Origin of the sequence: Kitasatospora sp. NPDC088134 (genome assembly GCF_044741705.1) — a bacterium.
In the GTDB taxonomy this organism is placed as follows: domain Bacteria; phylum Actinomycetota; class Actinomycetes; order Streptomycetales; family Streptomycetaceae; genus Kitasatospora.
Genome location: NZ_JBIUTD010000001.1, coordinates 57,672 through 115,342 on the forward strand (window position 1 = coordinate 57,672; position 57,671 = coordinate 115,342).

Annotated in this window: 42 protein-coding genes and 2 pseudogenes (1 of these 44 only partly in view); 15 read left to right on the plus strand and 29 right to left on the minus strand. The window is 74.9% G+C overall.

Annotation, left to right across the window (positions count from 1 at the left end):
- Positions 1-22: 22 nt before the first annotated feature.
- On the minus strand, positions 23-2,107 hold the full coding sequence (locus ACIOHG_RS00205; protein WP_400943379.1) for a hypothetical protein: 2,085 nt from the start codon (positions 2,105-2,107) through the stop codon (positions 23-25).
- Between the two features lie 310 nt (positions 2,108-2,417).
- Between ACIOHG_RS00205 and ACIOHG_RS00210 the strand changes: the two genes are divergently transcribed.
- A complete protein-coding gene (locus ACIOHG_RS00210; RefSeq protein WP_400943382.1) occupies positions 2,418-3,251 on the plus strand; it encodes a hypothetical protein in 834 nt (277 codons plus the stop codon).
- A 67-nt stretch (positions 3,252-3,318) separates the two neighbouring features.
- Here the strand turns inward: ACIOHG_RS00210 and ACIOHG_RS00215 are convergent.
- The 3 genes and pseudogenes from ACIOHG_RS00215 to ACIOHG_RS00225 all read right to left on the minus strand — a co-directional run.
- Positions 3,319-3,969: pseudogene (locus ACIOHG_RS00215) on the minus strand (LD-carboxypeptidase); the annotation flags it as partial.
- A 44-nt stretch (positions 3,970-4,013) separates the two neighbouring features.
- On the minus strand, positions 4,014-13,346 hold the full coding sequence (locus ACIOHG_RS00220) for a hypothetical protein (RefSeq protein ID WP_400943385.1): 9,333 nt from the start codon (positions 13,344-13,346) through the stop codon (positions 4,014-4,016).
- A 130-nt stretch (positions 13,347-13,476) separates the two neighbouring features.
- Entirely contained in the window at positions 13,477-16,011 is a 2,535-nt protein-coding gene (locus ACIOHG_RS00225) for a CHAT domain-containing protein (protein WP_400943388.1), read from the minus strand.
- Between the two features lie 67 nt (positions 16,012-16,078).
- Between ACIOHG_RS00225 and ACIOHG_RS00230 the strand changes: the two genes are divergently transcribed.
- Positions 16,079-18,196 (plus strand): hypothetical protein, encoded by a 2,118-nt coding sequence (locus tag ACIOHG_RS00230; RefSeq protein ID WP_400943390.1) that lies wholly within the window; start codon positions 16,079-16,081, stop codon positions 18,194-18,196.
- Positions 18,197-18,226: 30 nt separating this feature from the next.
- On the opposite strand, the gene ACIOHG_RS00235 is transcribed toward ACIOHG_RS00230, so the two are convergent.
- Positions 18,227-18,634 carry a hypothetical protein gene (locus tag ACIOHG_RS00235; RefSeq protein WP_400943393.1) on the minus strand — a complete coding sequence of 136 codons (408 nt, stop codon included), beginning with the start codon at positions 18,632-18,634 and terminating at the stop codon, positions 18,227-18,229.
- 259 nt (positions 18,635-18,893) lie between these two features.
- On the opposite strand from ACIOHG_RS00235, the gene ACIOHG_RS00240 reads away from it, so the two are divergent.
- Positions 18,894-19,343: a 2'-5' RNA ligase family protein gene (locus ACIOHG_RS00240; RefSeq protein WP_400943396.1), complete on the plus strand. Its 450-nt coding sequence runs from the start codon at positions 18,894-18,896 to the stop codon at positions 19,341-19,343.
- Here ACIOHG_RS00240 and ACIOHG_RS00245 read toward each other — a convergent pair.
- The 5 genes and pseudogenes from ACIOHG_RS00245 to ACIOHG_RS00265 form a co-directional block, all read right to left on the minus strand.
- On the minus strand, positions 19,304-21,796 hold the full coding sequence (locus ACIOHG_RS00245; RefSeq protein WP_400943399.1) for a site-specific integrase: 2,493 nt from the start codon (positions 21,794-21,796) through the stop codon (positions 19,304-19,306). The two genes, ACIOHG_RS00240 and ACIOHG_RS00245, sit on opposite strands and share 40 nt — an antisense overlap.
- Positions 21,793-22,149, minus strand: a complete 357-nt coding sequence (locus tag ACIOHG_RS00250; RefSeq protein WP_400943402.1) for a helix-turn-helix domain-containing protein — start codon at positions 22,147-22,149, stop codon at positions 21,793-21,795. The genes ACIOHG_RS00245 and ACIOHG_RS00250 overlap by 4 nt, the downstream gene beginning before the upstream one ends.
- Before the next feature lie 18 nt (positions 22,150-22,167).
- Positions 22,168-23,271, minus strand: a complete 1,104-nt coding sequence (locus ACIOHG_RS00255) for a tyrosine-type recombinase/integrase (RefSeq protein WP_400943405.1) — start codon at positions 23,269-23,271, stop codon at positions 22,168-22,170.
- A 132-nt stretch (positions 23,272-23,403) separates the two neighbouring features.
- A pseudogene (locus tag ACIOHG_RS00260) lies at positions 23,404-23,889 on the minus strand (LD-carboxypeptidase); the annotation flags it as partial.
- A 67-nt stretch (positions 23,890-23,956) separates the two neighbouring features.
- Positions 23,957-24,907 carry a zinc-binding dehydrogenase gene (locus ACIOHG_RS00265; protein ID WP_400943408.1) on the minus strand — a complete coding sequence of 317 codons (951 nt, stop codon included), beginning with the start codon at positions 24,905-24,907 and terminating at the stop codon, positions 23,957-23,959.
- Positions 24,908-25,017: 110 nt separating this feature from the next.
- On the opposite strand from ACIOHG_RS00265, the gene ACIOHG_RS00270 reads away from it, so the two are divergent.
- On the plus strand, positions 25,018-25,596 hold the full coding sequence (locus ACIOHG_RS00270) for a DUF4240 domain-containing protein (RefSeq protein ID WP_400943411.1): 579 nt from the start codon (positions 25,018-25,020) through the stop codon (positions 25,594-25,596).
- 3 nt (positions 25,597-25,599) lie between these two features.
- Here ACIOHG_RS00270 and ACIOHG_RS00275 read toward each other — a convergent pair whose 3' ends face one another.
- Entirely contained in the window at positions 25,600-26,418 is an 819-nt protein-coding gene (locus ACIOHG_RS00275) for a nucleotidyltransferase (protein WP_400943414.1), read from the minus strand.
- Between the two features lie 226 nt (positions 26,419-26,644).
- Between ACIOHG_RS00275 and ACIOHG_RS00280 the strand changes: the two genes are divergently transcribed.
- Positions 26,645-27,127 carry a VOC family protein gene (locus ACIOHG_RS00280; RefSeq protein WP_400943417.1) on the plus strand — a complete coding sequence of 161 codons (483 nt, stop codon included), beginning with the start codon at positions 26,645-26,647 and terminating at the stop codon, positions 27,125-27,127.
- A 118-nt stretch (positions 27,128-27,245) separates the two neighbouring features.
- Here the strand turns inward: ACIOHG_RS00280 and ACIOHG_RS00285 are convergent, their stop codons facing one another.
- From ACIOHG_RS00285 to ACIOHG_RS00350, 14 genes are all read right to left on the minus strand, one after another.
- Positions 27,246-27,776 (minus strand): hypothetical protein, encoded by a 531-nt coding sequence (locus tag ACIOHG_RS00285; RefSeq protein WP_400943420.1) that lies wholly within the window; start codon positions 27,774-27,776, stop codon positions 27,246-27,248.
- A gap of 484 nt (positions 27,777-28,260) precedes the next feature.
- Positions 28,261-32,577, minus strand: a complete 4,317-nt coding sequence (locus tag ACIOHG_RS00290; RefSeq protein WP_400943423.1) for a LysM peptidoglycan-binding domain-containing protein — start codon at positions 32,575-32,577, stop codon at positions 28,261-28,263.
- Entirely contained in the window at positions 32,577-33,020 is a 444-nt protein-coding gene (locus ACIOHG_RS00295; protein ID WP_400943426.1) for a TadE/TadG family type IV pilus assembly protein, read from the minus strand. The genes ACIOHG_RS00290 and ACIOHG_RS00295 overlap by 1 nt, the downstream gene beginning before the upstream one ends.
- A 32-nt stretch (positions 33,021-33,052) precedes the next feature.
- On the minus strand, positions 33,053-33,508 hold the full coding sequence (locus ACIOHG_RS00300; RefSeq protein WP_400943429.1) for a TadE/TadG family type IV pilus assembly protein: 456 nt from the start codon (positions 33,506-33,508) through the stop codon (positions 33,053-33,055).
- Entirely contained in the window at positions 33,505-33,867 is a 363-nt protein-coding gene (locus tag ACIOHG_RS00305; RefSeq protein ID WP_400943432.1) for a TadE family protein, read from the minus strand. Before ACIOHG_RS00305 ends, ACIOHG_RS00300 begins: the two co-directional genes overlap by 4 nt.
- An 80-nt stretch (positions 33,868-33,947) precedes the next feature.
- Positions 33,948-34,244: a hypothetical protein gene (locus ACIOHG_RS00310; RefSeq protein ID WP_400705374.1), complete on the minus strand. Its 297-nt coding sequence runs from the start codon at positions 34,242-34,244 to the stop codon at positions 33,948-33,950.
- Between the two features lie 88 nt (positions 34,245-34,332).
- Entirely contained in the window at positions 34,333-35,220 is an 888-nt protein-coding gene (locus tag ACIOHG_RS00315; RefSeq protein WP_400943435.1) for a hypothetical protein, read from the minus strand.
- The gene (locus tag ACIOHG_RS00320; protein ID WP_400943438.1) at positions 35,217-36,233 is read right to left on the minus strand and encodes a type II secretion system F family protein; all 1,017 of its coding nucleotides are present in this window, start codon (positions 36,231-36,233) and stop codon (positions 35,217-35,219) included. The genes ACIOHG_RS00315 and ACIOHG_RS00320 overlap by 4 nt, the downstream gene beginning before the upstream one ends.
- Before the next feature lie 82 nt (positions 36,234-36,315).
- Positions 36,316-37,917, minus strand: a complete 1,602-nt coding sequence (locus ACIOHG_RS00325; RefSeq protein WP_400943441.1) for a CpaF family protein — start codon at positions 37,915-37,917, stop codon at positions 36,316-36,318.
- On the minus strand, positions 37,907-39,187 hold the full coding sequence (locus ACIOHG_RS00330; RefSeq protein WP_400943444.1) for a hypothetical protein: 1,281 nt from the start codon (positions 39,185-39,187) through the stop codon (positions 37,907-37,909). Before ACIOHG_RS00330 ends, ACIOHG_RS00325 begins: the two co-directional genes overlap by 11 nt.
- Complete coding sequence (locus ACIOHG_RS00335; protein WP_400943447.1) at positions 39,187-39,816, minus strand: SAF domain-containing protein; 630 nt, start codon at positions 39,814-39,816, stop codon at positions 39,187-39,189. Before ACIOHG_RS00335 ends, ACIOHG_RS00330 begins: the two co-directional genes overlap by 1 nt.
- Positions 39,817-39,918: 102 nt before the next feature.
- Positions 39,919-40,854: a hypothetical protein gene (locus ACIOHG_RS00340; RefSeq protein ID WP_400943450.1), complete on the minus strand. Its 936-nt coding sequence runs from the start codon at positions 40,852-40,854 to the stop codon at positions 39,919-39,921.
- Positions 40,848-41,447: a hypothetical protein gene (locus tag ACIOHG_RS00345; RefSeq protein ID WP_400943453.1), complete on the minus strand. Its 600-nt coding sequence runs from the start codon at positions 41,445-41,447 to the stop codon at positions 40,848-40,850. The genes ACIOHG_RS00340 and ACIOHG_RS00345 overlap by 7 nt, the downstream gene beginning before the upstream one ends.
- Positions 41,448-41,610: 163 nt before the next feature.
- On the minus strand, positions 41,611-42,447 hold the full coding sequence (locus ACIOHG_RS00350; protein ID WP_400943456.1) for a hypothetical protein: 837 nt from the start codon (positions 42,445-42,447) through the stop codon (positions 41,611-41,613).
- A gap of 264 nt (positions 42,448-42,711) precedes the next feature.
- On the opposite strand from ACIOHG_RS00350, the gene ACIOHG_RS00355 reads away from it, so the two are divergent.
- The 3 genes from ACIOHG_RS00355 to ACIOHG_RS00365 all read left to right on the plus strand — a co-directional run bounded on the left by ACIOHG_RS00355 (position 42,712) and on the right by ACIOHG_RS00365 (position 45,463).
- Positions 42,712-43,167 carry a pyridoxamine 5'-phosphate oxidase family protein gene (locus ACIOHG_RS00355; protein WP_400943459.1) on the plus strand — a complete coding sequence of 152 codons (456 nt, stop codon included), beginning with the start codon at positions 42,712-42,714 and terminating at the stop codon, positions 43,165-43,167.
- A gap of 162 nt (positions 43,168-43,329) precedes the next feature.
- A complete protein-coding gene (locus ACIOHG_RS00360) occupies positions 43,330-43,788 on the plus strand; it encodes a MaoC family dehydratase (RefSeq protein ID WP_400943462.1) in 459 nt (152 codons plus the stop codon).
- Between the two features lie 394 nt (positions 43,789-44,182).
- On the plus strand, positions 44,183-45,463 hold the full coding sequence (locus tag ACIOHG_RS00365) for an MBL fold metallo-hydrolase (protein WP_400944809.1): 1,281 nt from the start codon (positions 44,183-44,185) through the stop codon (positions 45,461-45,463).
- Positions 45,464-45,470: 7 nt separating this feature from the next.
- On the opposite strand, the gene ACIOHG_RS00370 is transcribed toward ACIOHG_RS00365, so the two are convergent.
- A complete protein-coding gene (locus ACIOHG_RS00370) occupies positions 45,471-48,263 on the minus strand; it encodes a DUF6493 family protein (protein WP_400943465.1) in 2,793 nt (930 codons plus the stop codon).
- On the minus strand, positions 48,260-49,609 hold the full coding sequence (locus tag ACIOHG_RS00375; protein ID WP_400943468.1) for an SWIM zinc finger family protein: 1,350 nt from the start codon (positions 49,607-49,609) through the stop codon (positions 48,260-48,262). Before ACIOHG_RS00375 ends, ACIOHG_RS00370 begins: the two co-directional genes overlap by 4 nt.
- A gap of 141 nt (positions 49,610-49,750) precedes the next feature.
- Between ACIOHG_RS00375 and ACIOHG_RS00380 the strand changes: the two genes are divergently transcribed.
- The 5 genes from ACIOHG_RS00380 to ACIOHG_RS00400 all read left to right on the plus strand — a co-directional run bounded on the left by ACIOHG_RS00380 (position 49,751) and on the right by ACIOHG_RS00400 (position 54,067).
- Entirely contained in the window at positions 49,751-50,758 is a 1,008-nt protein-coding gene (locus ACIOHG_RS00380; RefSeq protein WP_400943471.1) for an acyl-CoA thioesterase, read from the plus strand.
- A 69-nt stretch (positions 50,759-50,827) separates the two neighbouring features.
- Positions 50,828-51,487 (plus strand): TetR/AcrR family transcriptional regulator, encoded by a 660-nt coding sequence (locus ACIOHG_RS00385; protein WP_400943474.1) that lies wholly within the window; start codon positions 50,828-50,830, stop codon positions 51,485-51,487.
- A 135-nt stretch (positions 51,488-51,622) separates the two neighbouring features.
- Positions 51,623-53,278, plus strand: a complete 1,656-nt coding sequence (locus tag ACIOHG_RS00390) for a BCCT family transporter (protein ID WP_400943477.1) — start codon at positions 51,623-51,625, stop codon at positions 53,276-53,278.
- 280 nt (positions 53,279-53,558) lie between these two features.
- On the plus strand, positions 53,559-53,750 hold the full coding sequence (locus tag ACIOHG_RS00395; RefSeq protein ID WP_400943480.1) for a hypothetical protein: 192 nt from the start codon (positions 53,559-53,561) through the stop codon (positions 53,748-53,750).
- 101 nt (positions 53,751-53,851) lie between these two features.
- Positions 53,852-54,067, plus strand: a complete 216-nt coding sequence (locus tag ACIOHG_RS00400; protein ID WP_400943483.1) for a cold-shock protein — start codon at positions 53,852-53,854, stop codon at positions 54,065-54,067.
- On the opposite strand, the gene ACIOHG_RS00405 is transcribed toward ACIOHG_RS00400, so the two are convergent.
- Entirely contained in the window at positions 54,057-55,478 is a 1,422-nt protein-coding gene (locus ACIOHG_RS00405; protein WP_400943486.1) for a DUF2398 family protein, read from the minus strand. The two genes, ACIOHG_RS00400 and ACIOHG_RS00405, sit on opposite strands and share 11 nt — an antisense overlap.
- A gap of 89 nt (positions 55,479-55,567) precedes the next feature.
- On the opposite strand from ACIOHG_RS00405, the gene ACIOHG_RS00410 reads away from it, so the two are divergent.
- The gene (locus tag ACIOHG_RS00410; RefSeq protein WP_400943489.1) at positions 55,568-56,452 is read left to right on the plus strand and encodes a sterol desaturase family protein; all 885 of its coding nucleotides are present in this window, start codon (positions 55,568-55,570) and stop codon (positions 56,450-56,452) included.
- On the plus strand, positions 56,449-57,123 hold the full coding sequence (locus tag ACIOHG_RS00415; protein ID WP_400943492.1) for a lysoplasmalogenase: 675 nt from the start codon (positions 56,449-56,451) through the stop codon (positions 57,121-57,123). Before ACIOHG_RS00410 ends, ACIOHG_RS00415 begins: the two co-directional genes overlap by 4 nt.
- A gap of 124 nt (positions 57,124-57,247) precedes the next feature.
- Here ACIOHG_RS00415 and ACIOHG_RS00420 read toward each other — a convergent pair whose 3' ends face one another.
- A protein-coding gene (locus tag ACIOHG_RS00420; RefSeq protein ID WP_400943495.1) for a hypothetical protein crosses the window boundary here: on the minus strand, positions 57,248-57,671 show its 3' portion. Its footprint extends 173 nt past the window's final position; 424 of the gene's 597 nt are visible here — the last part of the coding sequence; the start codon falls outside the window, past its right edge; its stop codon occupies positions 57,248-57,250.

Consider the following 57,671-nt stretch of genomic DNA (forward strand, 5'->3'; position numbering starts at 1 on the left):
TGGCCCGAGGGGAGCCCCGGGCTCAGCCCGGCTGCTCCGACTTGGCCTTGGCTTCGGCGAGTTGGCGCAGGTGGCGTTCGGCGGCGCGGAGCTTGCGGTTGTCCGGTCCGGGCAGGTGGGCGCGGAGTTCGATGATGTCGGGGGCGATCCGGATCGCCTCGGCCGGGTCCTTGACGGCGCGCCAGCAGGCTTCGGCGTTGGTCGCGGCGCGCTGGGTCTCCAGGTCCTCGGGGCCGTCGGTCTGCAGCAGGGCGACGGCGACCTGCCGGTACAACTCGGCGGCCAGCGACGGCAGTCCGGCGACCCGCGAGACGTGCGCGCGGACCTGCCGGACCTGCAGCACCACGGGTGCGAGGGCGCCGTACACGCCGACGGCCTTCTGCTCCAGGGCGAGGGCCAGCGAGGCGGCGTGCTCGTGCTGCCCGGCCTCGGCGCTGCGGACGATCTCGCCGATCGCCTCCAGGTAGTCGGTGGGCGGCGTGCGGTCCGCGGCGTCGGCGGCGGGCGCCGGGTCGGACCGCTTGGCGAGCGGGACGAGCGGGGTGGCGGCGGGCGCGTCCTTGCCGAGGCGGACGGCCGGTTCGGGCCCGGAAGGTGCGGCGGGCGCGGCAGGTGCGGCGGGTTCGGCGGCCGGGCCGGGCAGCGGGACGGTCGCCGCCAGCGGGTCGGCCCCGGCTCCGGGGGACGTGGCGGGCGCGTCCGTGCCCTTGGCCAGTTCGACCAGGGGCTGCGGCGCGGCGGCAGCGTCGGGCGCGTCCTTGCCGAGGCGGACGGCCGGTTCGGACGTGGCGTCCGGGGCCGGCTTGCCGAGGTCGACCAGGGGCAGCTCGGCGGGGACCATCGGCTCGCCCTTGACCAGCGAGACGATCATGCGGGGGCGCGGCGGGGTGGCGGGCACGCCGGGCTTGCGCAGCGAGACCAGGCCGCGCGGCGTCCAGCGGGGGGCGAGCCGGGGCCGGGCGGCGGGCTCGGGGCCGCCGAGGCCGAGGTTGAGGCCGGCGCCGAAGGTCCCGCCGGGCGGCGGGAGGACGGACCGTCCGGCCGGGGCGCCGGGCGGCGGGGCGGCGTTCGGGTCGCCAGGGCCGATCTGGCGGGCGGTGTTGCGGAAGTACGGCCGGTCGGCGGGATGCGCGGTGATCACCACGGTGTCGGCGCGCAGCACCGAGTGGACCTGCTGGCGGATCAGCTCGGGGGTGAGCGTCGGCTCGGCGCCGGGGCGGCCCCGGTGCAGGGTCTCGATCAACGCCCGGGTGAAGGTGCCGAGTTGGTCGGGGTCGTGGTTGACGGTGGCCCAGAGCGGGACGCCGTCGGCGAGCTGCTTGCCCGCGGTGGCCGCGAGTTGCGGCCAGAGCACCGGGTCGGCGCTGAGGTCGCCGATCACCAGGGTGTCCAGTTCGGTGCCGCGGTGGCGCAGTTCGTTGGCGACGGCCGACCAGGGCAGGCTCTCGGAGGTCTTGTTCTCGCGCAGCGACAGGAACAGCTGCTCGCCGCGGCGGTCGGTGATCAGGTGGCCGCCGAGGTGGACCAGCAGCGGACCGGGGTGGCGGGCGGCGGCCCGCAGGTGGGCGAGGACGGTCTGCGGGTCGTTGGCGCCGGGCAGGTGGACGGCGTCGACCTGGTCGGCGGAGAGCAGGATCTGCGGGGCGACGCCCGCGAGCGCGGTGGAGAGCACGGGGGCGTGCGCGCTGCCGCCCCGGCCCCAGCGGCGGCCGCCGCCGTAGCCGCCCTCGATCACCAGGATGCGCCCGCGCAGGCCGTTGCCGATGCCGGGCGCGGCGGCCGCCGGGGCGACCGCCGGGGCCGGAGCGGCCATGGGGGCCAGGGGCGCGACCGGGGCCGGGGCGGTCGGCGCCTGGGCGAGGGGCGGCGCGGCGGGCAGCGGCGGGACGGGCGTGCCGCCGGCCGGGGTGGGCGTGGGCAGCGGGATGGTGAGCGTGCCGGTGAGCGGCGCGTCCGGGAGCGGCGGCAGCACCAGGTTGATCGAGGTGGCGAACGGGTCGCTGCCGGGCGGGAGTTCGACGGTCTTCTCCAACGGCGGCGGACCGGGGAGCTTGACCGTCTCCTCCGTGTCGGCCCCCGGCCGCCCGTCGCCGGCCGTCGATGCCACGTCAGCCACCGTTCGGTCACCGCCCCCGTGTCGCCGCCGCGCTGCGACGTCGTGCCTGTCCGCCGTGGTGCCGGGCACCACACTTCGATCTCGGCCACGATACGTGGTCGACAGCGGCCCGGGCCACCGGCCCCCGCAGGTCGGGACCGGCTCCCGCAGGTCGGACCGTCCGCCGGGGCGGGGAGCGGGTCGGCGGGCGGCCCGGGAGCGCGGCGGGGCCGGGGCCTCGTCGGAGGATCGGGTCTTGTCGGAGGATCGCGCCCGGTGCGAGGATCGGCCGGGTGAAGAGAAACGAGTCCGGCGTCCTCCGGTGACCGCCCCCGACCGCCCGGCCGTACCCCTGTCGGGGTGGCCGCTCCGCTCCTTCGTCGCCCGGACGCTGGAGCGGATGCCCGTGCCGGTCCCGGCGCTGATCGAGGTGGCGGAGCGGACCACCGGCACCGATCGCGTCCCGTTCGTGGAGGCGCTGGGCCGCCTCGCCGACCCGCGGGCCCGGCTGCCCTGGTACCCGGACGGGCGCGACCCGCTCGCCGACCCGGACCGCCCGGCCGATCCGGCGGCCGTCACCTGGCTGCGCCGCCGGGCCGTGGACGACGGCGACTTCGGCGGCTACTACGCGGCCCGGGTGGTGGTCGCGGCGGCCGTGGACCGGGCCGTGGCCGACCCGGCGGCCGACAGCGAGGTGGTCGACCAGGCCGGCCGGCTGCTGCGCACGCTGACGGGCTGCGCGGGCATGGGGGCGACGCTGTCCGCGCTGGAGCAGGGGCTGCCGCTGCTGGCCCACTACGCCGACCACGTCGTCCGGCTCGCCCCGACCGTGGACCGCTGCACCTCCGTCCTCACCCTGGCCGCGGACCTCGCCGACCCGGACGGCGACACCGCGCGGGCCGGCTGGCCACCCGGGGTACGGGCCGAACTCGCCGCGCGGCTGCTGGAGTTGCTGCACCGTCCGGGCTGGCCGGAGCGATTGGCGGAGCTGCTGGCCTCGCCGCGCGGCAACCTCGCCCCGTGGTCGGCGCTGCTCGCCGAACGACTCGGCCTGCGGCCACCGGGAACGGCCGCCGGGGCCGCTGCGGCGGCGAGGGCCCGGCGGCGGCAACGGCAACGGCAGGCGTCGCCCCGTGGGCAACAGCCCGGTGGGTGACGGCCCAACGAAGTGCGGCCCGACGAGCAACGGCCGGGCAGGTCATGGCCCGGCGGGCGGTGGCGGCTCAGTAGGTGGCGGTGATCCGGCGGGCCGGGCCGTCGACGCGGACGGTGCCGCCGTACGGGACGACCAGTTGGGGTTCGGTGTGGCCGAGGTCGACGTCGAACACCGCCACGGTGTCGGGGGCGTAGGCGTCGAGGGCGCGCAGGACGGCGGCGCGCTGCTCGGCCCGGTACCGGGCGCGCTGCCCGGCGTCGTTGAGGTGCTCGAAGGACCAGGCCATCGCGCGGCCCATCAGCAGGGCGGGGAACTGCCGGAGCAGTCCGCGTTCGCCGAGGTTGCGCAGCATCCGGAACACCTCGGTGCCGCTGGGCAGTTCCTCGGAGGTCTCCAGGAACAGCACGTGGCCGGTGTAGGCGTCGTTGGGGAGCAGGCGGTCGGCGGCGGCCATCCAGTGCAGGATCTCCAGGTTGCCGCCCCAGGCGGGGCCTTCGACGACCCGGTCGGGGCGGTGCCAGTGCCAGCCGGTGGCGGGTTCGGTGGCGGGTTCGCGCCCGAAGGTCTCCGGGTCCTCCCAACTGCCGTGCTCGGTGCTGACGTCGGCGGCCTCGGTGAACTCGTACGGACCGCCGTCGAACAGGGCGGCGCGCAGCGAGTCGGCGGTGAGCGGGTGGACCCGCTGCGGACGGCCGAGCTGGGTCATCACGGCGGCGCCTAATGGTGGAGTCGGGTATCGGAACTCTCCGAATAGCGGCACCGTCATGCCGTCCGTGCCTTCGCCTCTCTTAGAAGCGCTTCTCCATAGTGCGTGCCTGCATCAGGCAGTAGGACGGAGGCCGGCAGCAGGGGGAGCGGAAGGCCCTGCTGCATGAGCTGATCGAAGACCGACTTGACCACCCGGTGCTGCTCGTCAAGCGGCTGCCATCGGGGAACGGCCTGCCCGTGCGGCGGGGTCAAACTTGCCCCGAGCCGGGCCAACCGGTGCAGCAGCGGGGCGTCTCCGGCAAGGTGCTCCGCTGCGGGCAGTCGGCCTACGGCCGCGAGCAACGATCGTGCCACTCCTGCGGCTTCGCTCTGCGGGAGCCCTTCCGGGCGTTCCGTGACCGCCCGGCCGAACTCCTCGACGAACGTTACCTGGCCGTCCGTCATATGCTGCGCGATCCGGAGCGAGCGCAGTCGGCGCCAGTCCCCGTCCCTGGTGTGCCGGTCCGGTCGGGTCAGCCACTGGGTGACGAGCGCCTCGGTGTGCATTGAGGCGACCGCTCGGTCGCCGATCCGGGCCAGCAGGAACGACAGCCAGCCGTCCGGAAGTCCGACCAGCGCGGACGGCAGGAGGTCGCCCAGTCGGCAGACGGCCAGCGCCGGGCCGAGGTCGATGCCCTCGTCCGTCTGCAGGACGAGAGCCCGGCCGGTGTCAGAGTCAATCCACTCGGCCACCGCGGTTGCGGCAGTATGCCTGGCCCGCTCGCGCTCCTCCTCCGACGGTTCCTCCTGGTCGAAGGCAGGCTCCAGTCTGCCGAGCAACCAGAGCGCCTGCTGCTCCACCGATTTGTGCGTCGGAGCCGGACCGCCGTCCAGCCCCATTCGGTATGCCTTCCGGTACATCACGAACTGCTTCGGGATCAGACCGTCGACGCGCTTCGCCGTGTCGGCGAACGAGTGCAGTGCCAATCTACCGAGCCTGCCACACATCCACTCCGGCAGGTCAAGGACCGTCCGCCGGGCCCCGGGCGCCACCAGATGGACCGTCCGCTGCCCGCTGACCTGGCCGAACCGGGCGACCTCGGTCATCAGTTCCTCCCCGGTCCCGCACGCTGTCCGGCCGGGCGAGAGCCGTGCCAGCAGGCCGAGCGGGGCCACCGCGACCAGCCGCGTGCCGCCGCCGGCCCCGTCCGCCACCGCCTCGTCGACCACGGACACCCGCAGCAGCTGCCCGACCGTCAGGTTCCCGAACTCGTGGACGGCCAGCGGGTGGTCGACCAGGCTGACCAGGTGGCGCTCGCGGCGCAGCACGGTCAGCTTCCGGACGGCCCGCAGCTGCTCAACCAGCAAGTCGCACGGCACGTCCTGCGCCCATGCCGCGTCCCGGGCGGGCAGCCAGCACAGGGCCTGGGTGCGCTCTTCTTTGCAGAGCACGCCGAGGCAGGCGCCGTCCGGGCCGTTCACGGCGAACAGCGCCTGCACGGTCGTCTCGCCCAGTGCGGTGTCGCCGGTCGGTAGGCCGCTGCGCAGCGTTCGGGTGGTCCGGTCCCAGTGCAGCCGCAGTAGGCGCCGGTCCGTGGCGAGTGCGGCCGCGGCCGGTTCGCGGGCCTCCTGCGGGAGGCCGGGCAGCAGTTCATCGATGTCTGTCCTGATCAGCGCCGCGCCGCTGCGCATCACGATCCAGCCGTTGCCCAGGTGGGCGACGGGCCGAGCGAGCACGGTACCGTCCGGCCAGACCCCGCCGGGCTGTCGGCGCCGGGAGACCGTGACGACCGGTTCGGGGCCGTCGGTCACGGCGTCGACCGTCACCGGTAGCGCGCCCAGCTGGCGGAGCAGCACGCTGCCCGTCCCGGTTGTGCCCGCCGCCAGGTCGTCCCGCAGCCACCGGGCCATGAACCAGTGCTCTTTGGATGTGGGTGCCAGTTCGACCGCCGCGTTCGGCAGCCCCGCCACTCGCAGCGCCCCGCCCGCCGGGTCCGCGGTGAGGAGCACCGTGTCCCCGGCCCGGACCGAGTCGGGGGCGGCGGGCGCCAGCGCGTTGGTCTCGTCGAGCCACACGGTGCTGCCCAGGGGGCAGCGCTCGATCAATGCGCGTTCCGCCGGGTAAGGGAAGGCGGCCTCGCCCGCGCCGAGGTAGAGCGCGCCGGCCGCCTCGTCCGCGTGGCCGACCGGGAGCAGGACCCGGTGCTGGTATCCGGCCCGGAGCGCGCCGCGCAGGCCCGGCCGCCAGTCGGTGAGGACCAGGTGGCCGCACTCGTTGATCCCGCCCTCGATCCGCCCATACAGCAGGTCTCCGGGTGCGAACCGGGACCAGTCGAGGTCGGCCAGTGAGTGCCCGTCGGAGAACCGGACGAGTTCGCCGCGGATCTCGGCGATCCGGCCCGGTGACATCTCCAGCCAGACGCCGCCGTATTCGGCGCGGGCCACGGCCCAGTACGTCCGCAGACCCTCCGGGCGGCTCTGGAAGGTCTCCTCCAGGAGTTCGGTGGCGGGGAAGCCGTACTGGCGCAGGGCCGCCGACTCGTGCCGCAGTGTCCAGTCGGTGCCCTTCTTGGAGAAGAACACCGGCTCCTCGACGATCCGGGCGAGTGCGGGCAGGTCTCTGAACCGGGGCTGTTCCCCGGTGAGCGACCAGGTACGGGTGCGGGTGTCGTGGTAGCGCCACCCTTCCTGTTCGCACGCCCGAGCGATCTCCCGGGCCGACGCGTCCAGGAAGGAGATCTGGGCCCAGGGGACCGTCCGGGCGGCGGGGCCCGGGTCTGCAGTGCCGACGGGGCGGGCCGACACCCCTTCGGCCGGGTCCTTGGCGTCGAACTCCAGGACACCGGCCCGGGGTTCCTCCAACGGGACCAGTTGGGCGCTGCGGCCCGCGGTCCGGCGCACCACGCCCGCGATCTTGGGGTGCTCCCGGTGCAGCAGGGCAGCCCCGGTCTCCCGCCGGGCGGTGGCGTTGAGGCCGGGCAGGCCGGCCACCGTGAACCGTCCGGGGGCGTCCGCCTCCCGGACGTCCTCGGCCGTCCGGAGGCTGTCCTTCGGGAAGACCACGGCGGGCCTCGGCCGCTCGTCCAGGTAGGTCAGGTCGGCCGGTATGGCCTGCCGGACGTGGACCCTCCCGTCGGCGTCGAGCACCAGCCGCACCACGGATCCGGCGGTGATCTCGGCGCTCGCGTGCAGTCCAGCGAGCTCGAAGAGCACGCCGGGCCGGAGTTCGATCCGCCGTCCGTCCGCGTCGACCACGCCGAAGCTGCCGCCTGGCTTGCGCCTCAGGTGGCCGCGGAGGGTCTCGGTGCTGCGGGCCGGCGGCGACTTGGTGGAGCCGTGCCACTGATTGGGGTACTGGCCCGGGGCCCCGAGCCGCACCAGCATCCGAGCCCGTCCCCGGTAGGCGTCGAGGCCCTCGGTCTTCGCGGCCCGGCGCAGGCAGCTCTCCCTGTGCGAGAACTCCCGCCGGGGCACCACTGCAGAGAGCGGCTCCCCGTCCTGGACTACCCCTTCAGGCAGGACAAAACGCAGCAGGTAGTCGTTGCGGGTCTCCTGGATCGACCCCGCCTCCAGGTAGAGCCGGTCGTCCCGCCCGAGCCCCCGGCTGCCGTCGGTGGTGGCGTGCGGAGCGACGGTGGCGAAGCGCAGCGCCCGGCGGTGCCGGCCCAGCTGTTCCGGGACGAGCCGGCCCAGCAGGAGCCTGCGGCCGGTGCCCTCCCCCTGCGCGGCGAGTAGAGCCGGTAGATCCCGCTCGTCGATCCGGGCACTGACCGGCTGTTCGACGGCGTGGGTGTCCGGGTCGGTGTCGCGACCCAGCCCTCGGGTGCGGGTGAGCGCCTGGTGCACGGTGACCCGGCCGCGGTCGCGGTCCACGGTGGCGTCGAGCAGGTGCACGACGTTGGCGTTCGTCGCCTCATAGTGGATCTGCCGTTCCACGCCGGTGGCGATGTCGGCCAGTTCGATCAGCACGGTGATGATGCCGGGGGCGTCCTCGGCCGCGCGGAAGGCCATGGCCTCGACGCGGTCGCCGTGGAAGAGGGCCAAGCCGTCCGGGTCGAGGGGTTCGCCGCCGACCAGCAGCGTTTCGGTTGGGATGTCGACGAACCAGCCGTAGCCGAACTCGAACCGGGCGGCCGGGCCGGTGTGGGTCTCCTCAATGCCCACGTAGTACGGCTTACCCCGGGTGTGCCGCGGGTCCCGGAAGTCGCAGCGGCTTCCGTCGGCCGCCGCGTAGGGGGCGATCACCGCCATGAAGTCGGGGACGGACAGCGGGGCGGCCGACAGGAAGGAGGCGGCGTAGCCGGTGCCGTCGGGGTGGGGCACCGGCCGGGCCCGGACCAGGTCGGTGGGGTGGCTGCGGCCGCCGACCCAGGCCCGCGGTTCGTCGAGGATCTCCAGCCACGGCCGGTAGACCCCCTCGGCGTCAGGGGCCTCGCAGGCCGACAGCGCCATCCGACCGTCGCCGTCGATCCGCCCGGTCAGAACCGGGTCGGGCAGGTCGACGATCCGCTGCCAAGCGGCGGCCCGGTCATACGCGGGGCGCGGCGCCGGGCCGGGCGGCCGCCGGGCGGGCCCGACCGGGGAGAGGTCGTACTCCCGTCGGACCCGGACGTAGCGGGTGCCGGCGGCGTCGGCGGGCGCCGGTGCCACGTCGCGCAGGTCGACCTGCTCCCGTTCCACATGGACGGCCCGAAAGTCGTTCCCGAGGTCGATGCCTGTGGTGTGGCCGACCCGGTGGACACCCCCGTGCTGGACCACGACAGGGAAGGTCCCGTCTTTGCGCGCCCTGCCGCCACGCCGGGCGGTGGCCCGGCCGGCGCCGACGGGCGGGGTGCCGGTGCCCGGCTCGGTGGCCAGCCGCGGCCGGCCCGAATCATCCTGGCGAACCGTCAGCGGCGTGCCGTCCAGGCCGGTGGTGGTGCCGACCGCCTTCCAGCCGGCTCCGGGCTCGGCCACCCGTTCCCAGAGCGCTTCGAAGTGCAGCATCCGACTGGACGTCTCGAAGGTCCAGCCGGATGCCGTCAGCACGCCGCGGAGGTGGTCGCCCACTGCGGGTGCGTCGACATCGAGGCATCCCACCGGCAGCCTGGCCACGGCGATCTGCCCGCCGAGGTCGAACCAGGCGCGCACGTGGCTGACCTGGTGGCCGTCCTTGTAGCGGGCGACCACCAGGCCGCACAGGCCGGGGCGGTCCAGCTCGGCCGGATCGCGCGGTGGCAGGCACTGCTCGGCCAGCTGCTCGGGCTGCAGGGCCGTCAGGGGGGCGCGCAGCCGGTCCTGGAGGGGCCGGAGCAGGTAGTCGGAGCTGACCTGGGCGCGGCGCGGGGCGGTGCGGGACAGTACTGGGAAGTCGCCGCTGAGCGTCAGGGACTCGGTGGCCACCCGTCCGCGCAGCCCGTCGGCGGTGGCGGCCAAGTTCGCGGCGCTGTCCCCCTTGCGGGCGGCCCACACCAGGTCGACGACCGTCCGATCCGGCACCCTCGCGTACCAGGCGTACTGCTCGGGGGTGGGCTTCTGTTCGAGGATGCCCTCCTCGTCCAGCGGCTGGACCTTCACCACGGCCCGCCGGGCGGCGCTGTCGTCCCAGGCTTCGACGCTGCACACGGCGTACTTGCCCCTGGGCGTCGGGCCGGCAAATTCGGCCCTTACCAACCGGGGGAAACCCTCGACGGCGCGCACGTCGATCTGCCACTGCGGCCGGCCGTCGGCGCCCGGCCGCAGGAAGGCATCCTCCTGGGCGTAGCGCTCGGCAGACCGCGCGCCGTCCTCTGATGGGTCGCCGTCCCCGGGCAGGTCGCGGGCCCCGGCCGACGGGTCGAACACCGCGAGCCACTCCAGGTTGCGCCGGTCGAAGGGTGCCCGGGCGGACAACCGGAGGACGGCCTCCCCCGGCGTGAACTCGGCGTGCACGATCAGCCCGGTCGGCGCGTCGGGGTACTCCTCCTCCAGCCGCCGCCAGTCGGCAGGCCGCCACGCCGCAGGCCCCAGCACGTAGGAGTGCCCCGGCGTGGTGACGAAGCGCCAGGCCGTGCCGTAGCCGGTCCGCTCGGTGGCGTCTCCGACCAGGACCAGCCGTACCGGAACCGGCCCCTCCCCGGTGCCGGCCGCGACGGCCAGCTCGGGCAGTCCCGCGTCCAGCGGTACCCAGCGGTTGAGCTCCGCGTGCCACCTGACCGGCACGGACGGCCGGATCGCGGTGCCGTCCGGGTCGAAGGCCCGGGAGAGGTCGGGGTCCCAGCGGCGGCGGGCGGCGGTGTCCGCCTCACCCGTCCCGCCGGGGTACAGCTCGCCGGGGCATCCCTCCACCCGGAGCCCGAGCCCCGGGTGGGCGGCGGTGCGGACGAGTTCCGCCGTACGCACATCCCCGTCCCGCTGGGGCAGCGGCACCAGCGGGACGACGGTGGGCAGCGGCTGCCCGCCGGGGGGTGCGAGCCGCACGGCCACGGTGTCGCCGATCTCCCAGCGCCGGCTCTCCTGCGGTTCGGGCTGGCAGAGCTGGAGGGTGTCGAGCCCGCAGTTGACCTGCAGAGTGGACGCGTCGCGCAGGGGCGGACGGACCACCACGCCGAGCACGCAGTTGTCCGGCTCGGGGAGGGCACCGCCCCGGAACAGGTCGAACACCTGCCGTCGGCTGTCCCGCACGGCCCCGATCGAGGCGTTTTCGTCGCGCCGGTACTCGATGACCTCGCCGGTACGGCGGTCTTGGACCGTCGCTGCGAGGAACCGCCGGTCCTCGCCCGGCAGGTCGGCGGCCCGGCGGATCGCCGGGTACCGGGCCGGCCGCTGGGTGCTGTCCCACAACGAGGCCATCGCCTCGGCCAGCGTGATTCCCCGGCCGCCGAGTTCCCGCGCCGCCGTCGCCCGCAGGAACCCGACCAGCGCCGCCTCGGTGCCGCGGCCGGAAATCCGGCCCAGGTGGTCCCACCACGGGTTACCATTCGCAGCCACAGGCGGTCGGCCGCCCCACTTGTGGTAGAGCACCCGCAGGGCCCGCAACCGCAGCCGGTTGGCCGCCTCCGGGGGCAGCCCACTGTGGGTCAGCTCCTCGAAGAGCCGGTCGTAGTAGAACTGCGCGCCGCCGCTGAGGCCGACGATCGCGTCCACCACGTGCTCCAGGACGTTCAGCAGCCGTTCCTGCGAGCCCGTCCCCTCGGTCGGCGCGCGGAACATGTCGAACATCCGGGCCCGCACGTAGCGCGGCAGGTGGGCCGGCATGCCGAGGGAGGAGACCAGGCCGCTCCAGGAGGAGACCCACTCCTCGTAGAGGTTGCCGTCACCGAGGTCGGGGCGGCCGATCAAGGCGGCGAGCCGCAGCGTGCGGACCGTGACCGGGGTGATCCCGTGCTTGTCGGTCGCAGCGAGGAAGCCGCTCACCTCCTCCGCCATCCGCTGCCACTCCTCGACCGAGAAGGAGTCCCGGTCCGGGTCGGTCGGGCCGCTGAGCACCAGGTCACCCGGCCGCAGCAGCCGCAGCGGCCTTCCGCCGGGGCGGCGCAGCCCCTGGGGCGTCCAGTCCCAGCGGAACACGTCGTGCCGCGAGTGCGGGTGGAGGTCGCGGTACAGCCGGGCGGCACGCGAGGCCGTCCCGGCGGGTACAGGCTGGTCCCGTTCGCGGATCAGGTCGAGCAGGGTGTCCGCGGGGGACGGCCACCCGCCAAACCACCGGGCCCCGGCCTCCGTCCGGTGATCCCCGGTGCCGCCCGCCGACGCCTCCTGGGCCCAGTGCAGGACCACCTTGCGGGCGGCCCCGTCGGGCAGCACCTGGGGCGCGGTTGGCGCGGTCGGCAGCGCTGCTACCACCCGGACGATCTCGACTGGGTGGACCGCGGCCCGCAGGCCCTTGCCGACCCAGTCGGCGGATGCCGCTCCGTGCAGCAGCAGCGCGCACAGGTGGCCGACCTGCAGTTGGGCCTGATGGACGGAGCCGTGCACGGTCTCCATGAGCGCGTCGAACGTCCGGTACAGGGTGTCGCGCAGGTGGATGAGGAGCAGCAGCAGGTGGTCGTCCCCGCCCTCCGGCCCATCCGGCTCGCTGTCCGGTTCGGCTTCCCCGCCGGGTCCGTGGCAGGTCAGCAGCCGAACGGCCAGCAGGCCCGCCCCCAAGAGGCGCACCAGCTGCTCGGGCTGGCCGTCCTGGAGCCGGACCGCCGCCACCGCACCGGTGGCGCCCGCGGCCTTGGGCTGGTCCTGAACCAGCCAGGGCGACCACAGCCACGCGGCCGTCTCCGGGTCGGTGTCGCCAGCCGGGCCGGCGGTGAACCGCGGGTTGGGGATTTGGCCCACAGGGTGGCGCAGCGAGAGCAGCCGGTGGGTGTACTGCTGAACGACTTCGTAGGAGTCGTAGGGCAGGGTGAGCGGGAACCGGGCCAGGGGCCCGCCCTCGCCCGGCCCGCCGACCGGTCCCTGGGAGGCGGGCGGGCGCCACCACCGGGCGAGCCGCCGGGCGACCCGCTCCGGGGCGCCCTCCGCAGCGGCGGACCACAGCGCCGTCTGCCACAGCACCGCTGGCATCGCCGACCTCGACGCGGCCCCCGTCCCGCCGAGGCGCCGGTAGGCGGCCTCCCGGGCCTCGCAGCCGGCGGCATTCGGGATCAGCCCGTCGGCGGTCCAGGCCCGGAGCCAGCCGGTCAGGCGCTCTCCGGCGAACGCCTCGGCCTCGACCGCGTCCAGCGGGTCCGGACCGGGGCCGGGGTCCGCGGGCACCCGGTAGGTGAGGCGGGCCGCGGCGGCCAGCAGGTCCGGTTCCAGGTCGAAGGCGCCCCGGGAGGCCGTCGCGAGAGCGGCCCGGACCCGGTCGGCGTGTTCGGGCCGGAGCGCCGCGACGGCCTCGGCGGCCTGTAGCAGGGCCATCCGCCCGTACCGGCCGGCCAGCGCCTCCCCGGTCAGCAACTGGTGCTCGTCGAGCACCTCGCCCGCCGCGCGCGCGTCGCGCCCGACCAGGAAGCGGGCCGCCACCAGGGCCGCGGTCGGGGCGAGTTGCTCCACCAGGTCCTGGTACGGGACGTCGGCGGCGTCCGTCTCGGCGGTACCGTCGTCCAGGCCGTCCAGCAATTCACCCAGGGCCGCCAGTGCGGGGCGGACGGGGCCGGCGGCCGACCGGAGCGCAGCCCCCAGGCGGGTCCGCAGGTGTTCGGGGGCCACCGCCGCGATGTCCCGGTAGACGTCCGCCGCCCGCGCGATCACCTCATCTGTGCCGGCGAACCGGTGGTGCGCCGCCAGGACCAGGGGCAGCGCATGGAGCGCGGTGGCGGTGCCGGTCCGACCCAGGCCCTCCAGCGCCGCACCGACGATCTCTCCGGCCCGGGGCGTCCCCACCGGTTCCCGGAGCGCGGCCAGGACATCCAGATGGAGCGCGGCCGTCTGCGGCGGCAGGCCCAACGAGGCACAGAAGTACCAGTGTTCGAGCATCCAGGTCCCTTACGTGCGGTCACCGGCCGAGAAGTGGCATCGGCGGGACGAGAAACGAGTGACCCACCCTACGGGTTCCGGGCCGCGGAGAGACAGTTTCCGGCCGAATCGAAACGGTGCTGATAGACCGTCACCAATCTTCCTCGGCAAAGGATAGCGGCGGCCGGAGGGCGTCCCGGTACGGGGCGAGGTTGGCTTCCAGCTCCGCGTCGGCGGGGCGTTCCCCCGCCCCGTCGGCCGGTTCGAGTCCGAGCACCCGGCGCTGTTCTTCGCCCAGGCTGTAGACCCAGCGGGCGGACTCCTCGGTCAGCGGGCGGCGGGTCAGCAGCGCCCAGCTGCCCGGTCGGCTGCCGGTCGGGTCGAGCTCCGTGAAGTCGACCGGGTCGAGCAGCCCGGCCCGGTCGAGGACGACAGCCGCCTCCACCAGGTCGAGGTCCTGCGGGAGGGGCCCCGTAGCTCCCCGGCCCGCCACCCGGATGGCGGCGGCCGCCACCGGAGCGGCCTCCGCCCAGGCGTCCAGGGCGTCGGTGTCGGCGTGGTTGGCCCGCAGCAGTGCCAAGGCAACCGCCTCCGCCAACGGGCGGGTCAGGTCCTGGCGGCGGACGTCGCCGGGGAGGGGTAGGTCCGTACCGGCCGCCCCGATCCACCGGTCCAGGTCCTCGTCGCGGGCGGCCGCCATGCACAGCGACGCACTCCGCCGGGGCGGGACGCGGTCGCGGGCGTGGGCCTCCAGCAGCGAGCGGTACAACCCGGGCCAGCGGTGCCGCACCTCGTTGAGGACCTCTCGCTCCTCGTCGAACGTCCCCCACGTCCCGTCCGCGTTGAGGTCGTCGACGACCTCCCGGACGTCGACCTCGGGCACGGGCACCGCCCCGTCCACCCTGCGGGCCAGGGCCAGCCGTTCGAGGAGGCCCCGGGCTCCCCGGCTGCCTGCCCCGCCCGTCACGCCTGGCCACCGCCGGGGCCGCGCGGGCACGGTGGCGGTCGGCGCGGGAAGGCGCAGCAGGTACTCCTGGTGGCCGAGCAACCGGGCCAGTTCCTTCGCGCTGCTCCGCACCTGCTCCGAATGCGGCCCGGTCACCTGGAGGACGAGGGCCCGCAGGTCGGGGTCGAACCGGAAGATCCGCTCGATGTCCCGGCAGATTCCCGGGGGGAGGGGGGAGGTGTCCATTTTCAGGACGAGTCCCGTCCCGCGGTGCTCCCCGGGCGGTGCGGGCCGGTAGGCCGGAATAACGCTGTTGCGCAGCTCGACCGCGTTCCGGGGCACCCGCCCCCCGGGCGTGTCCCACAGGTACCAGCGCCGGGACGCCTCGTCGCGGCGGCGGGCGAGGGCGAGCAGCCGTTCGGCGTCGGTCATCAGCCCCGTCAGGTCGTCGCCGGTCGGATCGGCCAGGACGTCGACGACAGTCCGGCCGGTTAGACACCACCAGGCGTCCAGGTGCACCCGGTACCGCTCGTCCGGCTCCCCATCGCCCTCGACCGGCAGCCGGTGGGCCACCGGCGCCCGGCGTTCGTCGCGCACCTCGGGGAGCATCCCCACCACGAGGTCGCCGACGCCCTCCCGAACGAACAGCACCGGCAGCGCCGACACGCCCTCGAGCACCTTGCGGGCCTCTCGCAGCGCCAGGTCGGACGGCTCGCCCAAGACGAGCGCCGCAAAGAACACCCTTGCAAAATTCGCTGCCTGACGGTGAGTCACTTCCCCCATCACTGCCACCACCTGCGTCACCCCCGCCCGGACGAGCCGCCGCGCGACCGAAAAATTCTTTCCCTGCTCGTCGGTGCCCCCGCCGGAGTGGCAGGCCATCAGCACCGCGAGACCGACACCGGCCTCCGCCAGCATTTCGCCGAGGCGGTCCGCGGAGAACCAGGTGCCGCCCTCACCACCTTCCCGGCCGTCCGGGCCGTCCGCCGCCAGCGCGAGGCCGCCCTTCAACTGGTGCCCCCCGTAGTAGAAGACCTCGGCACCGCCCTCGAGCGCGCGGCGCAGCGCCCGCGGTGTCGCCGGGACGTCCGCAGTGCGGGCCGACAGCCGGGACTCGGAGGCCACCCGCTCCACCAGCCGCCGGTCGGCATCCGCCGACGCCTCCGGCGGAGGCGGGGCGAATGTGACGGGCTTGTCCGCGCCGGGGACGGCGATCTCGCCGTACACCGCGGTCGCGTCGGCGATCACCACCCGCCCGATAGTGACCGGGGTGCGGACGGTCTGCCGGACCTTGGAGCTGACGCTGCGCACGAGCAGGATCCGGGGGTGCTCCCCGAGCGGTTGGCCGCCGTCCGCCGGCATGACCGACGGCTCCTGCGCCCAGGCGCGCCACTCCTCGCGGGGCGCCCTCGCGCCGGGCACCCGCACCGCCTCCCAGCGCAGGGCCGCCAGGTCCCGCGGACCGTCCCCGGGCGTCAGGATCCGCAGCCGCATGTGACCAAGCGTCAACTCCTCCATCCACCGGGATAGGTGGAACCTGACGGGCGGGGGCAGCAGGATCTCTGCCATGCTCTTCGTCACCCGCGGGGACACCGACCGCCCCGGGGGGACGAACAGGTTGCCCGCCACCGGCCGGGCCGGCGGGGCGTCGTGCAGCGCCACGCCGCCCTCCCGCACGACCGCCGTGACCGACTCCCCCTGGAACTCCAGGCAGATGGTGATGTCCGGGTTCAGCTGCACGGTTCGCCCCCACTCACTCGTCTGTCCCAGAATGCCAGTACCTGGCGGAGCCGAGAGGGGAACTGGCGTGGCGGTGGAGCAACCGGCGGGGTACGCCTGGAAGTACCGGTCCGAGAAGGAGTACCTGCTGCGGATCCTCCGCACCACCGAGCAGTGGTACTCCGAACTGGACGACGAACCACGCAACGCCTGGCTCGCCTTGTTGGAGGATCCAGACCTCACCGAGGCAAGCTTCGACGAGAAGTTCAAAGTGATCTATGACGAGCACAGCTCCGCTGCCGACTGCTGGGACGACTTCCTGGAGCGGCGCCAGGAGCTTGACGGGTCGCGGGGCATCCCTGCCCAAGCGGCGCCGGAACTGCCCGAAGAAGAACTGGCCACGGACGAGGACTTCGACGAAGACACCGGCCAGGACGCCGCGGCACGCTTCCTCAACCTCGCGGTCGTCTGGCCGCACTCCCGCCGGAGCGTCCCCGCCAGCCTCTTCCTCGCCTCCGGACGCACCTACGAACTCCGCCTGGGCATCGGAAAACCGGCCGACGACAACCTCCTCCCGTCCTCCTCCCCGGCGCTCCCCGAAGGCTCCCTCGACCACACGGACGACGACGGCCGGGGCGACTGGCTCCAGGTGACCGCTGTCAGCACGGACCTCCACCTCCCCACCGAGCGGTACTGGATCTTCCTGCCGCTGCGCGGGGACGCCTGGGTCTGCCACTGCCCGCCAGGCGGACGGCACGACTGCGAACCGGCCCACCGGGGGCAGGACCTGCACATCCCCTTCGTTACGCCGGAGGAACCCGGCCCGGCCCGGCTGCTGCTGATCGTCTCCTACCGGGGCAACCAGTTGCAGTCGGCGACCCTGACCGCCTCCGTCGCCGCCGCCGAGCGCCCCGGCGGCGCCACCGGGGCCGTCGTCGACTACACGCTGACCTCGGGCTTCATCGGCCTGGACGCGCTGCCCCGCCGCGGCGCCGCGGTACGGGTGGGCCGCCGCGACGGCGCGATGACCATCGACGTCACCGCCGAGGACAGCCCGGCCGCCGCCTTCTGGCTCAGCGAGCACCAGGTGGTCGCGGTGCTGGAGCAGGTCCGGGCCGACCTCTTCGCCTGCCACGCCGAACAGCGGGTGGAGAACGGGGACGAGGTGTGGATGAACCTACTGAACGAGACCAACAGCAAGGACTCCGGCGCGCTGCGACGGGACATGACCCGGCTGGCCCGGCGCGGCTGGTCGCTCTACCAGATGGTCGTCCGCAGCCGACCGGAACGGGAAGCCCTCAAGCGGGTGCTCGACCGGCCCTCGACGATCCAGATCTGCCGGACCGAACTGAACGACCTCGCCTTCCCCTGGGCCCTCCTGTACGAGATCCCGGTGGAGGCCGACGCGCCCCTGGAGCAGTGCGGGCCCGGCTGGGAGCAACTGCGCCGGGACCCGACCGCCCGCGCCTGCCCGGACCCGACCCGGCACCCGCTCAACACGCTCTGCCCGTACGGCTTCTGGGGGTTCAAGCACATCATCGAACAACCCGCGTCCGTACCGAGCGGCGGCCGCGTCCACCTGGAGGCGGGCCCCGCCAGCGCCTCGCCCTCCCTGACCGTGGCGCGCGGCACCGACTTCGACCCCACCACGGTGGAGCGCCACTTGGCGGCCCTCGGTGCCCTCTTCCCCGACCTGCGGGTCTGCGACCGCAAGGACGCGTTCCGCCTGGCACTGACCGGCGCCCCTCCCACCGGCGTCTACTTCTTCGGCCACGGGCTCGACCCCGATCCGGGAGAGGGCAGCACTCCCACCGTCCTGGGGATCGGCGGCGAGGACCGCATCCTGCCCGAGGACCTGGCCGCCTGGGGCGAGGCCCCGGAGTGGGAGCAGTGGGCGCGGCACGGCGGTCCCCTGGTCTTCCTGAACGGCTGCCACACCGTCGACCACGACGCCCGGACCTGGCTGCCCTTCGTCGACGTCCTGGCCGGCCTCCACGCCGCCGGCGTCATCGGCACGGAGATCACCGTGGACCAGGGCCTGGCCGAGGAGTTCGCCGAACGGTTCTGGGCGCTCATGCTCTCCGGCCAGGACGTCGGCTCCGCCCTGCACCGCACGCGGATGGAACTCCTGGGCAAGGGCAACGTCTTGGGGCTGGCCTACACGGCCTACTGCTCCGCCGCCCTGCACCTGCGCACCGCCGGGTGACCGCCCCACGCGGAGCGGCCACCCCGGCCCTCACTTCCTCCGGTTCATCCACCGGCCGGGCCTGTCCCGCGGCACGCCGACGGGCTCCGGGGACGGCGCCGGGATCGCGGCGCCGCTCGGTGCGGTTGGTTCCTGCGCGGCCAGGGGCTGGACGGGCAGGGGCTCCGTCCGGCTCCGCTCCTCCGCACGGTCCACCAGCAGGGCGACGACGAAGTAGCCGAAGAACCCGGCGAACAGCCCGATGCCGTAGGAGGCGAAGAGATCCGGCTCCGCGAACTTCGTGTTGATCACCACCCCGCCGCCCAGGGCCGCGATCACCGTCACCAGGTCGGTGAGCGTCGTCGCCTTCGTGTTCCGCCGCAGTGTCCGGTAGGCGATCCAGCCGATGACCGCGCCGAACATCCCGGCGCCCCAGAGACTGAGCGCGGAAACCTGCACAGTTGCTCCTCTCCACCGCCCCGTCACCCTCCGTGACAGGGCTGGAGGTACAAGGTACTACCTCCGGCAACTGCTAATTGCTCACTGGGCCCTGCCCAATGGCATCGAGTTAAGAACACCGTATTGGAGAACTTCTTCACCTCTACCAAGGTCTGGAACGACGGTCCTTTCCCTCACGTTCTCGTCCTGCTGAGCGAGTACGAGGAGTTCCGGGCCTACGCACGCCGAACTGCTCTCCCAGTACGGCGAGCAACTCGGGGTGATCCCGGAGCAGTGGCTGCACTCCACCGTCCAGGGCATCCACCACGCCCTCGACGCCGGGCAGTTGACTCAGTTCCGAGGCGCTCTGCGCGACGAGCTCCTCGACATGCAGCCCTTCCGGGTCCAGCTCGGGCCGGTGTGGCCCGGTGTCACCGCGGTGACGGTCGCGGTCTACCCGGAAGACGGGATGGCCGCGCTCAACGACCGGATCCGGGCCGCGGCCGAGAAGGTGCCGGGCATCTCCCTGAGGAGGAAGGAAGCCAAGTACTGGGCGCACGCTTCCCTGGCGTACGCCCGTGCGGACTTCCCCGACCGGGACCTGAACCGTGCGCTGCGGCCGCCGCGCGTGGACGTCACGATCGACCGGGTGCACCTCATCAACCAGTACCAGCACCCTGACCTGGGCTACTACACCTGGGACGTCGTCGACGAGGTCCGGCTCGGCTGAACGTCCGGAGTGTCCGCGATCCGGGAGCCGGCGCGGATCGCGGTTCGGGCGGCGACCTCGGCGGCGTACCCCATCCAGTCGCCGCCGCTGGCGCGCTGCCAGGCCACGGCCACGCTGATGTGCACCCCGAGCATCTTGGACAGGAGGCCGGCGGGCACCTGCTGGGTGAGGGTGAACAGCGCGGTGCTCCGGCCCTGCCGGGTCTTGACGCCGATCGCGTTCAACCGCCGCTGCAGCCGGCTCTCGTGGAGGGGCCGGCCCGCGCTGCGGCCGGGGAAGAGCCAGTGGCTCTCGGTCCGGATCAGGGTGCCGGTGCTGCGGGAGGCGACGAGGTCGCGCACGAGGGCGTCCAGGGGCGCGGGCAGTTGGAGGGGCCGGGGGCCGAGGTGCAGCAGGACGCGGTCGCCGTCCTGGGTGACGTGATCGGTGGTCAGCCGGTGGATGCTGCTGGTGCTCTGGGCGTACAGCAGCACGAGGAGCCCGGCGATCCGGTCGGCGGTGGGGAGCGCCTCATCATGCAGGAGGCGGCGGGCAAGGGCCCAGCGTCCGTCCTCGTCGTGCGGTCCGGCCGGGCCCGTCCACCGGGTTGCCGGCGCTTTGATGCCGCTCCTGGCGTACCGGTGCCGCACGGCCCACCGGACGAACGCGGAGCACTGCTTTGCGTACGCGGGCTTGGTGTTCAGGTACTTCTCGACGTCGGCCTGCGTGCATCGGCTCAGCGTCGTGCCGTGGCCTTCCAGCCAGCGCAGGAAGGCATCGGCTGCCACCAGGTGGCTCTTGACGTTGCGCAGTTGCTGGGGGCTGGCGGGCTTGTCCTCCAGCCGTCCGCGCAGCCGCCGCAGCAGGTACCAGTCGATGAAGCCGCGCAGGGCGCGCTGGTGCTCGCCCGGGGAGTATCGGGTGATCGTCTCGTCCACTTTCCGTTCGAGTCGCGCCAAGCCTTCGTCGCGGAACTCCAGGGCCCCGGTGGAGATCAGCATGGAGCGGAAGTGGTCGAGTGTCTTGCTCGGCGCCATGACGTCGAGCGCGGCGTGGGTGATCTTCGGGTGCCCGCGCACCAGCGCGGTGATGGTGGACTGGACGTTCGCCTTGCGCAGCCAGGTGATCGCGTAGTTCGGGTGGTCGACCTGGACGAACCGTTCGCGAAGGCGGTCCAGCTCGGGGGCCGTGCTGCCATCGGCGGCCGTGAAGACCTCGCGCAGGCGGGCGTCGAGGCTGCACCGGGTGCAGGGCGCGGTGGTGAGCTGCCACGTGGTGTCGCAGACCCGGCAGCGTTTCCAGAAGGCAGGGTCGGGGTTGACGCAGTGGGCGCACAGCGGATTCTTGAGCGTCCCTCCGCGGACGATGCCGCTGCCGCCGCATCCCGAGCAGACGATCCAGTGGCCTTTGCACAGGTCGCACAGGTGTTTTCCGGTGGCCCGGGAGACGGTCCCCCGACCGGTGCGCCCGCAGATGGAGCAGGTGCGCTCAAGCCGGGGGCGGCACTGCAGGCAGACGGGGCCGGCCTCGGTACGCCCGTACACGCGGCGAAGGTTGCCGCACCCGGCGCAGACCTCCCGGTTGCGCGGGTCGCTCGACCAGCACGGCTCGCACAGCGCCGCACCGTGCTCGTCGCGATGGCAGATCGGCTTCGTCCTCCCGCAGCGCGAGCAGAGGGAACTACGGGCCTTCGCCGCGCAGTGGCCGCACACCCGTACGGCGCCGAGGGGCCTCCTCAGCGGATTGTGCCGGCCGCAGGCGGGGCACGGGGGCACCACCACGGCCCGGGCGCCCGCCGCGTGCAGTTCCTCGATGAAGCGCAGGACTCCCGGTACCGGTGCCGAAGCGCCTTCGCCGGTGAGCAGTTCGGAGCGTGCGATGACGGCGGCGGCGATCTGGCGGCGTCCGGAAGTGCGCTTGTCGGCCCGCTCCAGCGCGGCGGCGACCGTCTCGGGATCCACCGACGGGTCGATCCCTGCGACAGCCTCCACCAGCGGCGTCGTCACATCGTCCGGGGCGTGGCAGCGGCCGCAGTACGGGCGGGCCAGGAGGTCACGGCCGCGGACCTGGCGCTCCTGGCCGCATCCGGTGCACACCGCGTGCGCGGTCTGGGTACCCACGCACGGGTGGCACCCCCACTCGCGCCTGGCGAAGGCGAGAGCACGGCATGGGCGCCCGCACCGCCGGCACACCGGTGCGGCGAGTTGCTGGGCCCCGGCCTGTTTCAGAGCGAGCAGCAGTTTGCCGACGATGATCGGGGCAGGCGACTTCCCGGTGCTCAGCACATCAGGAGCCGCAGCCAGCTCGGCGGCGAGCCGTCGCTGCCGGGCACGTTGCTGGACGACTGCGGCCGTCACCGCGCGGACAACGGCGCGATCGAGCGAGGTCTCCACCCGGCACAGGACGTCGACGAGTTCGTCGAGCGCTTCGGGCGGTGCCTCCGCGTCCTGATCGTGCGCGGCGGCGGTGCTCACGTGTCCCCTCCGGAGATCCTGGCCCGCTTGGGCCGCAGGCCGCCCAGCCCGGACGACAGGGACTCGGTCGAACCGCCGCTGGCCGCAGCCTTCTTCGGCCGGCTCTTGGCGCCCGCGACGCTGACGGGCTCGATCAGGTCCTCCATACGGCAGTCCAAAAGGTCGAGCAGGGCCATGAGGATCTTCAGGCTCAGCCGCTCGGGCCGCTCCACGACCAGGCGGTAGACCTGGCTGGAGGAGAGTTTGATCCCGCGTGACTCCAACGGCTCCATGAGGTCGGTGGTCGAGAACATCCCGCGGTCGGCCATGACCTTGCGCAGGTGCCACTGGTAGTCGAGCTTGGCAGTCACCACGTCGTTTCCCTCTCCTCGTCACACCCCGGCGAACGCCGGAGCCAGTGCCTTCTGCAGGGAAGTGTTCATGAAGTCGTCGCTGACGTGGGTGTAGATCGCCAGGGAACTGTCGCACTCGTGGCCCACCTGCTCCTGAATGAAGCGCCGATCGACCCCGTCCTCCGTCAGGTGCGTGACGTACGAGTGCCGCAGGGAGTGGGGAGTGAGCTCCTTCGGGAGCTTCAGCGCATCGCGGTACTCCTCGAACCGGTCGTTGATCGAGCCGGGCCGCAGCCGGCCCCCGCGCTCGGTGATCCACAGAGCCGGATGGTCGGGGAAGCCGAACAACGGCCGCACGTTCTCGGCGTAGTCCTGGACCGCCTCGGCGGCCCAGGCCATCACCGTCAAGACGTTCCGCCGCCGCGGAGGCTGGCCCTTCTTGGCCTTCCCGTAGCGGACGTTGAGCGTCCCGTACCGGCCGAACTGCGGGGCCTTCGGATTCCTGCCGAAGTCCACCAGGTCCAGCTTCGACGCCTCGGTCCGGCGCAACCCCCACCCGTAGATGACCTTGAACAGCGTGGCATCCCGGTAGGCCGCCAACGCGCCCTTGCGTCCGCTGCGCAGCACCCGCTCGACCTGGTCGTCCGCGAAGTTCAGGAACCGCTGGAGCTCGGCCCGGGTGAACGGCCGGGCCTCGGGATCGCCCTCGTAGCCCTGAAGGTGAGGGATGGTGTTCCACTCGTGGCAGATCGCCACGGGGTGCGTCCCGAACCTCTCCTCGCAGACCGGAGCCCAGCTGTACCGCGGGTCGATGATGTACTCGGAGAACAGCCTCAACGTGCCCTGGTAGCCGCGGACCGTCGAAGGAGCGAGCCCCTTCTCCGTGGTCAAGCTCGCCGACCACTCGTCCATGTGCGCCGGGGTCCAGAGCCACGGGTACTCGTTCGTGTAGACGTGGAAGGAGCGGACCTGCATCTCGCGAGGCCCGTACGTTCCCCTCCTCAGATTGCGGGCCTGCTGCTGCGACCTCCACCCGCTCAGCATCGCCTCCCACACCGCGTCCTCGGGCCGGAGATGAACCACGCCCGAGACGAGTTCCAAGTTGGCCGATCCGGCCAACTCCACCCTCGGCTGTCGCACCATGAGCCGATCCCTTCTGACGCATAAATCATGCATCAGAAGGGATCGGCTCGCCAAGTAGGCAGGCAGAGCAGCGTATTGCGGAACCTCTGCAGGTAAGATCGAAAGGCTCGCCGATCAGGCGACCAGCGCGAACGCGCCCATCTGATGCAATTCCCGAGGCTTGTGGTAGGCGACGATGCCGTGCCGCCAGAGGAAGTCCAGCAGGTTCGTGTTGTCGCTGTAGCCGAAGAACGGCTTGGCGTGGGCGCGGAGCAACTCGCCGTCGAGGTGCGGGACCACGGTGAGCTGGTCGTCGCCGCCGAGGGTGGCCATCACGACGCTCACGGTCGGGTCGGTGAACGCGGCGTGCAGGTCGGCGGCCCGCTCCTCGGGGGTGGCGCCGAGCTTGCGGGTGGCGGGGTACTCGACGGGTTCGAGGCCGAACTCCTCGCGCAGGCGGCGCAGTCCGAGCTCGTGCGGGAGCGGGAACGCGCCGGGGCCGGCGAAGCCGGGCGAGACGACGGCGATCCGGTCGCCCGGCTTCGGACGCGGCGGGTGCACCGGACGGGGCCGGTCGAGGCGGTCGGCGCCGTCGGGGCGGTCGGTCACGGGCTGCTGCGGCGAGGGTTGCTCTGACATGCCGGGATGTTAGCGGCCCGGTCGCACCGTGCACGACCGGGTTTCCGCCGCCTTTCCTGATGGTGCGTCAGATCTGCACGTCCAGCAGGGTCTTGCCGAGGGTGTCGCGGGCCTCGATGGCGCGGTGCGCGTCGGCAGCGCGCTCCAGCGGGAAGCGGCGGCCGACGACGGGACGCAGCCGGTGGGCGGCTGCCTCGGCGAGGACGTGCGCGGTGGCGGCGCGCATCCGTTCGGGGGTGGGGCGCAGGGTGAGCACGGTGAGGTCGCGGGCGGCGGCCTCGGCGGGCGGCAGGTCGGTCCAACTTCCGCCGGCCAGGCCGTAGCTGAGGAGGCGCCCACCGGGGCGGAGCAGGTCGGCGGCGGCCCGGCCGAGCGGGCCGCCGACGCCGTCGAGGACGAGGTCGACGGGGGCGAGCGGTGCCGTCCAGTCGGGCTGCCGGTAGTCGGCGGTGGTGGCGGCGCCGAGTTCGGCGGCGAGGGCGGTCTTGCGGGGGCCGCCGGCCGCGGCGAGGACGTGCGCCCCTGCGGCGGTGGCGAGTTGGACCAGCAGGGTGCCGACGCCACCGGCCGCGGCCAGCACCAGGACGCGTTCGCCGGGTGCGGGAGCGGCGGTCTCCAGCAGCAGGCGGGCGGTGCGGCCGTCGGCGAGCAGTGCGGTGGCGGCGTCCAGGGCGAGGCCGTCGGGGACTTCGTACAGGCCGTCGGCGGGGGCGGTGGCGAGTTCGGCGTAGCCGCCGCTGCCGCCGGTGGAGGAGATCACCCGCCGCCCGGTCCAGGCGGGGTCGGTACCGGGGCCGACGGCGGTGACGGTGCCGCCGACGCCGTTGCCGGGGATCATCGGCAGGGCGGTGGTGAACGGGCCGAGGCCGGTGGCCCGGAACTGGGTCTCGACGAAGGTCAGATTGGCGTGCGCCACCGCGATCAGCACCTGCCCGGGCCCGGGCTCCGGGTCGGGGGCGACCCCGGGGGTGAGTACCTCGGGCCCGCCGAACTCCCGCAACCACACCGCGCGCATCATGCCTCCACCCCGTCCGCGACCGGTCCCTCCGGCCGCGGACACCATCCTGGAACCTCAAGCGCGCTTGAAGTCAAGGCCGTCCGTCGGCGGCGGGTGCGAGGATTCCGGACATGGACCTGGACGGATTCTGGAAGCTGGTCGAGTCGAGCGGCGACGGCGGCGACGGCGGTGCGCACGGGGAGCGGGCGGCGGCGGTCGTGGCGCGGCTGGTGGAGCTCGGGCCGGGCGAGGCGCTGGAGTTCCAGCTGCGGCTGGACGAGGTGCGCGCGCCGCTGGACACCTCGGCCACGCTGGCGCTGGCGAAGCTGGTGCTGGGCGGGCGGGTCAGCGACGACGGGCTGTGGTACTTCCACGCCTGGCTGGTCGGCCTGGGCCGGGAGGGGCACCGCCTCGCCGTGCACGACCCGGACGCGCTGGCCGGGCACCCGGCGCTGCGCCGCCTCGCCGCGGCACCGTACGAGCGGTGGGAGGAGCGGTACTTCCCGGACTGGGAGGAGTTGGACTACTGCGCCCAGTCGGCGTACGAGCAACTGACCGGCGAGGAGGACGGGTTGGAGGCGGCCCTGGAGGAGCTGGGCCACGACTCCCCCGTGAACGCCGACGCGATGGGCCCGCGCTGGACGGCCGAGCAGACCGCTGCCCGGCTGCCCCGCCTCACCGCGCTGTTCGGCGCCGCCACCACCGGCTGAGGCTCAACTCTCCTGGGCCAGCGCCTTTTCGATCGCGGCGCGGGTGAACAGCCTCGCCTGCTCGGCGCGTTCGGCCCGCTCCGCGTCACTGAGGATCGGCGGGACGCCGTAGCGGCGGGCGGCGATGTCCACGAACAGGGCCGACGGGGCGCCCAGCGAAGGGAGTTCGGCGATCGCCTCGCGCTTGGTGACCAGCCGCCCCGTGCGCAGCGCGATCCCGGCCCGGGCGGCGGTGACCGGGCCGTGGTCGACCCAGATGTCGCGCAGCCACGGCTCGGGGCGGGCCGTCACCGGGTACCAGTAGTCGCGCAGGTCGGCCCGCAGGTGGGCGCGCAGCGCCGCGTCCGCGACCGGCGGCAGCAGCGCCTCGGGCGCCTCTCCCGCCAACAGCAGCCCGCCGTCGAGGAGTTCGCGCCGGGAGACCAGGGTGACCGGGCGGTCCATCGGCTCGCCCTGGGCGAAGGTGAAGTGCGCGGCGGCCGGGTCGGCGAGCGCGGTGCGGGCCGGGTAGCTGCAGTGCAGTTTCTCGGCGTCCGGGTTCTCGGCGATCAACTGCTCGTGCAGGGCGGCGAGTCCGTCGCGCAGCGGGCCGTCGGGGGCGTCCGGGAGGACGGCGATCAGGTCGAGGTCGCTGCGGCCGTGCCGGTAGTCGCCGTGGGCGAGCGAGCCGTGCGCCCAGAGCGCGAGGACGGGCACGGCGGCCCGCAGGCGGGAGCTGAACGCGGCGAGCAGCGGCGCGGCGAGCACGGTCTGCCGGGCGTCCTGCTCGTCCTGCTCGGCGGCGGTCGGCAGCAGCGCCGACGGAGGGTCCTGGTGCGGCATACCGCCACCCTGGCACAACCCGGCCCCGTCCGGGGCGGGTTCGGCGCCCCTCCGCGCGCCCGGTCGGCACGTCCCGTTCGCACGCCTTGTTCGCATGCCCTGTTCGTGTGCCCTGTTCGTCCGGGTGCGTCCGCACGGCTGCGCCCGCGTGGCTGCGGCCGGCCGGCGGGGGCCGGGGTTAGCGTCGGAGGGGTACGCGACCGCCTCGAACACGGGGAGCACCGCCATGGGCCAGAAGATCACCACGTTCCTGTGGTTCGACCACCAGGCCGAGCAGGCCGCCGAGTTCTACGTGTCGGTGTTCCGGGACGGCCGGCTCCTCGACGTCCAGCGCTACTCGGAGGCCGGGCCGGGCGAGCCGGGCAGCGTGATGCTGGTGTCCTTCGAACTGTTCGGCCAGACCTTCCGGGCGCTGAACGGCGGTCCGGTCTTCCGCTTCAACGAGGCCGTCTCGCTGGAGGTGGACTGCGCCGACCAGGCCGAGGTCGACCGCTACTGGGAACTGCTCACCGCCGACGGCGGCGAACCCGGCCCGTGCGGCTGGCTGAAGGACCGCTACGGCCTCTCCTGGCAGATCGTCCCCCGCCGCCTGCAGGAACTCCTCACCGACCCCGACCCGTCCCGCGCCGCCCGCGCCACCGCCGCCATGCTCACCATGGGCCGACTCGACATCGCCGCCCTCGACGCCGCCGCCGACGCCACCTCCTGACGCTCCGGCAGTCGCCTCCCTGCTGGTTCCCGAAGGGACCGCCACCGTGCCACCGGCTGTCCTCAAGATGGTCGGTGGGCCCTCCGACTACAGGCTGCGGACTGCTGCGGAGCGACAGTCAGTGCTCAGCAACCGGGTCCGCCTCTTCCGCGGCGCTGGACATGATGAGCCCGGCGCTGACGGCTTGGTGGTCGTTGATGCCGATGCGGCGCAAGAAGGCCCACTGGTCGAGCCGGGTGCATGCCCAGGCCGGGTCATAGGCTGCGGTGGGCAACTGCGGGATGCGTTTGCGACCGGTCTCGTCGAGCCTGTAGGGCTCCTCGAAGGCGGTGTTCCACGCCTGGAGGGCAAGCTTGTACCGCTCCCGCGCCTCGTCGGCGCCGAGTCCCAGGTGGTCCCCGATCTGCGCCCACGAGCTACCACGTTCGACTTCGTAGATGACCGCCGAGGCCAGAGCTCGTTCGGCCAGCTCCATGAGCTGTTGAGCTTGGCCGACCCGGCCGCCGAGACCGGTGTCGGCATCGTTTCGGGTGCCAACGAGGCCGGCCGCGCTGTCCGCGACGTCGGTTGCGTGATCGGAGAGCACGAGACGGGCCAACGACTGCCGGGAGCACGTGGCGCGGTGGTCGTCGTAGGGCGTCTGCTTCATGAGGGAGAGGGTCCCACGTGCGTATGCGAGGCGCGTACTGAGCACGCCCGAACACAATACGGCGGCCTCCGATCTCGGCGACGGTGACCTGCTCGCCATCGAAGCTCAGCCTCGGCCCAGGCCGAAGGGTCGTCGTCCAGGCACTCACGCGAACCTCCGCAGCACCGGCTCCCCCGACAGCGGACAGGACAGATCAGTCGTCGGCCGTCCGGACCGCAGCAACGCCGTCACCGCCGGACGGGCCTCGTGCAGGGGCCGCCCACCAGCCGGACGCCGCTCGGCGATCGCCGGCCGATCACCGTCTGCGACCTCCCGCCATGCCCTTCGACCAACTCGCCCGGCCGAGCCAGGGCCTCCGCGATCTCCGGGGCCGTAAGACGCTCCGCAGGTTCGACGTTGACCACCCGGACCGTGCCCGGTCTCATGACCAGGAGGAAGTCCGGCAGGTGGCTCAACTCGCGGGCCCTGCATCGGCGGTGCGGGGTCAGGCTCCGGTGAGGAGGTCGCGGAGGAGGGCGACGGTGTCGGGGTCGAGGTCGCGGCCGGTGCGGCGGCTGAGGGCGTCGAGGCGGTTGACGGCCCGGACGAGTTGGTCGCGGGCGCCGGCGGAGGCGTAGGCGTAGAAGAGGTCGCGGTGCAGGAGTTCGACCTCGGGGGCGACCGCGAGGGCGCGGAAGATCGCGGCCTCGGCGGTGCGGTGGTCGCCGTACTGGAGGCGGCGGGCGGCGAGTTCGTGCGCGGTGTCGACGATCGCCGCCAGCATGTCCTGGCGTTCGGCCTCGGCCCAGGCGAAGGCACCCGGCGCGCACTCCGCGAACGGCGCGCCCCGGACCAGGGCGAGGGCGTGCGCCAGGGCCGCGTCGGCGGTGGTGGAGGTGGAGCGCATGCCGCGCCGGTACAGGCTGCGGAACTCGTCCCAGTCGCAGCTCACCGTCGGAGCGAGCGTGTACGTCTCGGCGGGCTCGGCGGCCAAGTAGTCGCGGCCCTCCGGGGAGGCCCCCAACCAGCCCGCGAGCGCGGCGAGTTTGGCGGGCAGCGGCTCGGCCAGCCGTTCAGCGGTGGCCCGCGGGTCGAGGTGGGCCGCGCCCGGGTGGATGTCCCGGTCGACCGAGGTGTGCTCGGAGCCGGGCCGCAGCGCCAGGTACGCGGCCAGCTCGGTCAGCCGGGGCCGCCCGGCCGGGTCGGCGCTCCCGGCCGCGCCCAGGATGTCGACCGGCCCGAGGACCCTGATCCGCGGCGCCGACCGCAGGTGGTGGGCCTCCGGGGAGCGCAGGATCGCCAACAGGTCGTCGCTGTCGGTCCGGGACGGTCCGCTGCCGGGCCGGGCGGACGGGCGGGCGGTGGCCGCCGTCGCCCGCGGGTCGGGCGCGACCGCCTGGTCGTGGGTGGGCAGCGGTTCCGTTGAAGGCGGCGGCAGTGGGGCCGGCGGCGCCTCCAACGGGGCGGATTCGGTTGCGGGGGGCAGCAGTTCGAACGCCTGCGTGCCGTCCCCCGCCGGAGCCGGAGCCGGAGCCGGGACCTGCTCGGGAACGAACCCGGCCGCAGGGGGCAGCAGCTCAAAGGCTTGGGTGCCGTCCCCCACGGGAGCCGGGGCCGGGGCGGATTCGGTTGCGGGGGGCAGCAGTTCGAACGCCTGCGTACCGTCGCCCACCGGAGCCGGAGCCGGAGCCGGGACGGGGGCCGGGGTCGCCTCCGGGGTGAACCCGGCGACGGGGGGCAGCAGTTCAAAGGCCTGCGTGCCGTCGCCCACCGGAGTCTGGGTGGATCCGGCTGCGGGTGAAGGGAGTTCGAAGGAGCGGGCGCCGTCGGCCGGGGCGGTCAGCCGGGGGTCCAGCGGGGTGCCGTGCGGCGGGGTGGTGACCTTCCGGGCCTGGCCGTTCGCCGCGTGCCGGGGCTCGGCGGGTGACGGCAGGACGGCGGGCGGCAGCGGAGCGGCCGGCGGCAGGGCCACGGCGGGCGGCAGGACGGGGGTGACCGGGGCGACCGCGTACGGGTTGGTGGGCGCGGTGGGGGCGAGGCCCGCGAACGGGCTGCTGCCGGTGGGGACGACCCGGGCCAGCAGGCGCGGGCCCGCACCGTCCCCGCCGGGCGGATCGGCGGCTGCGCCGTTCGCCGGGCCGACGGGCTTGTCCAGCACCACGGTCGGCGCACCGTCCGCGCCGTCCGCGCCGTCCGCGATGGCGCCGGGGCCGGTGGGGCCGCCGAGCAGGGCCATCAGCCGGGCGTCGAGAGTTCCGTCGGTGGGGGCGGGGATGTCGCCGAACGGGTCGGGGAGGCCGCCGGGGGCGGCACCGATCGCGGCGCCGACGGTGGCCAGCGCGGGGACGGGCAGCGGGAGTTCGGCCTCGTCCTCGGGGCCGTTGTGCGGGCCGTCGAGGGTCCAGTCGGGGGCCGGGTGCTGGGTGAAGTCGCCGGAGCTGCGGACGAGTTCGCCGAGCTGGTCGTACTGTTCGCGGCTCAGGCGCTGGAGTTCGACGGTGAGGTGCAGGCCGGGCAGGGTGGCGGGGCCGGTCGCGGGGAGCGTCCAACGGGCGACCGGGCCGGCGCCGCGCTCGGGGGCGCGGGTGAGGACGGCCAGGCAGGTGCGGGGGCGGCCGTCGAGCAGGCGGCCGAGCTCGGCGGGCAGGTTCCCGGCGGGCGGCTGCGCGGACAGCACGATCTCCGGCACCCAGGCCTCGTCGGCGCTGCCCCGGCTGCGGGCCTCGCGCGGGTTGGCGGCCTCGGCGGCGACCAGGATGGCGCGGGCCTTGGCGGTGCGCGGGCCGAGCGCGGCCAGCGCGGCCTCCAGGGTGGGGTGGTGGTGCACCCGGTCGGTGGCGGGGCCGGCCGCGGGGAGGTCGGCGGCGACGCCGACCAGGTGCAGGTGCAGGCGGTCGGCGAGCGGGCTGTGGGCGAGTTCGACGGCGAGGGTGCGCAGCACGTCCTCGGCGTCCTCGGGGTGGCCGGAGAGGTGGACCAGCCGGACCGTCTCCAGGTCGGCGAGGACGGTGGAGCCGTCCGGGCTGTTGCCGAGGGTGACCAGCGCCGGGTAGGGGGCGGTGTACTTGGCGGCCTGGCCGGCCGAGAGGAGTTCGGTGGAGTCCTCGGGGCACCACCACACGTTGGGGGCGTGCGCGGCCCGGAACGGGGCGATCGGGACGGCCGGGGCGGCGAGGTGCAGTTCGACGGTGCCGGCGGTGGTGATCCGGGCGGCGACCAGCGCGGGCAGGCGCTTCTCGCCGCGGACGGCGTTGCGGCCGAGGGTGCGCAGCGCGCGGTTGAGCAGTTCGAGGCCGCCCTCGTTCTGCCGGGCCTTCAGCTCGGCCTCGAAGTGGCCGGCGGCGGCGGACGGCAGGGCGATCCGGTGCCGGGGGCGGCGGGCCCGCTGCTGGTCGGTGCGGCGGCGGGAGACCAGGCCGATCAGGGCGGCGGCCATCAGCACGCCGAGGGTGGAGGCGGCCAGCGGGACGGTGTAGTCGTCGCTGGGCCGGTCGGCCCGGTGCTGGTCGCGGACGGCGGGCAGGTTCGCGGACGCGGCGGGCTGCGGCGCGGCGGTGGCGTCGGGCGCGGCAGTGGCGTCCGCACCGGGGGCGGGCGTCTGCGGCGCGGGCGTCTGCGGGGCAGGCGCCGGGGCCTGGCCGGTGGGGGGTTCGGTGGCGGGCGGCTCGGTCTGCGGGGCGGGCGCGGGCGGGGCCGGGGTCTCGGCGGGGGGCTGCGGGGCCGGGGCCCGGTCGGCGCCGGGCACGGTGAGCACCATGCCGGGGGCGAGCACGTCCGGGTCGGTGAGCTTCTCGCCGTCGGGGGCGGTGACGCCCTTGTTGGCCTGGAAGAGTTCGGGCCAGCGGTCGCCGTCGCCCAGTTCGCGCTGGGCGATCGAGGAGAGCGAGTCGCCGGAGTGCACGGTCACGCTGCCGTGGGCGGGAGCGGCGGGCAGCGCGGGCGGGGCGGGGCGGTCCTGGGCGGAGGTCTGCGCGGCGCCGGGGCCGGTGTCGGGCTTGGCGTCGGCGGGCATCAGCAGCCGCCAGCCGGGCTGGATCGGGCGGTCGGCGTCGAAGCGGGTGCCCGAATCGTCCATCGGGCGGCCCGCGTTGAGCTTGGCGATCTCCGTCCAGCGTTCGCCGGCGCCGAGTTGGCGTTCGGCGATCGACCAGAGGCTGTCGGCGGGGCGGGAGTCCCGGACGGTGTAGGAGGGCTGCTGCTGCGGGTCGGCGGTGAGCGCCCCGGCGGGGGCGGCGGCGGGCAGTGCGGCGAGCGCCGGGGAGGAGGTCAACTGGGCAACGGCAGCCGGGCGTTGCGGGAGTTCGGGGGTGGCGGCGAAGGCCGAGCCGGCCACCGGGAGCAGGGCCAGGACGGAGCCGACCAGGCCGGCCGCGACCCGCTGGCTCCAGCCGAAGGCGGGAATCCGGCGGGCCACCCGGCCGCGCAGCTGGGCGCGGATCTCGACCAGGACGGAGAGCAGGAAGCACAGCCAGCCGATCCAGCCGATGCCGACCAGCAGCCACAGGAACAGGCTGCCGTCGTCGGGGCTGGTGAGCGCGCCGAGCAGGTCGCCGTGGATCGGGTCGCCCATCGCGGCGACGGCGAGCGTGCCGTAGCCGAGCAGGGCGGGCACGCCGGCCAGCAGCACGGCCAGCGCCAGCAGGGCGCCGAGCGCGGCGAGCACGGAGCCGCCGGCGCCGCGCCCGCGCGGTGGACGGCCGGCGGGCGGCACGGGGCGGCCGGCCGCCGGGGCGGTCCGGCCGGGCCGCCCGGTGGGGGCGGCGTCGGGGCGCCGCCCGCGGCGGGCCCTGCGGTGCTGGTCTTCGGCTCCGCGCGCGGCCATCAGCCGGTCGTCCCTTCCGTGATCCCGTGCACCAGGGTGGCCTTGCCGTGGCCCTGCACGGTGAGCGTGTCGATGGCGACCACGCCGAGCAGCGCGGTCCGGTAGCGGGTGGTGCAGTCGACGCTGAACGTGGTGGTGTTCTGGCTGTCGGGGAAGGTGATGTCGCCGGTGATGCCGTGGGCGCGCAGGTAGCCGCGCGCGGCGTCCTCGGCGGCGGCCCGGTCGAAGTGGTAGCCCTGGCCGGCCCGCAGCCGGTCGATGTCCAGCTGCTGGCCGCCGATCCGGGCGGCTTCCTGGGCGAGCGCGTCGGCCCGTTCCATGGTGCGCAGTTGGCCGCCGAAGTCGAGGACCAGGCCGACCACGGCGACCAGGCTGACGGCGGTGATGGCGACCATGACCGAGATGCTGCCCCGGTCCCGCCCGTTCACGCCTCGTTCGTCCACGGTCCCTCCCACCGGCATGTGGTGACTCCCTCTCAGTTTCCCCGATAGCGGTCCACCACGGAGGTGAACGAGCCGGTGACGGTCCGGTGGCCCGGTATGCCGTCGAGTTCCATCAGGTCGGCGAAGGCCACCGTGCAGGACACCCGCACGGTGACGGTGGTGAGTTGGCCGCCGTCCGCGCCGACGGTGCCGTACTCGGGGTCGCCGACGGGTTCGGCGGCACAGCTGACGCCCCGTTCGGCCAGGGACTGGGCGACGGCGTCCTCGGCGGCCCGCCGGGCGCCCTCGGGGGTGCGGGCCAGCGAGGCGGCCCGGGCGCCGGAGCGGGCGGCGGCGTCGACGATCGCGCCGGTGGTCTGGAGCCGGCCGGCGGCGACCGCCATCAGCGCGAAGGTCAGGATCAGCGGTATCAGCAGGGCCGCCTCGACGGCGAACGAGCCCCGGTCGGGGGCGGCCGCCGTCGCCGTGCTGCTCCGGCGGGCCGTCACGGCTGCCCCTCGGGGACGAACTTCTCCCACGGGCCGGAGGCGGTCCGGCTGATGGTGGGGGCGTCGAAGAACGGGACGACGAAGGCCGGCCGGACCTCGACCGTCACCCGGTAGCGGGGTTCGTTCGCGCCGCCCTGCTCGACCCTGGTCCGGGTCGCCAGGTCGCCGAAGCGGTCGATGAATTGCGTGGCCCGCTCCGGCCCGGCGTTCGGCGCCGCCCCGCGGGCGCGCCCGGCTTCCACGCCCTCCCTGGCGGCGGACAGCGCGGCCTGCTCGGCGTACCACCAGAGCCCGGCCTGCACCACCAGGAGGATGACGAACAACACGGCGGGGAACACGATGGCGAGGCTGATCGCCATCGCGCCCCGGTCGGGCGTCCGTCCGCGGAGCCGGCGCGCCCGGGGGGCGGTCCGGACGGCGGGTCGGAGCGGGCCGGCGGTCAATGCGTGCCGGCCGTCGGGTTGTTGCCGCCGTCCGGGACGCTGCCGGGGATGCGGCTGCGCACCGAGGTGCCGAGCTGGGTGACGGCGAACACGACGGTGCCGGCGATCGCCACCAGCACGATGACGGCGAGCGCGAGTTCGATGCTGATCGCGCCGCGGTCGCCGGCGGCGCGCGCGGTGCGCAGCTTCGCCATCCGGAACTGCAGGACGGGGCGCAGGAGTTGGAACGGCAGCAGGGCGGGCAGCAGGAGCGGCAGCAGAACGGCGGCCGCCAGGTTGCGGGTTCGGGTCACGGTGTGGCCTCCAGGACCTGGTGCGGGGTTCTCATGGGAGGGGGTGCGGTGGGGGGCGCCGCCCGTCCGGAGCGGTGGTGTGGTGCGCTCATTGGACGGACAGCATCTTGTACAGCGCGGGGAAGACGATGAGGACGGTCATCAGCAGGGTCAGGGCGGAGCCGGGGGCCACCATCCGTTCGCTGTCGGTGTTGGCCTTGGCGAGTTCCTCGGAGAGCAGTTCGGCCCGCAGGCTCTTGGCGCGGGCCCGCAGGGTGTCGTAGACGGAGGCGCCGTCGACGCCGGAGATCCGCATGATGTCGGCGACATCCTGGAGCGGGGTGAGGCCCAACTCCTGGGCCAGCGCGTCGAGTCCGTCCCAGGGCGGGAGCCGGTCGGTGGCGGCGCGCTCCAGCGCGTCGTGGATGCGCCGGAACACCGTGCCGCGGCCGACCAGCGCGGCCCGGCGCAGCGCCTCGGCCGGTCCGCAGTCCGCGGCCCGTTCCAGCGCGACGAGTTCCAGGTAGGCGGCGATGCCGTGCAGGTACTCGGTGCGGGCCTCCTTGGCCTCGCCGGTGACGATGCCGTCGGGGACGAACCAGAGCAGGCCGCCGAGCAGCGGGCCGACCAGCAGCGGCACGGCGATCGGCAGTCCGCTGCCGAACAGCGCGGCCATCGCGGCGAGGTAGCCGGGCAGGGCGAGGCCGAGCACCGCGAACAGCACCTTGTGCGCCATGAACCGGGCCGGGCTGCGGCCGATCAGGGCGAGTTCCTGCTGCGGGACCCGGACGCCGCGCAGCTTCAGCGACTGCTCGCCGACCCGGTCGAACCAGGACGCCTCGGCCACCGGGTCGCTCTCCCGGCGCGGTTCGGGGGTGCGGTGCAGCCGGTCCAGGGCCTGGCCCAGGTCCGGTGGTGCGGGCCGGAGTTCGGCCAGCAGCAGGGCCAGGCCGCCGGCCGCGGCACCACCCGCGAGCACTGCCCAGGGGGAGATCATCGGGCCTCCTTCAGCAGCGGTCCGCCCTCGTCGGCCCCGTCCTTGCTTGCCTTGCTTCCCTTGCCGCCCGCCGCGTCCCCGCCGTCCCCGCCGTCCTCGGCGGCGCGCTGGCCGGGCAGTCGGCCGGCCTTGGAGCGCCGGTCGGGTTCCAGCAGCCGGGGCAGCGGGGTGTGCGCGGCCAGCGAGCGCATCCAGGCGATCACCGCCATGAACGCCAACGCGACCAGGGCGAGGACCAGTTGGCCGATGCCGCTGGAGTAGGGCTCGGTGTAGGCGGTGTTGAACGAGCCGACGATCAGCACCAGCAGGATGATGCCGACCATCCAGCGGATGGTGGTGCGGTGCTTGGCCCGGTCCGCCTCGATCGCCCGGCGCTGCCGGACCTCCTCGCGCACCGACTCGGCCATGTCGCCGAGTGCCCGGGCCAGGCCGGGGCCGCTGTCGCCGGCCCGCAGCAGCAGCGCGGCCAGCACCTTGTCGGCGGTGGAGTCGGCCAGTTGGTCGGCGAACGCCCGCAGCGCGTCCTCGGGCCGCCAGCGGGCCTGCAGCCGGGCCGCCAGGTCGGCGATCTCGGCCTCCAGCGCGGCGGGCGCGGTGCGCCGGCTGGTCAGGATCGCCTGGTTGAGGCCGACGCCGAGCAGCAGCACGTCGGACAGGCGCTGCGTCCACTCGGCCAGCGCCTCCAGCCGTTCGATCCGCCGGGTGTCGGAGCGCGTCGCGTCGAACAGCCAGGGCAGGCCGAACACCGCGCCGGGGACCAGCAGCGCCATCAGCGGGATGCCGGTGAACAGCCAGCCCACCGGGGCGCCGAGCAGGGCCAGCGCCAGCTGGGTCCGGCGCAGCCGGGCCATCCCGGGCGAGGCGGTGCCGGGCGCGCCGTACCAGAGGGTGTGCAACCGCCCCTCCAGCGGGTTGCGGTCCTCCTCCTCGGCGGCGGAGCGCCCCACCAGCCCGGCGCCGAACGCCACCAGCCCACCGGCCAGCAGCAGTCCGCACAGCACGTACAGCAGCATCAGCGCATCTCCCCGCTCACCGTTCGCCCGCCCATTGCCCCGTCCCCGTCCCCGTCGCCGGCCCGCCTCACTGCAGGCCGCCTCATCGCAGGCCGCCGATCCGCAGCGCCAGCGGCGCGCCCCACGTCCCGTAGGGCGAGGACAGCAGGCCCGCGTCGAAGCCGGCCCGGCGCAGGTCGTCCAGGCAGTGCGGCGGGGTGACGGGCACCGCCCGGACCTCGCCGAGTTCGGGGCGCGGGCCGAAGACGGTGTTCATCGCGGGGCGGCCGGACTCGCCGAGGCCGGCCACCTCCAGGACGTGCGAGACGAAGCGGTGCCGGCGGCCGCCGACGGCGGTCTCGTCGAGCATGGTGACGTGCACGATGAAGTCGACGGCGTTGGCGGTGAGCCGGTACGCCAGGGTGTCGGTCATGTGCGAGCCGTACTCGAGGCAGAGTTCGGCGATCCGGTCGACCACCATGTGCGGGCCGCGGGCGTGCAGGGTGCACATCGAACCGCCCTCGCCGTTGGTCATCACCCGCAGCATCGGCACCACCTCGGCGGAGCGGACCTCGCCGACGATGATCCGGGACAGCGTCATCCGGAGCGCCGCCGGAATCAGCTCGCCGATCGACAACTCGCCGGCCAGCCGCCCGTCCACGCGTTCGCCGTTGCCCTCCCGGGCCTCCATCGGGACGACCTGCCGCAGGTGGCCCAGGGTGTGCAGCCACAGCTCGAACTCCGACTCCAGGGTGCCAATCCGCTCGTCCGGCGGGATCTCGGCGGCCATCGCGCGCAGCAGGCTGGTCTTGCCGACGCCCTGGGTCCCGGTGATCATCACGTTCTTCCGGGCCCGGATCGCGGCCGCCAGGAACGCGGCCAAGGTGCTGTCCACGGTGCCGAGTTGGATCAGGTCGCGGAGGGTGGCGCTGGCCACCCGGTGGCGGCGGATCGCCACGTACGGGCGCGGCGTGACCTCGGTCATCGCCTGCAGGCGCATGCCGCCCTCCAGGCGCAGCGCCAGCATCGGGCTGGCGGTGGACAGGCTGCGCTCGCCGCCGCCGTGCTGGCGCGCCAGGTCCTGGAGCAGCTCGACCAGTTCCTCGTCGGTGTCGGCCACCGGCGGTACCTGGCGCAGCGGTTGGTGCACCCGGGAGACCCAGACGTCGTCGCACCCGTTGATCAGGATGTTCTCGATCTCCGGGTCGTCCAGGTAGGGCTGCAGCCGGCCGGCCCGGAACAGCAGGTCGTAGACCGCCTCGGAGAGCGCCCGGTCCTGCTCGCGGGTCGGCGGGATGCCGTGCGCCTGCGCGTACGCGTCCGACCAGCGGGCCACCGCTTCCTCGATCAGCGCCCGGCCGCGCTGCCGCCGGGTCGCCCGGTCGGCCTCGCTCCCGGAGACCTGGTTCAGCCGCGACAGCTGCTGGTGCAGCTCCGCCGCCACCTGGCGCTTCAACTCCCTTGCCACCTGCGGGTCCACGGCCGGACGTGCCCCTGCGGCGGGCAGCGCCGGCACCCCGGCCGCGTCCCCCGGCGGCACCCGGACCGGCCCGGTCCGCGGGACCGCCGAGCCGGTCTGCGGGACCGCCGGCTTGGCCCAGGGCAGTCCGGCGGCGTCGGCCGAACCTCCCTGCACCACCTGGCCGTTGACGCCCTGTCCGGCGCCGGGCTGCTGCGGCGGCCCCTGGTACGGGCTAGCGCGCACGGTGCACCTCCCCCGGCCCCCCGGCCTCGTCCGGCCCGGCTGCCCCCGGCGCGTCCGCCGGCGGGAACGGCGCGGGCGCGGGCGGCTGCGGGACGGTCGGCGGCGCGATGTACGGCGCCGTGTACGAGATCTGCGGCGGCTGCTCCGCCCGGATCGGCCACTCCCCCGTGAACTGCCCGCCCTGCGGCTGCACCGGCTGCGGCACGTACTGCTGCGCGGGGTAGGCCGGTTGGGACGCCGACACCGGTCCGGTCCCGAACTGCGGCGACTGCGACTGCAGTTGCTGCGGCTGGGCTTGGACGAACTGCTGCGGCGGGTTGAACTGGTGCGACTGGTAGGGATGTTGGGGGTGGTAGGGCTGTTGCGGTGGCTGGGGTTGAACGTACTGCGGCTGCGGCTGCATCGGCGCTGCCTGCGGCGGCACCGGCCCGGGCAGGGGCGCGGGCGCGGGCCGGACGGCGGCGTGCGGGGCGGCGGCGTGCGGGGCGGCGCGGTGGCGGCGGTTGTCGGCGAGCTGCTGGATGCGGTCGACGGCGGTGCGGGCGGTGCGCATCAGCTCGGAGCGGATGAAGCGCCGGTCGGCGGTGTCGCCGCCGTCCGACAGCACCCGGGCGGTGCGCGGCGCGTGCGCCAGCGCCCCGACCACGGGCAGGCCGAACTGCCGGGCCACCTCGTTCTCCGGGTACGGCCCCTCGGTGACCAGCAGCAGGGCGAGGCCGTCGGCGCCGGTGCCGTGGGTGTCGAGGTCCTCGCGCAGCGCCGCCAGCCGCGGCCGGGCGGCCGACAGCCCGCGCAGGGTGGTGCGGACCGTCACGGCCACCACGTCGGCCCGCCGGGCCAGCACCGCCATCGGCCCGTTCGCCCCGGACCGGCCGAGGTCGAGGATCACGTCGTAGCCCTGCGGTTCGAGCGCGTGCAGCGCCTCGACCAGCGGCTGCCAGGTGTAGGCGAGTCCGGGCGCCTGGGACGGGTCGGTCAGGCCGGGCAGCAGCAGCCGCTCGCCCGTGCCCTGCGGCGAGACGTCCAGCAACTGCTCCCAGAGCGTCTCGGCGAGCAGGCCGCGGCGGTCCGCGACGGCGAGGTTGCGCAGCCCGTACACCGCCTCGACCCGCCCCTCCAGCGCCCCGGCCAGCACCGCGCCGCCGTCCGGGTCGCACTCGGCCAGCAGCACCCGGCGGCCCGGCCGCAGCGGCCAGGACAGCAGCAGCGCGAGGGCGCTGCTGGTGGCCCCGGGCGCCCCCGGCCCGCCGAGCACGGCCACCACCGTCATCAGTTCCCCCCGGCCGTCCGCGGCGCCAGGATCACCTGGAACTTGCCGCTCGCCACCCACAGCGCCAGCCGGGGCCCGTCGGCCGGCCCGACCGCCACGTCGATCACGGTGCTGCCGTCCGTGTCGGGCCGCCCGACCGTCGCCACCACCGCCGTCATCGTCTCCGGGGTGCGGGTGCTGCCGTCGGCCTTGCCGTCGCCGGTGTTCACCACCAGGATCTGCAGGCCCGGCTGCAGCCGGGTCGCGGGCAGCTGGGAGTGCCGGGCCGCGATGCCGACGATCTGCTGGCCCGGCTGGGTCGCCGGGTCGCCGGTCAGGTCCGCCTTCACCAGCAGCGCGCCCCGCCGCAGGTCCGTGGTGGCCCGCAGCCCGACCGTCCGCTCCAGGTCCCGGGCGTCCAGCGGGTGCAGCGCCGGGTCGCCCGCGATGTGCGCCACCGTCAGGTCGTCCCCGCTCAGCACCTGCCCCATCGGCACGTCCCGGGCCAGTGCCAGCACCGCGATCCGCTGCCCGCTGCTGTTGTACAGCGCCGCCCCGCCGAGACCGCCGGCCGCGATCAGCGCCGTCGCCATCGCCAGCACGGCGGGCCGCCGCCGCCGCGCACCGAGGCGCCGCGGCGGGGTAGGCATGCTTCGGTTCTCCACCGCTCTGCGGCCTCTCACTCGTCTCACCCGTGATGGAACGTCAACTCCCCGGCGCCCGGCCACCCCTCCCCCCGGCCGCCGCCCCGGTCAGTTCAGCACCTGCACCTCGTTGACCGGAACGCGCAGGACCTCTTTGTACGTCGTGGGCCAGTCGACGCCGTCCATGTCGACCTTGACGTTGTCCGAGGTCTTGGCGGTCACCGTCCAGTGCAGTTCGACGGTCAGCGAGTAGGCGTGGTCCTTCATCTTCGCCGAGCTCGCGGTGAACACGTGGCTGCAGGTCGGCGTCCCGCCCGCTTTGAACGGCGTACCGGGGCCGTTGCAGTCGAACGTTCGGAACCGGTCACCGGCCGGCCCGTCGTCCACCGTCCACTTGACGCTCTTCAGCGTGATCGTGGTCGTGACCGTCGGAGTCCCGCCGCGCCCCGTCGCCTTCCCGCTCAGCGGCCCCGCCACGTCGGGGGTGGCGTCGAACCACAGCCACACCGGCGAACCCACCACGGCGTCCGACGCCGGAGCCGCGTGCAGGACGGGCTTGGCGGGGGTGATCGTGTTGAGCGCCCGCCAGGCCACCACGCCCGGGGCCTCGGGCGGGGGGTTGCCGGGAGGGGTGGCGAGGAAGACCTGCTGGAACCGCGCGCTGCCCTCGGGGTCGCAGGTCTGGTCGTAGATCGTGCCGTCCTTGTCGCTGCGTCCCTGCCAGACGGCTTCACCAGCACCTGGCTGTGGCTGCGATTCGCGGTAGTAGCACCCGGCCGAGAACCAGCCGTAGTCGTCCCGCCAGCACGGCACCGGCTTCCCGTTCCACTCGCAGGTCTGGCTTCCCCCACCGCCCCCGCCCGTGCCGCCGGTTCCCGTCGTCGGCGGGGTGCCCGGCTGGTCGACGCCGGTGCAGATGCTGTTCTCCGCGCAGGGGCGGACGTCCACGTCCGGACCGTCGGCGCTCGCCGCCGGAACGGCCGCGAGTGTCAATCCGATGCCGGTCAGTACACAAATAGCGGTTCGCCAGGCGGAGTTCAGCATGTCTTGGTCACCTCACGGGTGAAGTCGGCGATCAGCCAGCGGTTTCCGTATTTCTTCAGCAGCGCGGTCGCCGGATAGCGGGACAGTCGCTGTTTCGGGTCCTTGATCTGCTTGGTGGCGGCGTCGGCCTGGTGCCAGTCGGTGACGTCGAGGCAGTCGGAGATCGTCGCGGTCGCCGGATTCCCGTTCAGGTCAAGGGATTTGATGACCGGCGAGATGTGCGGGTTGCCGATCATGACCAGTTTCGCATCGTGCAGTCGGGTGAGCGAGGCGAGCGTGTCGCTGAGCGCGGCGGCGGTGCCGTACTGCCGCAGCGCCATTCCGTCCGAATCCGATCGCCCGAAGAGCTGGACCTGGGTGTCCCACCAGGAGCGATAGGCCGTCACCGCGTCGTTGCCCTGCAGTCCTTCGGCCCCCTGGTCGGGGATCGGGGCGCCCGGGGTGGTGGGGGCGGTGGTGGTGGTCGTGGTGGGGCGGGGGTGGTCGGTGGTGGGGGTGCCGAGGCGGTCGGTGGAGCCGGTGGGGGTGGCGGAGCAGGCGGTGAGGAGGAATGGCAGGAGCAGCCCGCCGAGCCCAACCGCCCCAGGGCGCACCAGAATTCCGCGTTTCCGCATAGCCCCACCTTGTTGCGGCCGGACCTGTGGCGGGTCGGGCCGCGGTTCTCGTCTGCCGTCCCCTTGTGCTGCGCGCGGCCGCCCGAAGGTCGATTCCGCGCCACCCCGCCCCGGCACGGCAACAGCCGGGGACCTCCTGACCTTACGCGGAAGGCGGATCCGTTGGGGCACTTTCTCGCCACAGAACCGCCAAAAGTTCATCGGAAAGCGGCAGTCCGGCGAGCGCTCCTCTCACGGCGGCCCGATTGCGCATCAGGAGTCGTCCTCCGTCACGGGGGACGAGCAGCCGGGCCTCGCCGGCGGCGGCCGGTTCGCCCCAGCCCAACTGGCTCTCCACGGCGGGCTGGAGGTCGAGCGGGCCGACGGCGGCGGGGGCGCCGGGGACGCCGTGGTCGAGGACCCGGCCGAGGGCCCAGCTGAAGGAGCCCTCGGCGCCGGGCAGGACGCCGTCGCGGCCGCGCCGCCCGGCGCTCCAGCGGCCGATCCGGCCCCACAGCGGGACGCGCGAGTGGCCGAGCAACTCGCCCGCGCCGTCCTCGCGTTGCAGGGCGGCCCAGGTGTCGCGGTCGGCGACGGCGTCGACGACCAGCAGGGTCTCCTCCTGGGCGCCGTGCACCATGGCGCTGGTGACCCAGTCCCAGGCGAGGCCGCGCCGGTAGGCGTTGTCGGGGGTGGAGCCGGCGGTGACCAGGGCGACCCGGCGGCCGCGCGGGTCGGCGACGAGCTGGCCGAGCAGGCAGACCACGAGCCAGCGGGCCGGGCGCTGGGCGGCCTGGCGGAGCGCGGTGAGCAGGGTGTTGGCGTCGGCGTCGGCGGGCGGGTGGCTGACGGTGCTGCCGCGGGTGCCGGCGTCGAAGGTGCGGCCGGGGAGGGCGGCGGCCAGGGTGCGGGCGCCGTCGGCGGCGCGGGCGGAGCCGCCGTGGCCGCGTTCGGGGCCGCCGTCCGCGCCGATCACCACCAGTTCGATGCCACCGCTCACCTGTACCGCTCCTTCTCCTTCGCCCGCCCGTGCACCCGTGTGCACCCGTACGCGTCCGGGCCGCGCCCGGCGGCTGTCGGCCCCGTCGCCCGCCCCGGGCCGCACCGGACCCGTCCGCCGGTCGGTGCGGGCGGGCGCTGCGTGCGGTCGGAGGCCAAGGTATCGCCGCGGGGTGTCGGTGCGGGGCCGAATCGGCCCGATGCGCCCCAGCTCAGGGACCATGGGCCCTGTTCGGGGCGGCCCGGGGCGGGCAGCATCGTCGGTATGGACCGTGACGACCGGATGGAGACGCTGAGCGAGGCGGAGTGCCTGCGCCTGCTGGGCACCGTACCGCTGGGGCGGGTGGTGTACACCGAGCACGCCCTGCCGGCGGTGCTGCCGGTGGCGTTCCGGGTGTCCGCGGACGGGCGGCTGGTCCTGGCGCTGCGGGCCGGCAGCCGGGTGGCCCGGGCGTTGGACGGGACGGTGGCGGCCTTCCAGGTGGACGACTTCGACCGGGCGGGCCGCTGCGGCTGGAGCGTCCTGGTGCACGGGCGCGCGGAGGTGGTGCGGGGCGCGGGCGAGCGCGCCGGGTACGAGACGGGCGGCCTGCGCCCGTGGCTCCCCGAGCCGGGCCCGGAGTACGTGGCGATCGCCCCCGAGCTGGTCTCCGGCCGCCGCATGCTGCCCGACCCGGAGGGGACGGCCGCCCCAGCCCTGCCGCGCCGCCGCACCGCCTGACCCCGCACTTGCCCCCCACGCTCGAATGCAGCACGCGCACAGCAGCCCCGGGCACCCCGGCCCCGGGCACCCCGCTGACATGTGACCGGCGAGTAGGCATACTCTGCGGGGCGGCCCCGCGGGGGTCGCCCTGCCCCGACGCACGCACCTGTGGAGCGCACCGTGACGACCTTCGCCTCGCTCGCCGACCTGACCGCCGCGGTCGGCACCGAACTCGGCACCAGCGAGTGGCACACCGTCGACCAGGACCGGGTGAACCTGTTCGCGGAGGCCACCGGCGACCACCAGTGGATCCACGTGGACCCGGAGCGGGCGAAGCGGACGCCGTTCGGCGGGACGATCGTGCACGGGTACCTGACCCTGTCGCTGCTGCCGGTGCTGGCCAAGGAGTGCTACGGGGTCGAGGGGATCTCGATGGCCCTGAACTACGGCTCCGACAAGGTGCGCTTCCCGGCGCCGCTGCCGGTCGGCAGCGCGGTGCGTGCGACCGCGGTGCTGCTGTCGGCGGAGGAGGTCCCGGGCGGGGTACAGGCGACGGTCCGCTTCACCATCTCCAGCGAGGCGAGCCCCAAGCCGCACTGCGTCGCGGAGGCCATCACCCGTTTCTACCCGGCGGCCTGACCTCCCCCGCACACGTTCTCCACGGACCGCCCCGTCACCCGGGGCGGTCCGTTCTCGTTCACCCACACGACCGGCCACACGACCGGCCACACGACCGGCCACCCCACCGCCCGCACAGCCACCCGCACAGCCGCCCGCACGGCCGACCGGGTGACCGGCCCGGCGCGCCGCCCGCCACCTGCCCGGATTGACCTGGTTCAGACGGTAATGTCGCAGGCCGTGCCGTCCTGCCGCCGCGGGACGGGCCGTCGTTCGGGTGTCCGACCGTGGAGGTGCCGTGTCCCGCCCCGTCTCCTGGTTGTTGCGCGCCGGCGAGCTGGCCGCCGAGGCCGGGCTCGCCCTGCGCGACGCGAAGCGCTCGTACCGGACGGCGCCCCGCGAGACTTGGCACCGGGTGCGGACGGACGCCTTCGGGGCCGACCCGAAGGGCGCCCGCTGGGACCGGGTCCGCAACTCGCCGCACTTCGTGGACGGGGCGTTCCGGAACCCGATGACCACGCTCTCGTACGGGCACACCCCGCTGACGCTGCTGCGCACCAAGGTGACGGCGGACCCGAACCGCCGCTCCCCCGCCGCGGCGGTGCCGGTGCACCGGCTGCTGCCGGTCGAGCTGGCCGCGCCGCCGGCCTCGGGCCTGCGGCTGACCTGGCTGGGCCACGCCACCGTGCTCGCCGAGATCGACGGGGTGCGGGTGCTGTTCGACCCGGTGTGGAGCGAGCGCTGCTCGCCGTTCGACTGGATCGGGCCGAAGCGCCTGCACCCGGTGCCGCTGCCGCTGGCCGAACTCGGGCCGGTGGACGTGGTGGTGATCTCGCACGACCACTACGACCATCTCGACATGTCGACAGTGCGGACGCTGGCGGCGGGCGACGCGGTGTTCGCGGTGCCGCTCGGCATCGGTGCCCACCTGGAGCACTGGGGCGTCTCGCCGCGCCGGATCGTCGACCTGGACTGGTGGGAGTCCGCGGAGCTCGACGGGCTGCGGCTGACGGCCACCCCGGCCCGGCACTACTGCTCGCGCGGGCCCCGGCCGAGCCGCCGCCACCTGTGGGCGTCCTGGGTGGTCCAGGGCAAGCGCCACCGGCTGTTCCACAGCGGCGACAGCGGCTACTTCCCGGGCTACGCCGAGATCGGCAGCCGGTTCGGGCCGTTCGACGCGACGATGATGCAGGTCGGCGCGTACTCGGAGCACTGGCCCGAGGTGCACCTGACGCCCGAGGAGGCGGTGCAGGCGCACCGCGACCTCGGCGGCGGGGTGCTGCTGCCGGTGCACTGGGCCACCTTCGACCTGGCCCCGCACCCGTGGGAGGAGCCCGCCGAACGCACGGTGGCTGCCGCCCAGGCCGCCGGGGTCACCCTCGCCGTGCCGCGCCCGGGCCGCCCCTTCGAGCCGGCCGACCCGCCCGCCGTCAAGCTCTGGTGGCGCGCCGTCGCGGCCACCCCGGCCGGGGCCGACCTGCTCGTCCCGGACGGCTTCGCCCCGCCCGGCAGCACCGTCCCGGACAGCCCGGCCGCCCTGTCCCGCACGCCCCGCCCGGACGCCGCCCTGGCGGATGCCCGCCCGCCCACGGCCCCCCAAGCGTCCCAGACGTCCCCGGCCTCCCCCGCCTCCCTGGCGTCCCCGGCCGACCGGGAACCGGCCTCCGGCCAGGACGACGAGGTGCAGCTGTTCTGACCTGCCCTCACCCGGCCAGCAGCGCGGCCAGGGTGCGGGCCTCCGTGACGAGCTTGGTCCGCCCGCCGCGCGCGGCGACCCGGGTCACCGCGTCGATCGACCCGCGCGCCCCGGCCCGCCGCGCGCAGTCCACCGCGACGGCGAACAGGTCGGCGGAGCCGCGCGGCAGCGTCGCCGCACCGCCCGGCCCGTCGTCGGGCGAACCGGGTGAACCGGGCAGGCCGGGCAGACCTGGCAGGCCGGGCAGGAGCGCGGCGAGGACCGCCCAGGCCAGCCGGGGCGCGGGGTCGGCGAGTTCGGCGAGGGCGGCGGCGGCCCGGTTGGGCTTGACCGCGCCGGTCCGGACCAGTTCGGCGGTCTCCTGGCCCAACGCCCGGGCGTCGAGCTGCCGTTGGGCGGCGAGCGAGAGCAGCGCGTCCACGGTGGCGGAGCGGTCCTCGGCGGCGGCCGCGCCGATCCCGTAGGCGAGGGCCTGGTGGACGGCGAAGCCGCAGGGGCCGCCGGCCTCGGCGAGCAGCGGGAGCAGCTGCGGGGCGCCCCGGACGGGCTCGGTGTCGGCGGCCTCGGCGAGCTGCCCGGTGATCCGCAGCGCCAACTCCTCGCGGTGGTGCGGCAGGACGGCGATCCAGCGGGCGTTGGGGGCGCCGTGCAGCACCGCGGCGCTGCGGTGGAAGTGCTCGGAGCGGCCGAGCAGGTCCAGGACGGCGGCCAGGCCGGGATCGGGCGCGCCGGCCCCGTCGAGGGCCGGCCCGGGGAGTGTCAGCAGCGCCAACTCCTGCTCGGTCAGGCCGGGTTGTTCGGAGTAGCGGCGGTACTCGGCGGCCCAGACGCCGGGCCGCCCGGTCCCGGCGGGGACGGGCACGGAGTGCTGCCGGGGCGGCTCGGCGCGGCGCAGCCAGGCCGCGAGCCGCCGTCCGGCGGCGGAGCCGAGGCGGTCGGCGGCGGCCAGGGTGGCGGCGTCGCCGTCGGGGGCGGTCCGCAGCAGGGCCTGGGCGAGGTCCAACGGGCCGGGTTCAAGGGACAGTTGCTCGTAGTGCGCGATCCGCTCGACCAGGGTGGCGGGGTCGACGGCGCCGCCGGTCCGGGTGGGGGTGGCGAGCAGCAGCGGGACGGGGTCGCCGGCCAGCCGCCAGGCGATCTCGTCGAGGCGGCGGCCGAGGAACTCGCCCATGCCACTGCGCAGCTCCCAGCTGCGGAAGTCGCCGGTGTGCCGGTCCAGCAGGGCCCGCCGGGCGCGCTGCCGGGAGTAGGCACCGGTGACGGCACGGGCCAGCGTGCCGAGCGGCCGCCGCTCGTCGGGGCGCAGCACGGGGGCGAGGGCGGCGGCGAGGGCGTCCCGGTCCTGCCAGGTGTGGCGGACCAGGCCGTCGATCACCCGCTCGAAGGCGGTGCTGTCCACGAAGTCGGCGAGGGCGGCGGCCAGTTCCTCGGCGACCTGGGCGGGGGTGCCGAGCGGGGCGGGCACGGGGGTGGGCCGGGGCGGTTCGGGGAGCCGGTCGCCCTCCTCGGCCACCGGCTCGAACGCGAGTGCGGCGCCGAACAGTTGGGCGGCGGTGGGCGCGTGCAGGGGGTCGAGCGAGTGGGCGGCGGCGCGCGCCTCCGTCAGCAACTCCCCCTCGTAGCGGGCGACATGTCGACCGATCAGCTTCATGGCCTGGCCCTGGAGCTGCCGGTCGGGGTGGCCGAGGCCGAGCAGCAGCGCCCGCAGCGCCGCCCCGGCCGTCGCACCGCCCCGGGACACCGCCTTGCCCAGCCAGGCGAGTTGGGCACGGACGAGCTTCTTCTCGGTGCGGGTGAGCAGCGTCCCGGAGGCTTCGGCGAGTTCCGCGCCGGTGAGTCGTCCGGCGGTGTCGAGGGCGGCCAGCGCCTCCTGGGCGTAGCCGGCCACGGTCGAGTGGGCGTCCAGCAGGGCGAGCAGCGCCCGCCGGTTGTCGGCGAGTTCGTCCTCGGTGGGGGCGAGGGCGCGCAGCAGCTCCAGGTAGCCGCGCTGCTCGCCGACGCCGCCGCCGCGGACCAGACGGGCGAAGCCGCGGCGGACCAGGGCGGCGCGGTCGAGGGTGCCGTCGGCGGCGAGCCGGCCGAGCACGGCGGGCCAGCGCTGACTGTCGTCCTTGGCGGCCCAGGGGCCGGCCAGGTGCCGGAGGGTGGGGCCGTCGAAGACCAGCGCGGCCAGCACGGGCGTCCAGTCGTCGGCCTTCAGCCGGGCGTACAGGTCGGTGCCGGGCGGCAACTCCGAGTCGCCGAACCGGGGTTGCGGGTCGCCCCGGTCGCGCATCCACTCGGCGGCGAACTCGGGGTCGGCGGGCGGCGGGGTGGCGCTGCGCCGGAGCAGGTGCTCGGCGATCTCGTAGGGGACGTCGTTGCCCCAGCCGCTGCTGTCGGCGGGGCGGGCGGCCAGCCGCAGGCCCACGCCCCGCTGCCAGTCGGCGGGTTGGTCGTCCAGCAGGAGGACCAGCGGGCGCTGGTACCAGTGCGGGACGTCGAAGCCGCGGCCGCCGATCCAGTCGGCGGCGGCGGACGGGGCGCTGTGGCAGACCGCGCCGGCGATCAGCAGCGCCGTCCAGGCGCCGCCCCGGGAGAACTCGCCCTCCCGCAGCTCGCGGCGCAGCGCTTTGAGCCGGGGCAGCTGGGCCCGCCGCCGGTCCGGCGCCAACTCCCGTACCAGCGTGGCGACCTGTGGGAACGCCGCCCGGCGGATCGCCTCCTCCAGCGCCGCCCCCGGGTCGGCCACCCTGTCCTGCTGCTGCTCCATCGGAACACCCCTCCGCTCGTTCGTGCTCATCCCTTCGTCCGTGCTCATCCCTGCTGCTCCCCGTTGCCGATCCGGACGGCGAGCACGTGGCTGCACGGTCCGCGCCCGCCGCGGTGGCGGGCCCACCAGCGGCAGGTGCAGCCGAGGGCGGCGCCGTCGGGGGCGATCCGGACGTGGTGCGCGTGGTCGCCGACCGTCACGACCCGGACGTCCCCGGCGGCGGGGCCGACGGCGCCTGCGGCGAGCAGCGAACGGGCCGCCCCAAGGCGGGGGTTGGCCTGTTCGACCCGGCCGTCCGCGTAGGGCAGGCGGCGGTGGAAGTGGGCGGCCTCGGCGAGGTCGTAGCCGAGCTGGCCGGAGGTGGCGAGCCGGGCCAAGGCGGTCCGGACCCGCTCGGGCGTCAGGCCGGAGTCCTCGGCCAGGTCGGCGGGTTCGATCCGCGGCTCCCAGGCGAGCAGCGCGGCGAGGACATCGGCATCCTCCGCCCCGGAGCCCTCGGCGAGCAGGTCGAGCAGGCCGCCCTCGCCGGAGAAGCCGCGGGAGCTGTCGGGCGACAGGGTGAGGGTGAGCCGGCCGCCGGGCAGCCCGAGTTCCCAGGCGGAGGCGGTCGGTCCGGTGGGGGTGCCGGGCGGGGCGTAGACCCGCAGCACGGTGGCGTGCCGCAGCAACGGGCGCAGCGCGGCCAGGCGTTCGGGGCCGGGCAGGCAGATCGCGCCGGGGCCGGGGCGCGAGGTGGGGCGCAGCCCGGGGCCGGCGGCCAGCATCCAGCGGACGGTGCTCCGCCCGCCGGTGGGCAGGGTACGCAGGAAGCGGACGGCCTCGGCGGCGGGGAGTTCGGCCCGCAGGTCGAAGCGGGCGGTGAGCAGCTGGGTCTCGGCGAAGCCCTTGAGCCAGCGCAGCGGCAGCGGGACCTTGCGCTCCACCAGCACGTCCGCGCCGACGCCGACCTCCAGCTCCTCGGCACCGACGGCGAGCCGCAGCCGCTCGCCGGGGGTGCGCAGCCGGAGCGCCTCGCGCAGCGGGGCGTTGACGTCGACGTTGGTGGTGCCGTGCCCGGTGCCGGCGCCGTCGAGCCCGTCGGGGAGCAGGTCGAGGCGGGCGTGCACGCCGCCGCAGCCGGAGAAGGACTCGAAGCGGAGCCGGTCGCCGTCGGCGGTGACCACGGGGTCGAGGGAGGCGGCGGCGGTGAGCCGGTGGTAGCGGGCGGCGGCCACGTCGGCGACGGCGAGCAGGGCGGCGGCCGCGGCGTCGGGGTGGCGCAGCGCGCCGGCGAAGAACCGGGGGTGCTCGGTGGCGCCGAGCGGGGTGGCCCCGCCGCTGGTGGCGAGCTCCAGGCGGCGCGGGTGCAACGCGGAGGGCCCGAGGTAGCGGAAGGCGTGGACGGCCGTGGTCATGGCCGGAACGCTAACCTCCGCCCCCGACAGCGCTCGACGGCCCCCGCCCCGTCCCGGGCACCACGCACCACGCCCCCCGGACCGCCCCGCACTCGCACCGCACCCGCCCCGCACCCACCCCGGACTGGAACCTGTTCTAGCATGTGCCGGGTGACCGACCGCGCGCCCCAGAAGCCAGCCGCCGTACCGGAGCCGGTCTCCTTCGCCGAGCTGCTCGGCATCGAGGAGCTGGAGGAGAACCTGTTCCGGGGCCGCTGCCACGCGGGCGCGCCGCTGCGCGCGTTCGGCGGGCAGGTCGCGGCGCAGGCGCTGACCTCGGCGGGGCGGACGGTGGAGCCGGCCCGGCGGGTGCACAGCCTGCACGGGTACTTCCTGCGGCCGGGCGACCCGCGCCGCCCGATCGTCTACCAGGTGGACCGGGCCCGGGACGGGGCCTCGTACGCGACCCGGCGGGTGACGGCGGTCCAGCGCGGCGAGGTGATCTTCACGATGTCCGCCTCGTTCAAGCGGGCCGAGGACTCGGGCGACCGGCAGCGCGCGATGCCGCCGGTGCCGGGGCCGGAGGAGCTGCCGGACCCGTACCCGGCCTGGCGGCGGGACGCGCCGGAGGAGTACGCCCGCTCGGCGATCTTCCGGGCGCTGGAGATGCGCTTCGTGCCGGCCGACGCGCCCGGGATGCCGCCGGAACTGCCGGGCGTGCCGCAGCAGTTCGTCTGGCTGCGGACGGGCGGGCCGCTGCCGGGGGACGACCCGCTGCTGCACACCTGCGCGCTCACCTACCTCTCCGATCTGACGCTGGCCTCGACGACGGCACTGCACCTGCAGCCGCACCGGGTGCACCGGGTGGCGGCGCCCCGGGTCGCGCTGGCCTCGCTGGACCACGCGATGTGGTTCCACCGGCCGTTCCGGGCCGACGAGTGGCTGCTGTTCGCCCAGCGCAGCCCGTCGGCCTCGGACGGGCGCGGGCTGGCGATGGGCGAGTTCTACGACCGGGACGGGGCGCTGGTGGCCTCGGCGGTGCAGGAGACCCTGCTGCGCGAGCTGCGCCGGAAGGCCGTCGGCGGACCCGGGCAGACCGACCGCGGGCCCGAGAGAGCCGACGGCGGGCCCGGGCAGGAAGCCGGCCCGACCGCCCGGGAAGCCGACTGAGACCCCGTCACCCACCGGTGACCCCCGGCGTCATACCGCGGCGCGGGACCGCCCCGTATCATGGTTCGGGTGACCAAGGTTGACCTGTCACCTCGTCCGGTGGAGGCGATGTCCCCCCGTCAGCTCGAACGCCGCGGCTCCCTCCTGTCCGCCGCCCTGGCACTGGTGACCGAGATCGGCGTGGAGCGGCTCCAGATGAAACAGGTGTCGGAGCGTTCGGGAGTGGCGCTCGGCACCGCCTACCGGTACTTCTCCTCGAAGGATCACCTGCTGGCCGCGGCCATAGCGGACTGGCACCGACTGCTGCTCGCCGACCTGGTCGGCGAGGTCGGGGCGGGGCGCAGCACCTCCCCGGCGGAGCGGGCGGTGCGGTTCGTGCGGCGCGGGATGCGGGCGTACCAGCGGCAGCCCGAACTGGCCCGGCTGCGGGTGGCGGTGGCGACGTCCACCGACCCGTTCGCCAGCGAGGCGCTGCAGGGGCTGGCCCGGGCGGACCGGGCGGCGCTGGGCGCGGTGATGCCGGAGGTGCCACCCGCGTCCGGAGAGCTGGTGCGGCACATGGTGGCGCACGCCTGGCAGGGCGAGCTGACGGCCTGGGTGACGGGGCGCAGCACGCTGGACGACGCCCGCACCCGGCTGGAGGAGATGGTCCGGCTGGTGCTGGCCCCGTACGAGCCGTACGAGGCCGGCGGCCCGGACCGCTCCGACCCGGTGCCCTCCACCGCCTGACCCGGCACCGTCCACGATCCCGCCCCGGTACCTGCCACGGCCCGGCCCCGCCCGGTGCCGTCCACGGCCTGACGGTGCGTCGACTCCCGGCGCGCCGCGTCCGTCCGGGCCCGGATTGTGGACATAGTGCCTGGTATGGCCACCTCTCCCGACCCCTCGACGGACCGTCAGCCCGCCGCGCCGGACCCCGGCACCGGCCCGGACGCCTTCCCGGTGGACCGGGTGGTGTTCGGGGTCGGCGCGGCCGTCGTGCTGGCGGTGGTGGCCTGGGGCGTGTTCGCCGAGGACTCGCTGGGCCGGGCCTCCGACTCGGCGCTGGCCTGGGTGCTGCACTCCTTCGGCTGGCTGTTCGTGGTCGCCGCGGACGTGTTCCTGCTGCTCGCGGTGGTGATCGCGGTCAGCCGGTACGGCCGGGTGCCGCTGGGGCGGGACGGCGAGCAGCCGGAGTTCTCCACGCTGGCCTGGGTGGCGATGATGTTCTCCGCCGGCATGGGCATCGGCCTGCTGTTCTACGGCGTGGGCGAACCGCTGCAGCTGTACGCGCAGCCGCAGCCGGGGTCGGGACTGACGGCGCAGACCCCGGCGGCGGCGCAGCGGGCGCTGGAGTTCTCGCTGTTCCACTGGACGCTGCACCCGTGGGCGATCTACGCGGTGGGCGGCCTGGCGCTGGCCTACACGACCTTCCGCAAGGGCCGGGGCAACCGGATGTCGGCGGCGTTCGTGCCGCTGATCGGCGAGCGCGGGGCGCGGGGCTGGCAGGGCCGGGTGATCGACCTGCTGTCGGTGTTCGCCACCGTGTTCGGTTCGGCGACCAGCCTGGGCCTGGGCGCGATCCAGGTGGCGGGCGGCCTGGGCTACGTCACCGACGTCCGGGCCACCGAGGGCGTGGAGCTGGTGGTGATCGCGGCGCTCGGCTCGGCGTTCGTGCTGTCGGCGATGTCGGGCGTGCACCGGGGCGTGAAGTGGCTGTCGACGGCCAGCGTGCTGCTGGCCTGCGTGCTGATGCTGTTCGTCTTCGTGGTCGGCCCGACCGTCTTCGTGCTGGACGCGCTGCCCTCCACGGTCGGCGGCTACCTCTCGGACCTCGCGGTGCTGGCGACCCAGACGGGGGCGTTCACGGACGAGGACTGGCTGGGCTCCTGGACGATCTTCTACTGGGCGTGGTGGCTGTCCTGGGCGCCGTTCGTCGGCACCTTCATCGCCCGGATCTCCCGGGGCCGGACGGTGCGCCAGTTCCTGGTGGGCGTGCTGCTGGTGCCGAGCGGCGCGACGGCGGTCTGGTTCGTGGTGATGGGCAGCTCGGCGATCCGGCTGCAGGCCACCGGCGCGGCCGACCTGGTCGCCACCATCCCGCGGGGCGCGGACGCGGGGCTGTTCGAGATGCTGAAGGCGCTGCCGCTGGGCGCGGTGACCAGCGTGGTCGCGGTGGTCCTGGTGATGCTGTACTTCATCACCTCCGCGGACTCGGCCTCCCTGGTGCTGGGCTCGCTCTGCTCGGGGGGCGCGCTGCACCCGCGGACCTGGCTGGTGGTGGCCTGGGGCGTGCTGATGGCGGGCGTCGCGGCGGCCCTGCTGCTGGCGGGCGGGCTGACGGCGCTGCAGAACGCGACCATCCTGGTCGCGCTCCCGTTCGTGCTGGTGATGCTGGGGCTGTGCGTATCACTGGTGCGCGAGCTGCGCACCGACCCGGCGGCGGGCCCGTCCCGCCTGCGCCCGACGCACGGCCTGCGCGACGCGGTCGGCACCAGCGTCGGCGACGACTTCCCGGAGTACGCCCGCCCGCAGGAGTGAGGCCCGCCCCGAAGCCCGAACCCGAGCCCACCGCGAGCCCGCCGCGAGCCCGCCGCGAGCCGCCCCCGAGTGCACCGCGAGCCCGCCGCGACCGCTCCGCACGATCACCACGCAAGCGCTGCACGAGCCGGCCCCGAGCCGTTCCCGAACGGCCCGCGGTAATGCCGATCACGCGTTCGACCTGCGGGGATGCGGTTGTGCCGGTTCCGATGCCGAGATCCCGTCCAGCATTCACCCGCGTTTCGCGACCGCGTAACACCGCCCTGGAAAGCTCTCTGCCATGAACGCCCGTACCGTCCCGCCCCACCAGGACCCGCGCTTCCCGCTGCCCCGCCGCCACCGGCGGCTGCTCGCCTGCGCCGCCGTCGCGGCCTCCGTCGCGCTGGGCTCGCTCGGCGTGGGCGCCACCGTGGAGACCGTCCGCCACGAGACCCGGACCGCCCAGGCCGCCGTCCAGCAGCCCGGCCACTGAGCCCCCGTACCACCGCGCCGCCGGACCGCTGGGCCGGACGGGTGGTGGGCCGCCCGCCCCGGGCGGAGACTGGACGGGGACCGGCCCGAAGGGAGTCCGCCATGCAGACCGGCACCGTGAAGTGGTTCAACATCCACCACGCCTACGGCTACATCACCCCGGACGGCGGCGGCCCGGAGGTCGCCGTGTACTACGACTCGGTGCTCGCCGACACCGAGGACGGCCACATCCTGCACCAGGGCCAGCGGGTCCGCTACGACGAGACCGTGCAGGAGTACCGCCCGGTGGCCGAGCGGGTCCGCCCGCTCACCGGCTGACGGCGCCCACCACGGCGGAGGCCGGGGCGGCGGGCGCGGGGACGGCGGCCGGCCGGGAGTGCCGGCCGGAGCCCGCCGCGGGTTCGGTGGTGGCGCGCGGCGCGTAGCGGGCGGCGGGCGCGCGCAGCAGCCAGTTCCGCCCGGCGGGGGCGGCCAGGCCCATCCGGTGCAGCAGGTCGAGGGCGTCGCGGCGGAACGCGGCCAGGTCGGCGAGGTAGCCGGCGTCCCAGCCCGCGCTCATGCCGTAGTCGTCGGTGATGTCGCCGAGGGTGCCGTCGATCAGCGCGTCGGGGACCAGCACGGCGGGCGGGGCGGTGGCGGCGTCGGCCGGGCGCAGCTCCTCGACCAGGCGTTCGGCGAGCAGCAGGGCGGCCTGGGCGAGGGTGCCGGGGCCGGGCAGTGCGAGGTCGGTGAGTTCGTCGGCGGGGTCGAGCAGGGCGACGCCCTCGGCCCGGATCTCGGCGGTCAGGCCGAGGAAGTCGGCGAACCGCTCGGTCTCGGCGGGGGCGGCGGCGAGCAGGTGGGCGCGCTCGGCGGGGGCGAGGTCGTCGAGCAGCACGACGGGGGTCTCGGCGAGCAGCCGGCGGACCGCGACCTCGGGGCCGACGGCGGGCAGCGGGGGCGCGGTGAGCAGGTCGGCGGCGAGGTCGGCGGGCGGGCGCCAGTCGTCCAGCAGGGCGCGCACGGCGGCGGGGGCGGGGACGGCCGGGTCGGCCAGCGCCCGGGCCAGGGCGGCGTACCCGGCGGGGTCGAGGCCGGGCAGGCCGCGGCCGGGCAGCGGGGCCTTGTGCAGGCGGGCGTGGTCGGGGCCGAGGGTGAGCCGGTAGCCGAGCAGGGTGGCGAAGCGTTCGGCCAGGTCCTCGGCGTGCCGGCGGATCAGCGGGAGCGCGGCGCCGTGCGGGCCGTCGGCGGTGACCAGCGGACGGGCCATCAGCAGCCGGGCGGCGGTGCGCAGTTCGGTGCCGGCGGAACGGTCGCCGGCGGCGGCGGGGCGCTCGGGTTTGCGGTGGCGGCCGCCGCCGGTGGGGCGGGCGGGCGCGGCGGCGGGGGCCTCCCGGCGTATCCGGCGGTAGCCGAGCGGCCGGAACAGCGGCGAGGTGGAGTGGTGCACGGTGGGGCCGTGCCACCAGCTGGTGCCGGGCGCGGGTTCGGCCTGCCGGGGCGCGCCGCCGAGGTGGCGGGCGCCGTACGCGCCGAAGGCGGTGGCGACCAGCAGGTCGGCGGCGGCCGGGTCGGCGGCGGCGAAGCGGTCGGCCAGCGCGGTGGCGGCAGCGGCGACCGCGGCCGAGCGGTCGGCCGCGGCGGCGTCCGGGCGCGCGGGAACGGCGGACAGCCCCGCCCCCGCGGTGCGCCCCATCCCCGTACCGCCGGTCGCCGTCGGGGCGCCGGCGGCTGTTTCGTGCCGCTCCATGTCGTCCCCAAGAGTAGTCGCCGAACCGGTCGCTACGCGCCGGTAACAACCTCTTCCGCAGGCCGCCGCCGTCCCCTAGGGTTCCGGGCATGCCGAACCTGCCCAATGTCGTGCTCTGGTCGATACCGGCCTTCGTGCTGCTCACCGTGCTGGAGATCGTCTCCTACCGGTTCCATCCGGACGAGGAGGAGCAGGGCTACGCCGCGAAGGACACCGCGACCAGCCTGGGCATGGGGCTGGGCTCGCTGCTGTTCGACGCCGGGTGGAAGATCCCGATCGTGGCGATCTACTCGTTCCTGTACGAGCTGACGCCGCTGCGGATCCCGGTGCTGTGGTGGACGGTGCCGCTGATGCTGCTGGCGCAGGACTTCTTCTACTACTGGTCGCACCGGGGCCACCACGTGATCCGGGTGCTGTGGGCCTGCCACGTGGTGCACCACTCCAGCCGGCACTACAACCTGTCGACGGCGCTGCGGCAGCCCTGGACCTCGGCCACCACCTGGGTGTTCTACGTGCCGATGATCCTGGCGGGCGTGCACCCGGCGGCGCTGGCGTTCTGCTCCTCGGCGAACCTGGTGTACCAGTTCTGGATCCACACCGAGCGGATCGGGAAGCTGCCCCGCCCGGTCGAGTACGTCTTCAACACGCCCTCGCACCACCGGGTGCACCACGCCTCGCAGGGCGGCTACCTGGACCGCAACTTCGGCGGCATCCTGATCGTCTTCGACCGGATGTTCGGCTCCTTCGCGGCGGAGGCCGAGCGCCCGGTGTACGGCCTGACCAAGAACATCGAGACCTTCAACCCGTTGCGGGTCGCCACCCACGAGTACGCCTCGATCGCCCGGGACGTCCGCTCCGCGACGACCTGGGGCGACCGGCTGCGCCACCTGGTGAAGGGCCCGGGCTGGCAGCCCGCGCCGCGTACCGCTTCCCCCGCCCCCGCCGCCGCCGGACCGGAGAGTGCCCCCGCATGACCCCCGCCCGCGACCCGCGCACCGCGCGGGTCCTGCTGCTCGCCTTCGCCGCCGTCTCGGCCGCGCACCTGCTGGCGATCGCCGTCCACCTGACGCCCGTCCAGTACGCCACCAAGCCGCTGCTGATGCCGCTGCTGGCGGCCTGGGTGTGGGCCCTCGCCCGGCCCGGCACGCCGCGGCTGCTGATCCCGGCGCTGCTGTTCGGCGCGGGCGGCGACATCCTGCTGGAGATCGGTGGCACGGCCGCCTTCCTCGCCGGGATGGGCTCCTTCGCGGCCGGCCACGTCTGCTACGTGACGATGTTCGCCAAGCTCGGGGCGCTCGCCGACCGGCGCCGCCTGCTGCCGGTGGCGGCGGGCTACGCGGTGGCCTGGGCGGTGCTGATCGTGCTGCTCTGGCCCGACCTGGACGCCGGGATGCGCGTCCCGGTCGCGGTCTACAGCCTGCTGCTGGCCTCCACCGCCGTGACGGCGGCCCGGACCAACCTGTGGGCGGGGCTGGGCGGGGCACTGTTCCTGTTCTCCGACACCCTGATCGCCACCGACATCGCGGGCTGGAAGCACCTGCCCGCGCACGGCTTCCTGATCATGCTGACCTACCTGGCCGGCCAGTACCTGCTGACCACCGGCACCCTGGAGCGCACCACGCGGCAGGACCGACGGCAGGACTGACGGCACGACAGCACAGCGGGCGGCACCCACCTCGTCGGTGGGTGCCGCCCGCTGTGCTGTTCCGTCGCCGGCCGCGGGGACGGGCGGCCGGCCGCGTGCGGTGGGCGCGTCGCGGTGGCGGCGGTCAGGGCGTCCGGCGGGCGCCGCCCCGCCGGCGCAGCAGCCAGAACCCGCCGATCCCCGCGGCGACCAGCGCGCCGCCCGTCGCGATCCGCCCACCGTCGACGCCGACCGAGCCGCCGAGGCCGGTCTCCACGCCGCCGTGCGGGACCCGGGCGCCCTCCCAGACGCCCGCCCCGGCCGCGCCGGCCGACCCGCCGCTCCCGGCGGAGGCGACCGCGACGGCGACCGCGCCGACGAAGGAGTCGCCGTTCGGGCACTTGCCGTCGATGCCCCAGGAGGAGTCCGAGGTGCTGCGTTTGGCGATCGCGGCGGCCATCTCCTGCTCGGAGATGACGGTCGCGTTGCCGGAGTACTTGCCGTCGGGGCCCACGCTCAGCGTGGTCGAGCCGCCGGCGAAGGCCGCCGAGGTCGCGGTGACGCTCTTC

Excerpts from the sequence above, each read along its gene's own strand:
- ACIOHG_RS00280 (WP_400943417.1), top strand. The coding sequence starts at position 26,645 with ATGGGCCAGAAGATCACCACGTTCCTGTGGTTCGACCACCAGGCCGAG.
- ACIOHG_RS00255 (WP_400943405.1), bottom strand. The coding sequence starts at position 23,271 with ATGGTGCGACAGCCGAGGGTGGAGTTGGCCGGATCGGCCAACTTGGAA.
- ACIOHG_RS00270 (WP_400943411.1), top strand. The coding sequence starts at position 25,018 with ATGGACCTGGACGGATTCTGGAAGCTGGTCGAGTCGAGCGGCGACGGC.
- ACIOHG_RS00415 (WP_400943492.1), top strand. The coding sequence starts at position 56,449 with ATGACCCCCGCCCGCGACCCGCGCACCGCGCGGGTCCTGCTGCTCGCC.
- ACIOHG_RS00395 (WP_400943480.1), top strand. The coding sequence starts at position 53,559 with ATGAACGCCCGTACCGTCCCGCCCCACCAGGACCCGCGCTTCCCGCTG.
- ACIOHG_RS00265 (WP_400943408.1), bottom strand. The coding sequence starts at position 24,907 with ATGATGCGCGCGGTGTGGTTGCGGGAGTTCGGCGGGCCCGAGGTACTC.
- ACIOHG_RS00380 (WP_400943471.1), top strand. The coding sequence starts at position 49,751 with ATGTGCCGGGTGACCGACCGCGCGCCCCAGAAGCCAGCCGCCGTACCG.
- ACIOHG_RS00220 (WP_400943385.1), bottom strand. The coding sequence starts at position 13,346 with ATGCTCGAACACTGGTACTTCTGTGCCTCGTTGGGCCTGCCGCCGCAG.
- ACIOHG_RS00320 (WP_400943438.1), bottom strand. The coding sequence starts at position 36,233 with ATGCTGCTGTACGTGCTGTGCGGACTGCTGCTGGCCGGTGGGCTGGTG.
- ACIOHG_RS00375 (WP_400943468.1), bottom strand. The coding sequence starts at position 49,609 with ATGACCACGGCCGTCCACGCCTTCCGCTACCTCGGGCCCTCCGCGTTG.
- ACIOHG_RS00355 (WP_400943459.1), top strand. The coding sequence starts at position 42,712 with ATGGACCGTGACGACCGGATGGAGACGCTGAGCGAGGCGGAGTGCCTG.
- ACIOHG_RS00305 (WP_400943432.1), bottom strand. The coding sequence starts at position 33,867 with ATGGCGATCAGCCTCGCCATCGTGTTCCCCGCCGTGTTGTTCGTCATC.
- ACIOHG_RS00335 (WP_400943447.1), bottom strand. The coding sequence starts at position 39,816 with ATGCCTACCCCGCCGCGGCGCCTCGGTGCGCGGCGGCGGCGGCCCGCC.
- ACIOHG_RS00340 (WP_400943450.1), bottom strand. The coding sequence starts at position 40,854 with ATGCTGAACTCCGCCTGGCGAACCGCTATTTGTGTACTGACCGGCATC.
- ACIOHG_RS00400 (WP_400943483.1), top strand. The coding sequence starts at position 53,852 with ATGCAGACCGGCACCGTGAAGTGGTTCAACATCCACCACGCCTACGGC.
- ACIOHG_RS00390 (WP_400943477.1), top strand. The coding sequence starts at position 51,623 with ATGGCCACCTCTCCCGACCCCTCGACGGACCGTCAGCCCGCCGCGCCG.
- ACIOHG_RS00285 (WP_400943420.1), bottom strand. The coding sequence starts at position 27,776 with ATGAAGCAGACGCCCTACGACGACCACCGCGCCACGTGCTCCCGGCAG.
- ACIOHG_RS00370 (WP_400943465.1), bottom strand. The coding sequence starts at position 48,263 with ATGAGCACGGACGAAGGGATGAGCACGAACGAGCGGAGGGGTGTTCCG.
- ACIOHG_RS00275 (WP_400943414.1), bottom strand. The coding sequence starts at position 26,418 with ATGCCGCACCAGGACCCTCCGTCGGCGCTGCTGCCGACCGCCGCCGAG.
- ACIOHG_RS00405 (WP_400943486.1), bottom strand. The coding sequence starts at position 55,478 with ATGGAGCGGCACGAAACAGCCGCCGGCGCCCCGACGGCGACCGGCGGT.
- ACIOHG_RS00410 (WP_400943489.1), top strand. The coding sequence starts at position 55,568 with ATGCCGAACCTGCCCAATGTCGTGCTCTGGTCGATACCGGCCTTCGTG.
- ACIOHG_RS00315 (WP_400943435.1), bottom strand. The coding sequence starts at position 35,220 with ATGATCTCCCCCTGGGCAGTGCTCGCGGGTGGTGCCGCGGCCGGCGGC.
- ACIOHG_RS00290 (WP_400943423.1), bottom strand. The coding sequence starts at position 32,577 with ATGGCCGCGCGCGGAGCCGAAGACCAGCACCGCAGGGCCCGCCGCGGG.
- ACIOHG_RS00330 (WP_400943444.1), bottom strand. The coding sequence starts at position 39,187 with ATGACGGTGGTGGCCGTGCTCGGCGGGCCGGGGGCGCCCGGGGCCACC.